General features: G+C 69.1%; 53 protein-coding genes, 1 other RNA gene and 1 pseudogene (1 of these 55 only partly in view). 25 read left to right on the top strand and 30 right to left on the bottom strand.

The genetic code is table 11. The annotated features are described in order from the left end of the window. The 8 genes and pseudogenes from ACK4I0_RS07775 to ACK4I0_RS07740 all read left to right on the top strand — a co-directional run. A pseudogene (locus ACK4I0_RS07775) lies at window positions 1–358 on the top strand (P-type conjugative transfer protein TrbL); the annotation flags it as partial. Window positions 359–387: 29 nt separating this feature from the next. Next, window positions 388–1,041 carry a conjugal transfer protein TrbF gene (gene trbF / locus ACK4I0_RS07770; RefSeq protein ID WP_409609639.1) on the top strand — a complete coding sequence of 218 codons (654 nt, stop codon included), beginning with the start codon at window positions 388–390 and terminating at the stop codon, window positions 1,039–1,041. After that, the gene (locus ACK4I0_RS07765) at window positions 1,020–1,904 is read left to right on the top strand and encodes a TrbG/VirB9 family P-type conjugative transfer protein (protein ID WP_409609637.1); all 885 of its coding nucleotides are present in this window, start codon (window positions 1,020–1,022) and stop codon (window positions 1,902–1,904) included. Before trbF ends, ACK4I0_RS07765 begins: the two co-directional genes overlap by 22 nt. Beyond that, window positions 1,901–3,049 (top strand): TrbI/VirB10 family protein, encoded by a 1,149-nt coding sequence (locus ACK4I0_RS07760; RefSeq protein WP_409609635.1) that lies wholly within the window; start codon window positions 1,901–1,903, stop codon window positions 3,047–3,049. The genes ACK4I0_RS07765 and ACK4I0_RS07760 overlap by 4 nt, the downstream gene beginning before the upstream one ends. Next, window positions 3,030–3,539 (top strand): S26 family signal peptidase, encoded by a 510-nt coding sequence (locus ACK4I0_RS07755; RefSeq protein ID WP_409609633.1) that lies wholly within the window; start codon window positions 3,030–3,032, stop codon window positions 3,537–3,539. The genes ACK4I0_RS07760 and ACK4I0_RS07755 overlap by 20 nt, the downstream gene beginning before the upstream one ends. Then, window positions 3,533–4,120, top strand: coding sequence for a lytic transglycosylase domain-containing protein (locus ACK4I0_RS07750; protein WP_409609631.1), 588 nt, complete (start codon window positions 3,533–3,535; stop codon window positions 4,118–4,120). The genes ACK4I0_RS07755 and ACK4I0_RS07750 overlap by 7 nt, the downstream gene beginning before the upstream one ends. After that, a complete protein-coding gene (locus ACK4I0_RS07745; protein WP_409609629.1) occupies window positions 4,117–4,380 on the top strand; it encodes a hypothetical protein in 264 nt (87 codons plus the stop codon). Before ACK4I0_RS07750 ends, ACK4I0_RS07745 begins: the two co-directional genes overlap by 4 nt. A 45-nt stretch (window positions 4,381–4,425) precedes the next feature. Continuing rightward, window positions 4,426–4,863: a helix-turn-helix transcriptional regulator gene (locus tag ACK4I0_RS07740; RefSeq protein ID WP_409609627.1), complete on the top strand. Its 438-nt coding sequence runs from the start codon at window positions 4,426–4,428 to the stop codon at window positions 4,861–4,863. Between the two features lie 44 nt (window positions 4,864–4,907). Here the strand turns inward: ACK4I0_RS07740 and ACK4I0_RS07735 are convergent, their stop codons facing one another. The 5 genes from ACK4I0_RS07735 to topA form a co-directional block, all read right to left on the bottom strand. Beyond that, window positions 4,908–6,308, bottom strand: a complete 1,401-nt coding sequence (locus ACK4I0_RS07735; protein ID WP_409609625.1) for a tyrosine-type recombinase/integrase — start codon at window positions 6,306–6,308, stop codon at window positions 4,908–4,910. Between the two features lie 243 nt (window positions 6,309–6,551). Continuing rightward, an RNA gene (gene rnpB / locus ACK4I0_RS07730) (RNase P RNA component class A) lies at window positions 6,552–6,932 on the bottom strand. A 33-nt stretch (window positions 6,933–6,965) separates the two neighbouring features. Continuing rightward, entirely contained in the window at window positions 6,966–7,811 is an 846-nt protein-coding gene (locus tag ACK4I0_RS07725; RefSeq protein ID WP_409609623.1) for an HpcH/HpaI aldolase/citrate lyase family protein, read from the bottom strand. Next, a complete protein-coding gene (locus ACK4I0_RS07720; RefSeq protein ID WP_409609621.1) occupies window positions 7,808–8,302 on the bottom strand; it encodes a GAF domain-containing protein in 495 nt (164 codons plus the stop codon). Before ACK4I0_RS07720 ends, ACK4I0_RS07725 begins: the two co-directional genes overlap by 4 nt. 44 nt (window positions 8,303–8,346) lie before the next feature. Continuing rightward, entirely contained in the window at window positions 8,347–10,971 is a 2,625-nt protein-coding gene (topA, locus tag ACK4I0_RS07715; protein WP_409609619.1) for a type I DNA topoisomerase, read from the bottom strand. Window positions 10,972–11,125: 154 nt separating this feature from the next. Here topA and ACK4I0_RS07710 point away from each other — a divergent pair, with 154 nt between their 5' ends. Beyond that, window positions 11,126–11,398, top strand: coding sequence for a hypothetical protein (locus ACK4I0_RS07710; protein WP_409609617.1), 273 nt, complete (start codon window positions 11,126–11,128; stop codon window positions 11,396–11,398). 2 nt (window positions 11,399–11,400) lie between these two features. On the opposite strand, the gene dprA is transcribed toward ACK4I0_RS07710, so the two are convergent. Genes dprA through ruvX form a run of 5 tightly spaced genes read right to left on the bottom strand, consistent with a single transcriptional unit; the run spans window position 11,401 to window position 15,945 of the window. Then, the gene (gene dprA, locus ACK4I0_RS07705) at window positions 11,401–12,480 is read right to left on the bottom strand and encodes a DNA-processing protein DprA (protein WP_409609615.1); all 1,080 of its coding nucleotides are present in this window, start codon (window positions 12,478–12,480) and stop codon (window positions 11,401–11,403) included. Continuing rightward, window positions 12,477–13,115: a glycerol-3-phosphate 1-O-acyltransferase PlsY gene (plsY, locus tag ACK4I0_RS07700; RefSeq protein WP_409609613.1), complete on the bottom strand. Its 639-nt coding sequence runs from the start codon at window positions 13,113–13,115 to the stop codon at window positions 12,477–12,479. The genes dprA and plsY overlap by 4 nt, the downstream gene beginning before the upstream one ends. Before the next feature lie 55 nt (window positions 13,116–13,170). Beyond that, complete coding sequence (pyrC, locus tag ACK4I0_RS07695) at window positions 13,171–14,457, bottom strand: dihydroorotase (protein WP_409609611.1); 1,287 nt, start codon at window positions 14,455–14,457, stop codon at window positions 13,171–13,173. Continuing rightward, window positions 14,454–15,431: an aspartate carbamoyltransferase catalytic subunit gene (locus ACK4I0_RS07690; RefSeq protein ID WP_409609609.1), complete on the bottom strand. Its 978-nt coding sequence runs from the start codon at window positions 15,429–15,431 to the stop codon at window positions 14,454–14,456. Before ACK4I0_RS07690 ends, pyrC begins: the two co-directional genes overlap by 4 nt. A 49-nt stretch (window positions 15,432–15,480) precedes the next feature. Next, window positions 15,481–15,945 (bottom strand): Holliday junction resolvase RuvX, encoded by a 465-nt coding sequence (ruvX, locus tag ACK4I0_RS07685; protein WP_409609607.1) that lies wholly within the window; start codon window positions 15,943–15,945, stop codon window positions 15,481–15,483. Between the two features lie 120 nt (window positions 15,946–16,065). On the opposite strand from ruvX, the gene gatC reads away from it, so the two are divergent. The 3 genes from gatC to gatB are packed head-to-tail and all read left to right on the top strand — an operon-like array spanning window position 16,066 to window position 19,330. Then, window positions 16,066–16,353 carry an Asp-tRNA(Asn)/Glu-tRNA(Gln) amidotransferase subunit GatC gene (gene gatC / locus ACK4I0_RS07680; protein WP_409609605.1) on the top strand — a complete coding sequence of 96 codons (288 nt, stop codon included), beginning with the start codon at window positions 16,066–16,068 and terminating at the stop codon, window positions 16,351–16,353. A 2-nt stretch (window positions 16,354–16,355) separates the two neighbouring features. Beyond that, window positions 16,356–17,834: an Asp-tRNA(Asn)/Glu-tRNA(Gln) amidotransferase subunit GatA gene (gatA, locus tag ACK4I0_RS07675; protein WP_409609603.1), complete on the top strand. Its 1,479-nt coding sequence runs from the start codon at window positions 16,356–16,358 to the stop codon at window positions 17,832–17,834. A 2-nt stretch (window positions 17,835–17,836) separates the two neighbouring features. Continuing rightward, window positions 17,837–19,330, top strand: a complete 1,494-nt coding sequence (gatB, locus tag ACK4I0_RS07670) for an Asp-tRNA(Asn)/Glu-tRNA(Gln) amidotransferase subunit GatB (RefSeq protein WP_409609601.1) — start codon at window positions 17,837–17,839, stop codon at window positions 19,328–19,330. Window positions 19,331–19,343: 13 nt separating this feature from the next. Here gatB and ACK4I0_RS07665 read toward each other — a convergent pair whose 3' ends face one another. Next, on the bottom strand, window positions 19,344–20,444 hold the full coding sequence (locus tag ACK4I0_RS07665; RefSeq protein WP_409609599.1) for a 5-(carboxyamino)imidazole ribonucleotide synthase: 1,101 nt from the start codon (window positions 20,442–20,444) through the stop codon (window positions 19,344–19,346). Next, window positions 20,444–20,935 (bottom strand): 5-(carboxyamino)imidazole ribonucleotide mutase, encoded by a 492-nt coding sequence (purE, locus tag ACK4I0_RS07660; protein WP_135063458.1) that lies wholly within the window; start codon window positions 20,933–20,935, stop codon window positions 20,444–20,446. The genes ACK4I0_RS07665 and purE overlap by 1 nt, the downstream gene beginning before the upstream one ends. A gap of 123 nt (window positions 20,936–21,058) precedes the next feature. On the opposite strand from purE, the gene ACK4I0_RS07655 reads away from it, so the two are divergent. Beyond that, the gene (locus ACK4I0_RS07655) at window positions 21,059–21,622 is read left to right on the top strand and encodes a GGDEF domain-containing protein (RefSeq protein ID WP_409609597.1); all 564 of its coding nucleotides are present in this window, start codon (window positions 21,059–21,061) and stop codon (window positions 21,620–21,622) included. Window positions 21,623–21,628: 6 nt separating this feature from the next. Here ACK4I0_RS07655 and ACK4I0_RS07650 read toward each other — a convergent pair whose 3' ends face one another. Genes ACK4I0_RS07650 through ACK4I0_RS07640 form a run of 3 tightly spaced genes read right to left on the bottom strand, consistent with a single transcriptional unit; the run spans window position 21,629 to window position 22,953 of the window. Then, the gene (locus tag ACK4I0_RS07650; RefSeq protein ID WP_409609595.1) at window positions 21,629–21,850 is read right to left on the bottom strand and encodes a YdcH family protein; all 222 of its coding nucleotides are present in this window, start codon (window positions 21,848–21,850) and stop codon (window positions 21,629–21,631) included. 39 nt (window positions 21,851–21,889) lie between these two features. Beyond that, a complete protein-coding gene (locus ACK4I0_RS07645) occupies window positions 21,890–22,354 on the bottom strand; it encodes a TIGR02444 family protein (protein WP_409609593.1) in 465 nt (154 codons plus the stop codon). After that, the gene (locus tag ACK4I0_RS07640; protein ID WP_409609591.1) at window positions 22,351–22,953 is read right to left on the bottom strand and encodes a UbiX family flavin prenyltransferase; all 603 of its coding nucleotides are present in this window, start codon (window positions 22,951–22,953) and stop codon (window positions 22,351–22,353) included. Before ACK4I0_RS07640 ends, ACK4I0_RS07645 begins: the two co-directional genes overlap by 4 nt. Before the next feature lie 115 nt (window positions 22,954–23,068). On the opposite strand from ACK4I0_RS07640, the gene ACK4I0_RS07635 reads away from it, so the two are divergent. Then, on the top strand, window positions 23,069–23,242 hold the full coding sequence (locus ACK4I0_RS07635; protein WP_135063450.1) for a YdcH family protein: 174 nt from the start codon (window positions 23,069–23,071) through the stop codon (window positions 23,240–23,242). Between the two features lie 77 nt (window positions 23,243–23,319). Here the strand turns inward: ACK4I0_RS07635 and ACK4I0_RS07630 are convergent, their stop codons facing one another. Beyond that, window positions 23,320–23,985: a DUF1013 domain-containing protein gene (locus ACK4I0_RS07630; protein ID WP_409609589.1), complete on the bottom strand. Its 666-nt coding sequence runs from the start codon at window positions 23,983–23,985 to the stop codon at window positions 23,320–23,322. A gap of 214 nt (window positions 23,986–24,199) precedes the next feature. On the opposite strand from ACK4I0_RS07630, the gene ACK4I0_RS07625 reads away from it, so the two are divergent. Further along, window positions 24,200–24,805 (top strand): beta/gamma crystallin-related protein, encoded by a 606-nt coding sequence (locus ACK4I0_RS07625; RefSeq protein WP_409609587.1) that lies wholly within the window; start codon window positions 24,200–24,202, stop codon window positions 24,803–24,805. Between the two features lie 13 nt (window positions 24,806–24,818). Here the strand turns inward: ACK4I0_RS07625 and ACK4I0_RS07620 are convergent, their stop codons facing one another. Further along, window positions 24,819–25,793 carry an NAD(P)H-quinone oxidoreductase gene (locus tag ACK4I0_RS07620; protein WP_409609585.1) on the bottom strand — a complete coding sequence of 325 codons (975 nt, stop codon included), beginning with the start codon at window positions 25,791–25,793 and terminating at the stop codon, window positions 24,819–24,821. 74 nt (window positions 25,794–25,867) lie between these two features. On the opposite strand from ACK4I0_RS07620, the gene ACK4I0_RS07615 reads away from it, so the two are divergent. Both ACK4I0_RS07615 and ACK4I0_RS07610 read left to right on the top strand, forming a co-directional pair. Beyond that, complete coding sequence (locus ACK4I0_RS07615) at window positions 25,868–26,074, top strand: DUF1192 domain-containing protein (protein WP_409609583.1); 207 nt, start codon at window positions 25,868–25,870, stop codon at window positions 26,072–26,074. Between the two features lie 104 nt (window positions 26,075–26,178). Then, window positions 26,179–26,700 (top strand): DUF1465 family protein, encoded by a 522-nt coding sequence (locus ACK4I0_RS07610; protein WP_409609581.1) that lies wholly within the window; start codon window positions 26,179–26,181, stop codon window positions 26,698–26,700. A 3-nt stretch (window positions 26,701–26,703) separates the two neighbouring features. Here ACK4I0_RS07610 and ACK4I0_RS07605 read toward each other — a convergent pair whose 3' ends face one another. After that, complete coding sequence (locus ACK4I0_RS07605; RefSeq protein ID WP_409609579.1) at window positions 26,704–28,269, bottom strand: murein L,D-transpeptidase; 1,566 nt, start codon at window positions 28,267–28,269, stop codon at window positions 26,704–26,706. Window positions 28,270–28,427: 158 nt separating this feature from the next. After that, window positions 28,428–28,652: a 50S ribosomal protein L31 gene (gene rpmE, locus ACK4I0_RS07600; protein ID WP_409609577.1), complete on the bottom strand. Its 225-nt coding sequence runs from the start codon at window positions 28,650–28,652 to the stop codon at window positions 28,428–28,430. A gap of 136 nt (window positions 28,653–28,788) precedes the next feature. Between rpmE and ACK4I0_RS07595 the strand changes: the two genes are divergently transcribed. After that, the gene (locus tag ACK4I0_RS07595; RefSeq protein WP_409609575.1) at window positions 28,789–30,642 is read left to right on the top strand and encodes an ABC transporter transmembrane domain-containing protein; all 1,854 of its coding nucleotides are present in this window, start codon (window positions 28,789–28,791) and stop codon (window positions 30,640–30,642) included. Window positions 30,643–30,655: 13 nt separating this feature from the next. On the opposite strand, the gene ACK4I0_RS07590 is transcribed toward ACK4I0_RS07595, so the two are convergent. Further along, complete coding sequence (locus ACK4I0_RS07590; RefSeq protein WP_409609573.1) at window positions 30,656–33,016, bottom strand: ATP-dependent helicase; 2,361 nt, start codon at window positions 33,014–33,016, stop codon at window positions 30,656–30,658. 115 nt (window positions 33,017–33,131) lie between these two features. Between ACK4I0_RS07590 and ACK4I0_RS07585 the strand changes: the two genes are divergently transcribed. Both ACK4I0_RS07585 and ACK4I0_RS07580 read left to right on the top strand, forming a co-directional pair. Beyond that, window positions 33,132–33,317 carry a hypothetical protein gene (locus ACK4I0_RS07585; protein WP_409609571.1) on the top strand — a complete coding sequence of 62 codons (186 nt, stop codon included), beginning with the start codon at window positions 33,132–33,134 and terminating at the stop codon, window positions 33,315–33,317. A 2-nt stretch (window positions 33,318–33,319) separates the two neighbouring features. Then, the gene (locus ACK4I0_RS07580) at window positions 33,320–33,610 is read left to right on the top strand and encodes a hypothetical protein (protein ID WP_409609569.1); all 291 of its coding nucleotides are present in this window, start codon (window positions 33,320–33,322) and stop codon (window positions 33,608–33,610) included. Here ACK4I0_RS07580 and ACK4I0_RS07575 read toward each other — a convergent pair. From ACK4I0_RS07575 to ACK4I0_RS07555, 5 genes are all read right to left on the bottom strand, one after another. Beyond that, complete coding sequence (locus tag ACK4I0_RS07575; RefSeq protein WP_409609567.1) at window positions 33,607–33,849, bottom strand: helix-turn-helix domain-containing protein; 243 nt, start codon at window positions 33,847–33,849, stop codon at window positions 33,607–33,609. The genes ACK4I0_RS07580 and ACK4I0_RS07575 overlap by 4 nt on opposite strands. 16 nt (window positions 33,850–33,865) lie before the next feature. Continuing rightward, window positions 33,866–34,096, bottom strand: coding sequence for a hypothetical protein (locus ACK4I0_RS07570; protein WP_409609565.1), 231 nt, complete (start codon window positions 34,094–34,096; stop codon window positions 33,866–33,868). A gap of 24 nt (window positions 34,097–34,120) precedes the next feature. Next, window positions 34,121–34,810, bottom strand: a complete 690-nt coding sequence (locus ACK4I0_RS07565) for a TorF family putative porin (RefSeq protein ID WP_409609563.1) — start codon at window positions 34,808–34,810, stop codon at window positions 34,121–34,123. Window positions 34,811–34,844: 34 nt separating this feature from the next. Beyond that, the gene (locus ACK4I0_RS07560) at window positions 34,845–35,777 is read right to left on the bottom strand and encodes an NAD(P)H-dependent flavin oxidoreductase (protein ID WP_409609561.1); all 933 of its coding nucleotides are present in this window, start codon (window positions 35,775–35,777) and stop codon (window positions 34,845–34,847) included. 473 nt (window positions 35,778–36,250) lie between these two features. Further along, window positions 36,251–36,580 (bottom strand): energy transducer TonB, encoded by a 330-nt coding sequence (locus ACK4I0_RS07555; protein ID WP_409609559.1) that lies wholly within the window; start codon window positions 36,578–36,580, stop codon window positions 36,251–36,253. An 80-nt stretch (window positions 36,581–36,660) separates the two neighbouring features. On the opposite strand from ACK4I0_RS07555, the gene queF reads away from it, so the two are divergent. Together queF and ACK4I0_RS07545 are read left to right on the top strand one after the other, a co-directional pair. Then, window positions 36,661–37,122 carry a preQ(1) synthase gene (gene queF, locus ACK4I0_RS07550; RefSeq protein ID WP_409609557.1) on the top strand — a complete coding sequence of 154 codons (462 nt, stop codon included), beginning with the start codon at window positions 36,661–36,663 and terminating at the stop codon, window positions 37,120–37,122. 3 nt (window positions 37,123–37,125) lie between these two features. Next, complete coding sequence (locus tag ACK4I0_RS07545; RefSeq protein ID WP_409609555.1) at window positions 37,126–38,016, top strand: DUF817 domain-containing protein; 891 nt, start codon at window positions 37,126–37,128, stop codon at window positions 38,014–38,016. Here the strand turns inward: ACK4I0_RS07545 and ACK4I0_RS07540 are convergent. Next, window positions 37,977–38,402: a YkgJ family cysteine cluster protein gene (locus tag ACK4I0_RS07540; protein ID WP_409609649.1), complete on the bottom strand. Its 426-nt coding sequence runs from the start codon at window positions 38,400–38,402 to the stop codon at window positions 37,977–37,979. The genes ACK4I0_RS07545 and ACK4I0_RS07540 overlap by 40 nt on opposite strands. Window positions 38,403–38,580: 178 nt before the next feature. On the opposite strand from ACK4I0_RS07540, the gene ACK4I0_RS07535 reads away from it, so the two are divergent. The 3 genes from ACK4I0_RS07535 (at window position 38,581) to ACK4I0_RS07525 (ending at window position 41,560) form a co-directional block, all read left to right on the top strand. Continuing rightward, the gene (locus ACK4I0_RS07535; protein WP_409609647.1) at window positions 38,581–39,951 is read left to right on the top strand and encodes a class II 3-deoxy-7-phosphoheptulonate synthase; all 1,371 of its coding nucleotides are present in this window, start codon (window positions 38,581–38,583) and stop codon (window positions 39,949–39,951) included. 5 nt (window positions 39,952–39,956) lie between these two features. Beyond that, window positions 39,957–40,520, top strand: coding sequence for a prephenate dehydratase domain-containing protein (locus tag ACK4I0_RS07530; RefSeq protein WP_409609553.1), 564 nt, complete (start codon window positions 39,957–39,959; stop codon window positions 40,518–40,520). Between the two features lie 290 nt (window positions 40,521–40,810). Further along, complete coding sequence (locus tag ACK4I0_RS07525) at window positions 40,811–41,560, top strand: chorismate mutase (protein ID WP_409609552.1); 750 nt, start codon at window positions 40,811–40,813, stop codon at window positions 41,558–41,560. On the opposite strand, the gene lpxK is transcribed toward ACK4I0_RS07525, so the two are convergent. After that, a complete protein-coding gene (gene lpxK / locus ACK4I0_RS07520) occupies window positions 41,557–42,561 on the bottom strand; it encodes a tetraacyldisaccharide 4'-kinase (RefSeq protein WP_409609551.1) in 1,005 nt (334 codons plus the stop codon). The two genes, ACK4I0_RS07525 and lpxK, sit on opposite strands and share 4 nt — an antisense overlap. Continuing rightward, the gene (locus ACK4I0_RS07515; protein WP_409609550.1) at window positions 42,558–43,859 is read right to left on the bottom strand and encodes a 3-deoxy-D-manno-octulosonic acid transferase; all 1,302 of its coding nucleotides are present in this window, start codon (window positions 43,857–43,859) and stop codon (window positions 42,558–42,560) included. Before ACK4I0_RS07515 ends, lpxK begins: the two co-directional genes overlap by 4 nt. Beyond that, window positions 43,859–44,560, bottom strand: coding sequence for a lysophospholipid acyltransferase family protein (locus ACK4I0_RS07510; protein WP_409609549.1), 702 nt, complete (start codon window positions 44,558–44,560; stop codon window positions 43,859–43,861). Before ACK4I0_RS07510 ends, ACK4I0_RS07515 begins: the two co-directional genes overlap by 1 nt. Then, on the bottom strand, window positions 44,557–44,560 hold the end of the coding sequence (locus ACK4I0_RS07505; RefSeq protein ID WP_409609548.1) for an ABC transporter ATP-binding protein. Its footprint extends 1,826 nt past the window's final position; the window shows 4 of its 1,830 coding nt (coding positions 1,827–1,830); the start codon falls outside the window, past its right edge — the gene reads right to left on this strand; the stop codon is at window positions 44,557–44,559. Before ACK4I0_RS07505 ends, ACK4I0_RS07510 begins: the two co-directional genes overlap by 4 nt.

Genomic DNA, 44,560 nt, shown 5'->3' with positions numbered 1-44,560 from the left:
CGGCCGGTCGACGCCGGGACCGACGCCTGGACCCCTGCGTGGGCCGGGGAGCAACGGGCCCAGCGGCCCCGGTCCGGGCGCCAGCGGCCGGACGGCCGGAGCGCCTGGCGCCGGCGGCGTCGCCTCCGGCGGGTCGAGACCCGCCGCGCAGATCGCGCGGGAAGGCGAGGCGGCCCGGCGCGACTTCCACAGGGCGGCGGCCGAGAGCCCGGGCGACGACGGCGGGCGAGGCCTGCGCCGCGCCGGGCGGTCCGGAGCGCTCCAGGCCTTCTTCATCGCCAACAGCGGCCGGTCCCTGATGCCGGCGTCGGAGGCGAGCGGCGCCCTGTCGCCGCGGCTCAAGGCGGAGGACCGGTGATGCATCCCTTCTTCAGGCCCCGGCGGACGATGAGCGCCGCCCCCGAGGCGACCCCCTACCAGAAGGCCGGCCAGATGTGGGACGAGCGCCTGGGGCTGACCCTGGCCCACGCCCGCAACTGGCGGCGGATGGCGCTCGGCAATCTGGTGCTGGCCGCCTTCCTCTGCGCCGGCTGGTGGGCGCAGGCCGAGCGGGCCGAGGTCCGGGCCTTCGTGGTCGAGGTGGCCGACTGGGGTCAGACCCAGAAGATCACCGCCCTGGACGGGCGTTATGCGCCGACCGAGGCGCAGACGGCCCATGCGCTCGCCGGCTGGATTCGGGACGTCCGCTCCAAGTCCACCGACCCGGTCGTCCTGCGGCAGAACTGGCTGCGCGCCTACGACCTGCTGACGCCCCGGGCCGCCGGCTTCCTCAACAGCTGGGCCCAGGACCACGACCCCTTCGCCGACCTGGGCCGGGAGGCCGTGAGCGTCGAGGTGCTGAACGTGGTGCGGCGATCGGAGCGAAGCTTCGACCTGCAGTGGCGCGAGACCCGGTTCGTCAATGGCCAGTCGGCCGGGACCGAGCGCTGGCGGGCCCTGATCACCACCAGCGTCCGGCCGCCGAGGACCGAGGCCGAACTGTTCAGAAATCCCCTGGGGCTGAGGATCGAGGAGGTGTCATGGACGCCCGATGCAAGCTGATCGCGGCGGCGGGGGCTTTGACGCTCGCCGGATGCGCGACGACACAGGCTCCGGACGCGGAGCCGCCCGAAGAGGCGCTGTGGGCGGTGGAAGCGGTCGCGCTCGGTCCGCTCGAACCCGTCCTGGCCGCGACGGCCGCGACCGATCCGGCGACGGGGCCCGTTGCGGCGGCGACGGCGGTCGAAGACGAGCGGAGGACCCTGGCCTGGGCGCCCGGTCGCGCCCATGAGGTGCGCGCCGCGCCGCTCAGGGTGACGACCCTGACCCTGCCGCCCGGCGAAATGCTGCTGTCGAAAGCGGCGGGCGACACCGTGCGCTGGCAGATCGGCGAGGTCCTGTCCGGGGAGGGCGAGACCGCCCAGGCCCATGTGCTGGTCAAGCCGCTGGAGCGGGGGCTGCGGACCAATCTCGTCCTGGCCACCAACCGCTGGCTCTATCTGGTCGAGCTGCAGAGCGGCGGGCCGGCCGCCTCCGACGCCGTGGTGACGTGGGACCTGCCGGCCTCCACCGGGACGCCCGTCGCCGATGTCCCTGAACCTCCGGCGCCGATGCCGGACCTGGTCCCGCGCGGCCCGGTCAACGCGGCCTACCGCATCACGCCGCCGCGCCGTCCGCCGGCCTGGACGCCGACGGCGGTGTTCGACGACGGGGCGCGCACCTTCATCGTCTTTCCGCCGGATCTTGGGGTCCTGGAGACGCCGGCCCTGTTCGTCCTGGCGCCCGGCGGCGCCCGGCGGACGATCAACTACCGCCAGTCCGGGGCGATCCTGATAGCGGACCGGCTGTTCGACCGGGCCGAGCTGATCCTCGGGGGCGCGCGGCCTCAGGTCATTCGGCTCGACCGCCTGGGAACTCGGCCATGACCGGGGAGGCGCAGCGGCACGAACGCCCCAAGGCGCCGCCGACCGGGCTGGATCTGCGGGCGCCGCGCCCGCAGCCGGTGCGCCTGCGGCCCGGGGCGGTGCGCCTGGTGGTCGGCGGCGGGGCGCTGCTGGTGGCGGGCGCCCTGACCTGGGCCTTCGTGGTCCAGCCCGAGCTGCGTCAGCAGGCGCGCATGCGCGAGATCGACGCCCGGGACGCGAACGGCGCTGGAGCGGTTCGGCCCGCCGAGGCCGTGGTGGGGCAGCCGGCCACCTACGACCGGCTTCCGCCGCCGCGCATGGTCTCGCCAGGCGGTGAAGACGAGCCGCCGGCGCAGGCTGCGGTTCCCGCCGCGTCGCCTGCAGTGGAACACGACCGCCCCGATCGGCCGGCGCCGCCCTCGGGCCCCTCGACCGCCGAGCTGGCGGCGCGGGCCGGCCTTTTCTTCGCGCAGGCCGGAGCAGCGCAGGCGGAAGCGCCGGTCTCGCGGGCCGGTTCGGCCGCCGCGCCGTCCGCGACGACTTCCGCCTCGGCGACCCACAATCCGCGGCGGCTGGAGGCGCCGGTGTCACCCTATGAGCTCAAGGCCGGGACCCTGGCGCCGGCCGTGCTGCTCACGGCGGTCGACACGTCCCGGTCGGGACCGGTCGTCGCCGCCGTCACCGAGAATGTGTTCGACACGGTCACGGGGCGGCACCTTCTGCTGCCGCAGGGAACTCGGCTGATCGGCCGGAGCGAGGGGGCGAGCGCCCATGGGGACGATCGCGCCTTTCTGACCTGGGAGCGCCTGATCCTGCCCAATGGCAAGAGCCTGGTGCTGGACGGCGAGGCGGCGGTCGACGGGCAGGGGGCCACCGGCCTGCCGGGGCGCGTCGACCGGAGGCTGGGCAGCCTGGCGGTCGCGACCCTGTTCGGCGCGGCCGTCACCACCCTGGGTCAGGCGGCCCGCGACCGTCGCGGAGGCGGAGGCGGCTGGAACGACGCCGGAGACGCCGCGGCGATCCAGGGCGCCCAGGTCGGCGGCCGGCTGGTCGATCGCGAGCTCGGGGTCAGGCCGGTGATCCGGCTCGACCCGGGCGCGCCGGTGCGGGTGCTGATCACCCGTGATCTTGTCCTGGAGCCCTACGATGGCCTCTCCGCTCGATAACGGCAGCCGCTGGTCGACGCTCGCCGTCACCCTGTTCGCCCTGGGCGTCCTCGGCCTTGCGGCCGGGCAGGCGCCGGCGCTCGCCCTGATCAATGAGAGCCCGAGCCTGCCGCGCGGGCTCTATGCGCGGGCTTCCGGCGCGCCGGATTTGGGCGTGATCGTGGCTGTCGCTCCGCCCGCCGGGGCCGCCGCCTATCTCGCCGGCCTCGGCGCCGCGCCGGACGTCCTCCTGCTGAAACGCGTGCGGGCCGGGGCTGGCGACATGGTCTGCTCGGAGGGTGACTTGGTCTGGACGCCGGCGGGGGCGCTTCCCGTGAGCGAGCGGGACCGCCGGGGCGCGTCCCTGCCGCAATGGCGGGACTGCCGCGCCCTGGAAGGCGACGAAGTCTTCCTGACCGGCGACACGCCCACGAGTTTCGACAGCCGCTATTTCGGGCCGGTCAGGACGGACCGCCTTCGCGGCGTCTATCGGGAGGTAGTCTCATGGTGAGCCTGGACTGGGCCGTCGCGGCCTCTCTCGGCCTGCTGGTCGCCGCGTCGGGACAGGCGGTCGACTGGTCCCGGGCTGGCGACGATCTTTTCGGCGCGCCGACCGTCGTGGAGACGGCGGATGCGGAGCCCGTCCGCCTTGCGCCGCTGTCCCAGCCCCTCATGCGGGAGATCGAGGCCGCTGCGGCGCGGCACGGGCTGGATGAGAAGCTGCTGCACGCCCTGGTGCTGATCGAGAGCGGCTATCGACGGGACGCGGTCTCGTCCGCCGGGGCCGGGGGGCTGACCCAGCTCATGCCCGCGACCGCTGGGGAGCTCGGAATCGAGGATCGATTCGATGTCGAGCAGAACCTGGCCGGCGGCGCTGACTACCTCGCCCGACAGCTGGTGCGGTTCCAGGATCTGGAGCTGGCCCTGGCTGCCTTCAACGCGGGCCCGGCCCGCGTCGCCGCCCGCGGCCGCGTGCCGGATATCCCGGAAACGCGTCGGTATGTGCGCGCGGTCATCGACTGCTATCTGGCCCTGAGCGCGGGTCGCCGGGTGGCGAGCGCGCGGGACTGCCGGCCGCGAGGTGCGGGATGACCAGTCCTCTGACAGACGGCGCGGGGGAGACGCTGCTGACCCGCCAGGAGGCCTCGGCCCACCTGGCCTCGCTCGGCGTGCGGCTCAAGCCGGCGACCCTGGCGCGGATCTGGTCGGTGGGTTCGGGCGGTCCGCCGTGCCGCCATATCCGCTCCAAGCCCTTCTACCCGAAAACCCTCCTGACCGACTGGGCCCAGGCGCAGATCAGCGAACTCCGCACGGCGGCCCCGCCCGCCGCCCAGGCGCGCCGTCGTGTCTAGGCCCGGGGCCCGGGTCGCCCCCGCACGCCTTGCGGGGAGGGGGCGATGACGGCGGAGCCGCCGGGCGGCGCGGGCGACCGCCTGCTGCCCTGGCGCAGGGTGCAGGACATCGCCGGCATCAGCCGAAGCACGGCCTGGCGCCTGCAGCAGGCCGGGGGCTTCCCGGCGCCCGTGCCGGTGTCGCCGGGCCGGGTCGGCTGGTGGGAAAGCGAGCTGGACGCCTGGAAGCTCAGCCGCCTGAACCGCAAGCCGATGAAGGCGCCGGCCGGCCCGCGCGGTCGAAAGCCGCAATCCGCCCGGCCACCCGTCGCGGTGACGGAATCGTCGGATCGCGCCCCCCCGAAAGCGGCTGCAGTGTCAGACGCGCCTCTGCGTCAGCCTCCATCCAAGCCGGCTGGATCGGGCGGGAAAGCGTTATCGCCCCGGCCTCGACGCCCGAGGGCGCGTCCGGTTCATCCGAACCAGATCGACTTCGGTTTCTGAAGCGGCCGATGGCGGGGATCGGCCTGGCTGATCCCGGATCGTGGTCAGGCGCCGGCGGCCTGGGCGGTGAAGCGCAGCCGGGAGGGCGCGGGTCGGCCTGTCGCCGTCTGCGCGCTGGGCCGGTCGGTGTCCAGGACGCCGTTCAGCAGGCGGTCGAGCGCCGTCATCGCCCGCGTCTTCTCCGGCAGGAAGTCCGCTCGCACATAGACAAAGGTGACCGCCGCGACCCCACTTGCCTGGGTGGCGTGGCTGAGACACAGGGCGATGTCGAACGGGGCCACGCCATTCTGCGCCAGGCGGGTGGCGGTCGACCGGCGCAGGTCGTGGACCGTGATGTCCTCGACGCCGATGCCTTCGCGGATGTCGCGCATGGCCTGCGAGAGGGCGGACGGCCCGATCGGTTCGGAGGGCATCTTCGGGCTCGGAAAGAGGAAGGGACTGTCGGCCTCGCCCGGGCGCGTCGCCGGCCTCAGGGCGAGTGCTTCCTGGATCAGGCTCAGTGCGGTCCGGTTCAGAGGCACGGCGTGGGCCCGCCCGGACTTGGTCCGGGTGCCGCTCGGCAGGCGCCAGAGGGCGTTCTCGAGGTCCAGTTCGTCCAGCCGGATGCCCGCGACTTCGCCGCGGCGCTGCATGGTGAAAAGACACAGGGCGATCGCGATGCGCACCGGGCGGCCGACCTCGATGGCGCGGCCGTCGGCCTTGCGGAAAGCGTGCGGGTTCTCCAGGCAGGCCCAGAGCCTGCGCAGCTCGGTGTCGGTCAGGACCCGTTCGCGGGCCGTCTCCTCGAACGGCTTGGGGACCAGGGACACGGGATTGACGTTGAGCCGCTCCTCGAACACCGCCCACTGGAACATGGCGTGCATGAAGGATCGGACCCGATTGGCCGTGGTGCCCCGGCCCGTCCGAGTCAGACCGCGCAGCAGCGCCTTCACCACATGGCGATCGACCGCCTCCACGCGCAGGGCGCCGATTTCGGGCTGGATATAGGTCTTGAACTTGTGCCGTTCGGCCTTGAGCGTATTGGGGCGCTTGGTCTTGCGGGACGGCCGGTATTCCCCGCTCTCGCACGCTTCGAAATAGGCGACCGATAGGTCGGTTACGGTCTTCAGCGCCTCATTCTTCATGCTCAGCCTGGCCAGCTGACGCTGGGTCGCCGGATCACGGCCGGCGTCGACTTCCGTCATGAGGAGGCGAGCGGCTCGCCGGGCACCGGAGACGGTCAGGGCCTTCGGATCCCCCATGGCGTACTCGGTGGCGACGTAATGGCCCAGGCGCAGGCGAGGGTGGGTCCCGTCGGGCCGGCGGAACCGGTAGACCCAGATCTTGCTCTTGGCTGAGGCCCGCAAGCTGAGACCTGGTATCTTGTCGCAGCGAATTTCTATACGCTCGCCGGGCTCGGGTCGCAGTGATGTGACGACCCTGTCGACCAGTCGGATTTGGTCCACGTCAACCCCTCCTCAGACAGCCCTCTCCACCCGTGAATTCTGGGGCACATATGGGGCACAAATCGGCGAAATTGGCTGAAATGGCGTGAAAAGCGCTGAAACGACCAAACCGATAAGGTTCAGTAACTTAACACGAAATCGGAATGTTTTGAAGCAACATGACAAGGCCTTGGGGCCGGTTTGGGAGCAGAGGGTCGCAGGTTCGAATCCTGCCGCCCCGACCAAGATCGGCTTGTTCTGGTAAGTGTCAGACGGCCTGTAAGCCGGGTTCTGTTCCGTCCCTAAGGACGGCGACGATCATTCCTCTGGACCGGCCATTGCTGACCGGTTCTCGCGACCTACCCGGGCGTCTCGGGCGATGAGCCCTGCGAAGCGAACCTCGCGCGACGCCCCTATTCGGTCTTGCTCCAGGCGGGGCTTGCCATGCCGGCCGCGTTGCCGAGGCCGCGGTGGGCTCTTACCCCACCCTTTCACCCTTCCCCCCCGCGAACGGGAGGCGGTTTGCTTTCTGTGGCGCTATCCCTCGGGTCGCCCCGGGCGGACGTTATCCGCCGCCTTTTCACCGTGGAGCCCGGACTTTCCTCGACGAGGACAAGTCCCCGCCGCGACCGCCCGGCCGTCTGACGCGGCGACTGATGACGGCGATTGCGTCCGCGATCAAGCGCTATCGGCGGCGCGGCATGCTTCATGGCGGGCGATCAGGCGCTCGGCGGCCTCCAGATGCAGGCGCTCGACCATGCCGCCGTTCAACCGGATGGCGCCCTTGCCGGCCGCCTCGGGCGCGGCGAAGGCCGCGATGATCGCTCGGGCGCGCGCCACCTCTTCAGCCGAGGGGGCAAAGGCGGCGTTTGCAGCGTCGATTTGGGCGGGATGGATCAGGCTCTTGCCGTCGAAGCCATAGAGGCGCCCCTGCGAGCATTCGGCGTCCAGGCCCGAGGCGTCCTCCAGGCGATTGAACACGCCGTCGATGGCCAGCAGGTGGTAAGTGCGGGCTGCCGCGACGGTCGCGGCCAACCACGGCTTCAAAGGCTCGCGCCTGGCGTCGGACCCGCAGCCGAGCGCGGACGAAAGGTCGTTGACGCCCAGCATCAGCGCCTCGAGCGCCCCGCCGGATCCGGCGATGGCGTCGAGCGAGAGCAGGGCGCGCGGCGTCTCGATCATGGCCCACAGGGCGGCTGTGGGGGCCAGGACGGCGGCTTGGCGCACGGTTTCCGGGCTCTCGACCTTGGGCAGGACGATCAGGTCGGCGACCTCGCCCAGCACGGTCAGATCATCCTTGCCCCACGGGGTGTCCAGTCCATTGATCCGGACGCCGACGCGGGGTCGGAAGCCGCCGTCCAGAAGGGCGGCGCGCGCAGCCTGCCGAGCCTCGATCTTGGCCTCGGGCGCGACCGCATCCTCTAGATCCAGAACGGCGATGTCGCACCGCAGGCCGCGCGCCTTGTCGATGGCCCGGCCATTGGAGGCGGGCAGGAACAGAACGCTGCGCGCCAGGCGCTTCATGCGCCGAACACCTTGCCCATCAGCCGTTCCAGCGCCTCGGCGTCGATCGCGTCAAAGGCGGCTTTTTCGGTCGCATCGATGTCCAGAACGGCGATCAGAAGGCCCGAGCCGTCGAAGACCGGGACCACGATCTCGCTCTCAGAGCGGCTGTCGCAGGCGATATGGCCGGGAAAGGCGTGAACGTCCTCGACCACCTGTGTTTGGCTGGTGTGGGCGGCCGCGCCGCAGACGCCGCGACCGAACGGGATGCGCAGACATCCCAGCGTGCCCTGATAGGGGCCCACGACCAGTTCACCGGCGCGATCGGGATCGACCGCGTAGAAGCCGGTCCAGAAGAAGGCCGGGAAGGCGTCCGCCAGCATGGAGGCCACTGTGGCCATCCGGGCGGTCCGATTGGTTTCGCCTTCCAAAACGGCCAGGATTTCCCCTTCGACCTCGGCATAGCGTTCGGCCTTGTCGGCGGGGCGGTCGTCACGCGCGATGTAGCTCATGGTCGGTTCGCAGCTTCGATAGACGCGTCGGGCATATCGTCAGATCACTCCGCCGCCTTCGACTTGGCGGCCTTCTTGGCGGTCGGCTTCTTTGCAGCAGGCGCCTTGGCGGCGGCCTTCTTCGGCGCCGCCTTCTTGGCAGGGGCCTTTTTCTTGGGCGCTGCTCCGGCCTTCGCCGCCAGCAACGGCAGGGCCGCATCCATTGTCAGATCCTCGGGCGCCGTGCCCTTGGGCAGGGTGGCGTTGATCTTGCCGGATTTGACATAGGGACCGAAGCGGCCGGCCATGACGTGCACCGGCTCACCTGTTTCCGGGTGAGCGCCCAGATCCTTGAGCGGCGCCGCCGAGGCGCCGCGGCCGCGCGGACCCGCCGCGCGCTTCTCGGCCAGCAGGGCGACGGCGCGGTTCAGGCCGATGTCGAACACCTCGTCGATGTCCGACACATTGGCGTAGGTGCCGGCGTGCAGGATGAACGGGCCGTAGCGTCCCAGCCCGGCGGTGATCATCTTGCCGTCCTCGGGGTGAGCTCCGACCTCGCGCGGCAGGCTGAGCAGCCGCAGGGCCTTTTCAAGATCGATTGTCGCCGGCGACCAGCCCTTGGGCAGGGACGAGCGGCGCGGCTTCTCGGCCTCGGGCGGCGTGGTTTCGACATAGGGGCCGAAGCGGCCGATCTTCAGATGCACCGGCTGGCTGGTCGCCGGGTCGAGACCCAAGTCGCGGTCGCCGCCGTCGGCAGAGCCGTCTTCGGCCGAGGGCGAGGCCACCGGGCGGGTGTATTTGCAGTCTGGATAGCGCGAGCAGCCGATGAAGGCGCCGAAGCGGCTGGTCTTCAGGCTGAGGCGGCCTTCCTTGCAGGTCGGGCATTCGCGCGGGTCCGTCCCGTCGCCCTTGTCGGGGAAGATGTGCGGGCCCAGCGCATCGTTCAGATGATCCAGGATCGCTGTGGTGCGCAACTCGCCCGCGGCCTGGGTGGCCGCGTGGAAATCCGTCCAAAACTCGCGCAGCAGGACCTTCCAGTCCAGATCGCCGGCCGAAACCTCGTCCAGACGCGTCTCGAGCGCGGCGGTGAAGTCGTACTCGACCCAGCGAGCGAAGAACTGCTCCAGGAAGGCCGTGACCAGACGGCCCTTGTCCTCGGGGTAGAACCGGTTCTTGTCCATGCGGACGTATTCGCGGTCTCGCAGGGTGGTCAGGATCGAGGCGTAGGTCGACGGGCGGCCGATGCCCAGCTCTTCCAGCTTCTTGACCAGGGTGGCTTCCGAATAGCGCGGCGGCGGTTCGGTGAAGTGCTGATCCGTGCGGATCGCCTCCACCTTGGCCTTGGCGCCTTCCTTGAGCGCGGGCAGGCGGGCGTTCTCGTCGTCGTCCTCGCCCTCGGCGCCCTTTTGCTTCTCGTCGCGGCCTTCTTCGTAGACGGCGATGAAGCCGTCGAAGGCGACGACCTGGCCGGTGGCGCGCAGGCCGGTCCGACCGTCGGGCGTTTCGATGTCGACCGAGGTGCGGTCCAGTCGCGCGCTTTCCATCTGAGAGGCGACCATGCGCTTCCAGATCAGTTCGTAGAGGCGCTGCAGATCGCCATCCAGGCGCAGGGTCTCGGGTGCCCGGGTGATGTTGGTCGGGCGGATGGCCTCGTGGGCCTCCTGGGCGTTCTTGGCCTTGGTCTTGTAGTAGCGAGGCTCGGACGGGACGTAGGCTGGGCCGAAGCGGCCGCTGATGACCTCGCGGGCCTGGGCGATGCCTTCGGGCGTCACATAGACGCCGTCGGTCCGCATGTAGGTGATCAGGCCGCCGGTGTCGTCCACGCCCTCGTACAGCTTCTGGGCCGCCTGCATGGTGCGCTGGGCGGTGAAGCCCAGCTTGCGCGCGGCTTCCTGTTGAAGGGTCGAGGTCGTGAAGGGCGGGGCGGGGCTGCGCTTGACCGGCTTCTTCTCGACCGAGCGGATGGTGAAATCACCGGCGGCGATGGCCTCGCGCGCGGCCGTGGCCATGGCTTCGGAGACGATGTCCAGACGCTGGACCCGCTTGCCTTCATGCTTGACCAGTCGGGCCGTAAAGGGCGGGCTGTCGGCGGCGAGGTCGGCTTCGACGGACCAGTACTCCTGGGCCTTGAACTTCTCGATCTCCATCTCGCGATCGACGACGATGCGCAGGGCGACCGACTGGACCCGGCCAGCCGAGCGGGCGCCCGGCAGCTTGCGCCACAGGACCGGCGACAGGTTGAAGCCCACAAGATAGTCCAGCGCGCGGCGGGCCAGGTAAGCCTCGACCAGCTCCATGTCGATCTGGCGCGGATTGGCCATGGCCTCCAGCACGGCGGCCTTGGTGATGGCGTTGAAGGTGACGCGCTGAACCTCTGCGTTCTTGACCGCCTTCTTCTTGTTCAGGATCTCCAGCACGTGCCAGCTGATCGCCTCGCCCTCGCGGTCGGGGTCGGTGGCCAGGATGACGCGGTCCGAGCCCTTGGCCGCCTCTGCGATCTCGCTAAGACGCTTGGACGCCTTGGCGTCGACCTCCCAGGACATGGCGAAATCCTCGTCGGGCAGGACCGAGCCATCCTTGGACGGCAGGTCGCGGACATGGCCGTAGGAGGCCAGGACTTTAAAGTCCGAACCCAGGTATTTGTTGATGGTCTTGGCCTTGGCGGGGCTCTCGACGATGACGAGATTCATATGGTGTCGCGTTCCTGAAGAGGGCGCGGAACGTGGTTGGCCCGGAGCGTCGTGTCAATCAGGCGGGCGAAAAGGCCGCTGGGCTGCGCAATCAGGGTCTTGCGGCGCATCGTATGGTTGTGATTATCTCTGATGCACATCCATTGGACGAAACATGGCCAGTCGATCCCAGCCCGCTGAACCCTCGCTCGCTGACTCCTCGCCAGGAGGCGTCGCGTCGAGCGCCGCGATCGACGGCCTGCCGGACGACTATCCGGTGCGCGACTATGTGGGCAGCATGTCCGCCGAACTGGCCCGCATGGCGCGCTGGGATGGGGACGAGGCGCTGGCGCGCGTGCTCGAGGCGGCGGTACGCCTGGCCGAGCAGCCGGTGCCCCGGCCCGAACCCATCGCCTTGGAGCGGGCGCCCAAGACGGGACACGGCTAAGCTTAGGCAGAAGCGACCAGCCCGCCCGGCAGCAGCTCGGCACGGCCCGCCAGGCTGAGCTCCAGCAGGGCTGCGGCGGCGTCTGCCGCGCTTACGCCTGCCGCTCGCGCCAGTTCGTCGCGCGGGGTCGGCGTCGGCGACAGCAGGGCGGCGATCCGCTCGATAAGGGCGTCGTCCACGTCGCCTTCCGGGCCGACGAAGCCGTCGCCGGGCGGTTCACACAGCGTGCGAAGGGTGGACAGGGCGCGCTCGACATCCTCGACCCCTTCGCAGAGGGCCGCGCCCTGGCGGATCAGCTCATTGGGGCCGCGCGCGCGCGGATCGAGCGGTGAACCCGGCACGGCCAGAACCTCGCGTCCCTGTTCGGCGGCCAGGCGCGCGGTGATCAGGGATCCTGACCGCAATTCGGCCTCGACCACGATCACGGCGCGCGACAGGCCCGAGATGATGCGGTTGCGGCGGGGGAAGTCGCGGGCCTGGGCGCGGGCGCCGACAGGGCTTTCGGACACCAGGCAGCCGCGCTCGGCGATGCGGCGGTAAAGGTCGGCGTTGTCGGACGGATAGATGTCGTCGATCCCGCCGCCTAGGACGGCGACCGTTCCCGTCGGCAGCGAACCCTCGTGGGCGGCCGCGTCCACACCCCGCGCCAGGCCCGAGACGACGACATGGCCGGCCTCGCCCAACTGCTGCGACAGGCCGCGGGCGATGCGCTGGCCGCCGGCCGAGGCGATGCGGGCGCCGACCACGGCCACGCAGTCGCCCGACAGCAGGGCGGCGTCGCCCAGCGTCCAGATCAGCGGCGGGGGCGGATCAACGGCCGTCAGGCGCGGCGGATAGTCGGGCTCGCCCAGAACGATCAGGCGCGCGCCCAGTCTGTCGCCGGCCGCCAGCTCGGCTTCTACACGGGCGACAGGCGGCGGGGTCAGTTCGCGCCCGGCGCGGCGCGACATGTCGGGCAGGGCCTCTATCGCGCGCTCGGCCGTGCCAAACCGGCCAATCAGTTGGGAAAAGGCGACAGGGCCGACGCGGTCGGTGCGCGCCAGCCTGAGCCGGGCGAAACGCTCGGCGGCCGTCAGGCTCACGCCTTCTTCGCGCCGATGCGGGGTTCCTGCCCCTTGAGCAGCCGCCCGATGTTCTCGTGGTGGCGGATGTAGATCAGCACGGCGGTGAAGACCGCCAGCAGCAGGATCGGCGGCGCAGCGGGCAGGCCGAGCGCGGGCAGGGGGAGCAGGGCGTAAAGCGGCGTCGCCGCCGCCGCGATCAGAGCCGCCAGCGACGAGAAGCGAAGCAGAAAGGCGACCATCAGCCACGTCGCCGCCGCCAGCAGTCCCAGCGGCCAGGCGGCGGCCAGGATCAGGCCGAAGAAGGTGGCCACGCCCTTGCCGCCCTTGAAGCCCAGCCAGATTGGAAACAGATGGCCCAGGAAGGCCGCGCCGCCCGCCACGGCCCCGGCCGCTTCGGACCCCAGCAGATGGCGCGCCAGCAACAGGGCGACCGCCCCCTTGCCTGCATCCAGTATCAGGGTCGCCAGCGCCAGGTCCTTGCGGCCGGTCCTCAGCACGTTGGTCGCGCCGATATTGCCCGAGCCGATGTTGCGCACATCGCCCGTGCCGGCCGCCCGCGTCAGGATCACGCCGAACGGGATCGAGCCCAGCAGATAGCCGGCGACCGCCACCAGTCCGAAGGTTACGAGCGCGGCGCCCGCCAGATCCTGCACGTCGTCCCCCTGAATCGTTCGATGGAGCCTAGCACAGGCGTCGGCCCGGCATAGTTCAGTCGCGCATGAAGACGGCGCGCCCGCCCACAAAGGTGCGTTCGACCCGCCCTTGCAGGCGTCGGCCGTCGAACGGCGAGTTCTTGGACTTGGAGCGCAGGGCGTCGGCGTCGATCACCACCGGCGCGTTCGGATCGAAAAGCACCAGGTCGGCCGGCGCGTCGGCCTCCAGCAAGCCGGCCTCCAGCCCCAGCAGGGCCGCCGGCCCTTGGGTCAGCGGCCGCAGCACGTCCAGCAGATCCACGCCCTCCTGATGATGCAGCGTCAGGGCGGCGGGAAGCAGGGTCTCCAGCCCCACCGCGCCGGCGGCGGCATCGGCGAATGGACGGCGCTTGTCTTCGGCGGGCGCGGGCGTGTGAGCGGACGTGATCACGTCGACCAGCCCGTCGCGCAGCGCCTCGACGAGCGCGCGGCGATCGCTTTCGGCCCGCAGCGGCGGATCGAGCCGGTAGAAGGTACGATAGTCGCCGATGTCCACCTCGTTGAAGCACAGGTGGTTGATCGAGGCGGAGGCCGCGACCTCGAGACCCCGCGCGCGGGCCCGCGCCAGCACTTCCAGCGCGCCTTCGGTCGAGATCTGATCCACCAGGAAGCGCGCGCCGGTCTGTTCGACCAGGGCCAGGTCGCGCTCCAGCTGGATGCGTTCGGCGATGGCCGGCTGACCTGCCAGGCCCAGACGGCTGGCCAGTTCGCCCGAGGTGGCGACGGCGCCTTCGCTCAGCCACGGCTCGGCCGGGCGGCAGGCGATTAGGGCGTTGAAGGCGGCGGCGTAGCTCATCACGCGCATCAGTGTGCGGGTGTTGGCGATGACCCGGTCGCCGTCGGTGAAATACAGCGCCCCGACCTCGTCCATCAGGCCGATCTCGGCCATGCGCGTGCCGTCGCGGCCTTGCGTGGCGGCGCCGGCGACCCGGACATTGACCAGGTTCAGCGCCGCGCCGCGCCGCTGGATGAAGTCCACCATCGCCGGGTCGTCCACCGCCGGCTCGGCGTCCGGCTGGACGACGATGGTGGTGACGCCGCCGGCCGCGGCCGACAGGGCGGCGGACTTCAACGTCTCCTTGGGCTCGGCGCCCGGCTCGCCCGTCGTGACGCGGATGTCGATCAGGCCCGGCGCCAGGCACAAGCCTTGCGCGTCGATGATCTCGGCCTCGTCGGGCCGATGCGTGGCCTGGCCGTGGACGACCTCCACGATCCGCCCATCGGCGACCAGCACGGCGCCGGGGCCGTCGTAGTCCGAGGCCGGGTCCAGCAGGCGGGCGTTGATGATCGCCAGCGGCTTCATTGCGCGGCCTCCGTGCGCGCAGACAGCGACGCCAGCACGGCCATGCGCGCGGCGACGCCCATCTCGACCTGCTCCTGGATCAGAGAGACCGACAGATCGTCCGCCACGTCCGAATCGATTTCGACGCCCCGGTTCATCGGGCCGGGATGCATGACTTTCGCGCCCGGCGCAGCCCAGGTCAGCTTCTCGCGGTCCAGACCCCAGAAGCGGAAATACTCCCGCGTCGAGGGGATCAGCGCGCCCTCCATACGCTCCAGCTGAAGGCGCAGCATCATCACGACGTCGCAGCCGGCCAGGCCCTCGCGCATATCGTGGAAGACCTCGCAGCCCCAGCGGTCAGCGTCGCCGGGGATCAGGGTTGGCGGCCCCACCAGCCGGACCCGCGCGCCCATCATCTGCAGCAGGGCGACGTTGGAGCGGGCCACGCGGCTGTGGGCCACGTCGCCGCAGATCGCCACCGTCAGGCTGGTCACGTCGCCAAAGGCGCGGCGCAGGGTCAGCAAATCCAGAAGGGCCTGGGTCGGGTGTTCGTGACGCCCGTCGCCGGCGTTGACGACGGCGCAGCCGACCTTCTGGCTCAGCAGGGCGGCGGCGCCCGAGGCGGCATGGCGCACCACCAGCACGTCAGGGCGCATGGCGTTCAGCGTCACCGCCGTGTCGATCAGCGTCTCGCCCTTCTTCACCGAGGATGCGGCGACCGGCATGGTCACGACCTCGGCGCCCAGGCGTTTGGCCGCGATCTCGAACGAGGCCGAGGTGCGGGTCGAGTTCTCGAAGAAGAGATTGACCACCGTGCGCCCGCGCATCAGGTCCAGCGGCGCGGCGCCTGCGCGGTTCAGCGTGGCGTAGGTGTCGGCCAGATCCAGCAGCTCTGTCGCCGTCGCTGGGTTCAAGTCCGCTGCGGACAGGAAATGGGCGCGGGGAAACGGCGCAGGCCGGTTCGGATCAATCTCGGTGACGTCGGCCTGGGTCATCGAAGCGCGGCTATAGGCGACGCACGCGCCGATGGGAAGGGAAGGCGGTCTATCCGCGCAAGCGATCGAGCGCCCCTTGCAGGATCCAGGCTGCGGCGGTGCGGTCCACGACGTCGGCGCGGCGCTTGCGCGTCAGGTCCAGCTCGTCGATCAGGAAGCGCTCGACCGCGCTGGTCGATAGCCGCTCGTCCTGAAAGGCGACGGGCGTGGGGCGGATGCGGTCCAGGTTGCGCGCAAAGGCCCGGCAGGACTGGGCGCGCGGCCCTTCTGTCCCGTCCATGTTTAGCGGCAGGCCGATGACCAGAGCCGAAGCGTTTCGCCCGGCCATCAGCTTCAGCACCGCCTCGGCGTCCTGGGTGAACTTGACCTTGCGCACCAGCTGCAGCGGACTGGCGATCATGCGGCTGGCGTCGGAGGCGGCCACGCCGATGGTCTTTTCGCCCAGGTCCAGGCCCAGCCACGGGGTGTTCGGCGGGCAGGCGGCGGGCAGGTCGGCGAGGTCGAACACGGGCATGGGCTGGCGCTAGGCCCCCGAAGGCCCGGTGTCAAAGCGTTTGGGCCGCTCCGTCGCTTGTGATTTGGCCCCTGTGCGGCTAGTCCCGCGAGCTTGACCCCGTTACGTCTGGAGAGCCGCATGGCCATCGACGCCGCGACGGTGCGCAAGGTCGCGCACCTCGCCCGCATCAAGACCCCCGAGGACCGGCTGGAAACCCTGGCCGGAGAGCTGAACGGCATCCTGCAGTGGATCGAGCAGTTGGACGAGGTGGATATCGAAGGCGCGGAGCCCATGACCTCGAACGTCAGCCAGCCGCTGCGCCTGCGCGACGACGTGGTCACCGACGGCGGCAAGATCGACGCCGTCCTGTCGAACGCGCCCAAGAGCGCCGACGGCTTCTTCGTGGTTCCCAAGGTGGTCGAATAGTCATGAGTGACCTGACGAAACTGACCCTTAAGGGGGCCGTGGACGGCCTCAAGGCCAAGGACTTCTCGTCCGAAGAGATCACCCGTGCCTTCCTGTCCAACATCGAGGCCGCAAACCCGACGTTGAACGCCTATGTCGAGGTGACGGCGGACAAGGCGCTGGACATGGCGCGCGTGTCCGACGCCCGGATCGCCTCCGGCGAGGCGGGTGCGCTGGAAGGCGCGCCGCTGGGGATCAAGGACCTGTTCTGCACCGACGGCGTCCAGACCTCGGCCGGGTCGAACATGCTGCGCGGCTTCGTGCCGCCGTATGAATCGACCGTCACCGCCAATCTTTGGCGCGACGGGGCGGTCATGCTGGGCAAGCTGAACATGGACGAGTTCGCCATGGGCTCGTCCAACGAGACCTCGGCGTTCGGCGCGGTGAAGAACCCGTGGAAGTCCAAAGCCTCGAACGCGGAACTGACGCCGGGCGGATCGTCGGGCGGGTCGGCCTCGGCCGTCGCGGGCGATCTGTGCCTGGCCGCCACGGCCTCGGACACCGGCGGGTCGATCCGCCAGCCTGCGGCCTTCACCGGCACGGTGGGCATCAAGCCGACCTATGGCCGCGCCAGCCGGTTCGGCATGGTGGCCTTCGCCTCATCGCTGGATCAGGCCGGGCCGATCACCAAGACGGTCGAGGACGCGGCGGTGCTGCTGCGCTCCATGTGCTCGTTCGATCCGAAGGATTCGACCAGCCTCGACATCGAGACGCCGGACTGGACGCAGTCGCTGGGCAAGGGCGTGAAGGGCCTGCGCATCGGGGTGCCGCGCGAATACGTCGTCGACGGCATGCCGGCCGAGGTTCAGGCGCTGTGGGACCAGGGGGTGCAGTGGCTGCGCGACGCCGGCGCCGAGATCGTCGACATCACCCTGCCGCACACCAAATACGCCCTGCCGACCTATTACATCGTGGCCCCGGCCGAGGCGTCGTCGAACCTGGCCCGCTATGACGGCATGCGCTTCGGCCACCGCGCCGAGGGCGCCAAGTCGCTGACCGACCTGTATGAATCGAGCCGCGCAGAGGGCTTCGGCAAGGAGGTCCAGCGGCGCCTGACGATCGGCGCCTATGTGCTGTCGGCCGGCTTCTACGACGCCTATTACGTCAAGGCGCTGAAGGTGCGTCGCCGCATCGCCCAGGACTTCGACAACGTCTGGGGCCAGGTGGACGCCATCCTGACGCCCTCGACTCCGTCAGCGGCCTTTGCGCTGGGCGACAAGCAGATCGACCCGGTGACTATGTATCTGAACGACGTCTTCACGGTGACGGCCAACCTGGCCGGCCTGCCGGGCATTTCGGTGCCGGCGGGCGTGGACTCCGGCGGCCTGCCGCTGGGTCTGCAGGTCATCGGCAAGGCGCTGGACGAGGCGACCGTCTTCCAGGTCGCCGACGCGCTGGAACAGGCCGCGGGCTTCACCGCGCGTCCGGACAAGTGGTGGTGAGCATGAGCGAGAACACCAAACTCATCCAAGGCCGCACCGGCGCCTGGGAAATCGTCATGGGGCTGGAGATCCACGCCCAGGTGGCGTCGAAGGCCAAGCTGTTCTCGGGCGCGGCCGTCGGCTTCGGCGCGGGGCCGAACGAGCAGGTGTCGCTGGTTGACGCCGGCTTTCCCGGCATGCTGCCGACGCTGAACAAGCATTGCGTTGAGCAGGCGGTTAAGACCGGTCTGGGCCTGAAGGCCAAGATCAACACCTTCAGCCAGTTCGACCGGAAGAACTATTTCTATCCCGACCTGCCGACCGGCTATCAGATCAGCCAGCTGTATCACCCGATCGTGGGCGAGGGCGTGGTCGAGGTGGAGGCCGAGGACGGCAGCTTCTTCAACGTCGGCATCGAGCGCCTGCACCTGGAGCAGGACGCGGGCAAGCTGATCCACGACCTGTCGCCGTCCGAAAGCTATGTCGACCTGAACCGGGCCGGCACGGCGCTGATGGAGATCGTCTCCAAGCCCGACCTGCGCAGCCCCGAAGAAGCGGTCGCTTACGTCAAGAAGATCCGGACCATCCTGATCTATCTGGGCGCCTGCGACGGCGACATGGAGAAGGGCAATCTGCGCGCCGATGTGAACGTCTCGGTCTGCCGCGAGGGCGGCTACGAGAAGTTCAAGGCGACCGGCGACTTCAGCCACCTGGGCACGCGCTGCGAGATCAAGAACGTCAACAGCTTCCGCTTCATTTCTCAGGCGATCAATTATGAGGCGCGCCGCCAGATCGAGATCCTGGAGGACGGCGGCAAGATCGATCAGGAGACGCGCCTGTACGATCCGACGGCGGGCGAGACCCGGTCGATGCGGTCCAAGGAAGAGGCGCACGACTATCGCTATTTCCCGGATCCCGACCTGCTGCCGCTTGAGCTGGAGCAGGCCTGGATCGACGAGATCCGCGCCGATCTGCCGGAACTGCCGGACGAAAAGCGCAGGCGCCTGATGAGCGAATACGGCCTGTCGCAATACGATGCGGTGGTGCTGATCTCGGAGCAGGCCAAGGCCGATTATTTCGAAGCCGCCGCGAAAGGCCGCGACGCCAAGCTGGTCGCCAACTGGGTGACGAACGAGCTGTCCGCGCGCCTGTCGGCCGACGGCCGCGACTTCGCCGACAGCCCGGTCCCGGCCGACCATGTGGCGCAGCTGGTCGAGCTGATCGAGACGAACGTCATCTCCTCCAAGATCGCCAAGGAGGTGTTCGATCACGTCTGGAACGGCGAAGGCTCGCCCGCCGAGGTGGTCGACAAGCACGGCCTGAAGCAGGTGACCGACACCGGCGCGATCGAAAAGGCCGTGGACGAGATCATCGCCGCCAACCCGGACAAGGCCGCCGCCGTCGCCGAGAAGCCTCAGGCCATCGGCTGGTTCGTGGGTCAGGTCATGAAGGCCACGGGCGGCAAGGCCAATCCGGCCGCCGTCAACGACATCCTGAAGGCCAAGCTGGGGCTGTAAGCCCCAGCGAGGTTCAGATCGGGCCCAGCACGCGGTTCACATGGGCCATCTTGCGGCCGGGGCGGGCCTCGGCCTTGCCGTACAGGTGCAGGCGGACGTCGTCTTTGGCGGCCAGGTCGCGCCATTGCTCGACCGCATCGCCCAGAAGGTTGGTCATCTCGACGCGGGCGTGCGCCTCGGTCGGGCCCAGGGGCCAGCCCATGACGGCGCGGACGTGCTGTTCGAACTGGTCGCAGACGCAGCCGTCCTGGGTCCAGTGGCCGGTGTTATGCACGCGCGGGGCGATCTCGTTGACCAGCAGCACCGCCTCGCCGTCGTCGGCCGACAGGTCGAACAGTTCGATGCCGACGACGCCGACGTAATCCAGACCCTCAAGCACCGCCTCGGCGATGGCGCGGGCGCGGCGCTGAACGGCGTCTGAGGCTAGGGCGGGGGCCGTGGTGACGGCCAGAACCCCGCCCGAATGGACGTTCTCGCCCAGCGGATAGACGGCGGTGCGCCCGTCGTCGCTACGCGCGGCGATCACCGACAGTTCGCGCACGAACGGGGCGGCGGCCTCCAGCACGGCGGGGCGGCCAGCCATGGCCTCGAAGGCTGGGGCGATGTCGTCGGCCGAACGGATCCAGGCCTGGCCCTTGCCGTCATAGCCCTCGCGCCGCGTCTTGAGCACGGCGGGCAGGCCAAGGCGCTCAAGGCCATGCTGGAGGTCCGACAAATCGTCGACGGCGACGAAATCGACCGTCGGGGCGCCGGCGCCATTCAGAAAGGTCTTCTCTTCCATCCGGTCCTGCGCGACGGCCAGGGCGCGCGGGCCGGGCGCAACGCGGGCGCCGGCGGCCGCCAGCCGTTCCAGCGAGGCGGCGGGCACGTTCTCGAACTCGAAGGTCACGACCGGGCAGAGGCGGCCCAACTCGCCCAGCGCGTCGGGGTCGTCATAGGCGGCGGTGATCTGCCGCGCCGAGACGCGGCCAGCCGGGCTGTCGGGCTCGGGCTCCAGGATCACCACATCGAAGCCCAGGCGCGAGGCGGCCTGACTGATCATCCGGCCCAGCTGGCCGCCGCCGACGATCCCGAGCGTCGATCCGGGGGGCAGGGTAGCGGGCGTCCGGCGCATCAGTCCTCGACCGTTTCGGCCACGGCGTCGGTGCGCGCCTGGCGATAGGCGGCCAGGCGCTGGGCCACGCCCTCGTCCGACAGGGCCAGGATCTGGGCGGCAAGGATGCCGGCGTTGGTCGCGCCCGCCTCGCCGATGGCCAGGGTGGCGACGGGCACGCCGCCGGGCATCTGGACGATGGAGAGCAGGGAATCGAGGCCCTTCAGCGCCTTAGACTTCACCGGCACGCCCAGCACGGGCAGTTCGGTCATGGAGGCGGCCATGCCCGGCAAGTGCGCAGCCCCGCCGGCGCCGGCGATGACGACCTTGAAGCCGGCGGCCTTGGCGCCTGTGGCGAAGTCGTAAAGGCGCTGAGGCGTGCGGTGAGCGCTGACCACGCGGGCCTCCCAGGCCACGCCGATCTCGTCGAGCGCATCGGCGGCCAGCTTCATCGTGGGCCAGTCCGAGCGGCTGCCCATGATGATGGCAACGGGCGGGGTCGAGGTCGCCATGAGATCAGCCCTCCAGCGGGAAAGGGGCCGGTTACAGCAGCCGCGTTGCGCCCGCAACCAACCGCGTTAGCATCAGCGCGCGCGGCTCGGGGGTGAGTCGCGTTCTGCGGAGCCCGCCTCGCCTTGACCGACACGGCCGAAGCCGACCTGAAGAGCGAGCTCGAGCGCCTGCGCGCCGAGGTGGAGGCCCTGCGCCTGCGGGCCGAGGCGGCGGAAGCTGCGGCGGACCACGACGTTCTGACCCCGGCGCTGAACCGACGAGGGTTCGTCTCCGTGCTGCAGCGCCAGATGGCCTATTGCCAGCGGCACGAGACGCCGGCGGTGCTGCTCTATCTCGATCTCGACGGCTTCAAGGGCGTCAACGACCGGCTGGGCCACGCGGCGGGCGACGCCGCTCTGGTATGGGTGGCGCGGATGCTGATGGAGAATCTGCGCGAATCCGATGCGGTCGGCCGCATGGGTGGCGACGAGTTCGCCGTGCTCATGATGAACGCCGGGGCCGAAGAGGGGCGGGATAAGGCCCAGCGTCTGAAGGCGGCGTTCCAGACCGATCCGTTTGTCTGGCAGGGCGAGCCCGCGATGCTGGGCGGCTCCTTCGGCGTTCGCGCCTATGCCGGGCAGGGCGACCCCGAAGTCTGGCTGGCCGAAGCCGACGCCGCCATGTGGGTCAGGAAACGCGGGCGCTGACGAGCGTCAGGCGATGATGTCGGGCAGGATGCGCCCTTCGATCTTCACGATTTCGTCGCGCAGGGTCAGCTTCTTGCGCTTCATCCGAGCGATCATCAGCTGGTCCGGCACCGGCATATGGCCCAGCGCCTCGATGGAGGCGTCCAGGTCGGCGTGCTCCTGCTGAAGCGCCTTCAGCCGGGCGCGCAGAGCCTCTTCGGCTTCATTGATCGGATCGTCGTCGTTCATCAGTCGGCCCCGGACCGTCGCTGTATAGCCGACGCACGGTCAGGCCGGAAGCATCTCGGCGAGCTGTGTCAGCGCCGGGCGGGGCAAGGCCTCGCCCCAGGCCCGCGACACAGCCACCAGGCCCTTCAGTGGAGAGGCGGGCGATCCGGCAGGCGCAGGGGCGAGCGCCTCCAGAGCCTCCAGCAGACGGCGCTCGGCGGCCAGTTCGACCGCCTTGACCTGACCGCGCACGGCCTCGCGCGCGCTGTCGTCCATGTCGGGTCGGCGGACCTTGAGTTCGCGGCGGATCAGCCGCAGCGGCGTGATCGCCGTGTCGGACCAGACCCGAGCGGTGTCAGTCGCGGCATCCACGTCATCCTCGTCCAGCGCCCGCCCTGTCGATGCACACCAGCCGGCGTAGAGCAGCAGGCAGACGTTCTGCCCGTGGACATCCTGCAGGGCCAGGCAGGTTTTGGACACGCCGTCGGCCGCATAGGCCTTGAGCGCCCAGTCCCACAGGCTCACGCCTTTAGCCCCGACCAGCGGGTGACGGGGGCCCAATCCAGACCGAACAGGTCCAGGGCGCGGCCCACCGACTGATCGACCATGGCCTCTATCGAATCGGGCCGGGCGTAGAAGGCGGGCAGGGGCGGGGCGATGACGGCGCCCATTTCGGCGAGCGCCGTAAGGGTGCGCAGGTGGCCCAGGTGCAGCGGCGTCTCGCGCACCATCAGCACCAGCCGGCGACGCTCTTTCAGGGCCACGTCGGCGGCGCGGGTCAGAAGGGTGGTCGTCACCCCCGTGGCGATCTCGCCCATGGTGCGCACCGAGCAGGGCGCGACGATCATCCCCAGGGTCTTGAACGAGCCCGACGCGATGGTCGCGCCGACATCGGCGAGGCGGTGCACCACATCGGCCCGGCCGGTGAGGTCGTCGGCGCTCAGATCCGTCTCCTGCGACAATGTCAGCAGGGCGGCCTTGGAGACGACGAGATGGCTTTCGACGCCGAGCTCGCGCAGTGCATCCAGCGTGCGCACACCGTAGATCACGCCGGAAGCGCCTGAAATGCCGACAATAATCCGACGAGGCGGGTTTTGTACGGCTCCGTTCACGTTCTCGGCCATTTTCACCGTCAGGCTGCTTATGTCCGGAGCGGGCGCGGCGTCACCAACTTGTGATTCCACAGCCTGTCAATCCGGGCGCTCACTGTGTGGTCCCTTAGCCATGGAGGCGCAAGCCATGACCATCGATGCTCGTATCCGCGAACTGGGAAATCGTCACCGCCAGCTGGAGGAAACCCTCCGACAGGAAATGGTGCGGCCGGCCGTGGACTCGCTGCAGGTCAGGGAGCTCAAGCAGCGAAAGCTGCGGCTCAAGGAGGAAATCACCAGTCTGGAGGCCAGGTTGAACTGACCCGGTCCCCCCTCTGAAAACGGAAACGGCCCCGGAGAGCGATCTCCGGGGCCGATTTCATGAGCGTGAGGCCGCGATCAGTCCTTGGGTCCAAAGACCGATTCAGCGGTCGGCTCGGCGCCGCGACGCTCGCGGGCTTCCGGCACGAACTCGGGTTCGGCCGGTTCAGCCTCGACGGGCTGAAGGGCGGCGCCGCCGTTCTTGGCGTCGTCCTTGGCCTTCTTGTCAGCGGCTTTCCTGACCACTTCGTCGAGTTGCAACTGACCCACCAAGCCCAGGGTCACCGGATCGACCGGCTTGATGTTGGCCGAGTTCCAGTGGGTGCGGCTGCGCACGCTCTCGATGGTCGACTTTGTGGTGCCCAGCAGCTTGGCGATCTGGGCGTCGGTCACCTCGGGGTGGTTGCGTACGAACCAGGCGATGGCGTCGGGGCGGTCCTGGCGGCGCGACACGGGGGTGTAGCGAGGCGCCGGCTTGGCCGACTTCAGCAGCTCGGCGTGGCGGCTGACGACCGCCTTCATCCGATAGGTCGAATCGGCCTGAGCCTTGTCCAGCTCTTCACGGGTCAGCTGGCCGTTGACCAGCGGATCGGCGCCGCGGATGTCGCGGGCCACGTCGCCGTCGGCGATGCCGCGCACTTCCAGCGGATGAAGGCCGCAAAAATCGGCGATCTGCTCGAACGTCAGCGACGTGTTGTCCACCATCCACACCGCGGTGGCCTTGGGCATGAGGATGTCGGTCATGGGGTTGATCCCGTTCATGGTTTTGGCGGCCCGCCGGGGCGCCGGATACGACGGCGCCCGACCTTTCGGCCGGGCGCGATAGCCGATCATAGGCTGAAATCCGTCAAAAGAAAACGCCGTCCGACATCTGCATACAGCTACGGTTCATCGGCTATGTTGAACTCTGTTCTCACACGACGCGTTGGGCGTCTGGGACAGGAGAGGGAGATCGACCATGTTCCTCAGTGCAGCGGCCGCCATGGCCATGATGATGACGCCGGCGGCGCCTTTGCCGCAGTATCAGACGCGAGCCGCGCCGCGCGGCAGCTACGCCCAAAGCTGTTCGGGCGCCTACACCAACCAGGGCCGCCTCTATGCCGACTGTCGCGATGAGCGCGGCCAGATCCGCGGCACCTCGATCGAGCTGAACCGGTGTTCCGACGCCGACATCGCTAACGTGAACGGCTTGCTGGTCTGCGGGCGGGTTCGCGGCGACTATGAAGGCGGCGGTCGCCCCGGAGGGCCGGGCGGCGGCTGGGGCGGACCGGGGCAGGGCGGCCCCGGCTGGGGCGGCGGACGCAACAGCATCACCGTCTATGAAGACTCCAACTTCCGCGGACGCTCCATGAGCTTCAACGAGGCGATCCCCGACCTGCGCAACAGCGGTCTTAACGACCGCATCAGCTCGATGCAGCTGCGCGGTGGCGCCTGGGAGGTGTGCACCGACGCCCGCTTCCGCGGCGATTGCCGGGTCGTTTCCGGCGACGTGCGCAACCTGGATCGCGCCTTCAACGACAAGATCTCGTCGCTGCGCCCCGCGCGGGGCGGCGGTCGCTGGTGATCTGACCGGGCGGTCAGTCGAGGGTGAGCACCACCTTGCCGACGTGGCCGCCCGCCTCCAGCCGCGCATGGGCGTCGCCCGCGCGCGCCAGCGGAAAGGTCGCCTCGATCCTCGGGGCGACTTTTCTCTGTTCGACCCAAGGCCAGACGCTGCTTTCGACCGCCTGCGCCAACCGGGCCTTTTCGTGGGCGGGGCGCGCCCGCAAGGTCGATCCCGTTAGAACGATCCGCTTCAGCATCAGCCGCATCAGATCGATCCGGGCCTGGGCCCCGGTCAGGGTGGCGATGACGACCCAGCGCCCCCCGGGTTTCAGCGCCTTCAGGTTCAGTTCGGCGTAGTCGGCCCCGACCATGTCCAGGACCACGTCTGCGCCGCCTTCGGTCGCGATGCCCGCCGCCAGGTCGTCTTTCGTCGCGTCCAGGCTGACGTCAGCCCCGAGTTCCGCGGCGGCGCGAGCCTTGTCGGCGCCGCGCGATGTGGCGATGACGCGCGCACCCGCCGCCTTGGCCATATGGATGGCCGTCACGCCGATGCCCGAGGTGGCGCCATGCAGCAGCAGGGTCTCGCCGGCTTTGAGCCCGCCCGCCTCGAACACATTGGCCCAGACGGTGAAGAGGGTCTCCGGCAAGGCGGCGGCGTGGACGAAGTCTAGCCCGGCCGGGATCGGCAGGACGTGGCGCGCGTCGACCACGGCGTAGTCGGCATACCCGCCGCCGCCCAGAAGCGCGCAGACCCGGTCGCCGGGCCTCCAGCGCGTCACCCCGTCGCCTGTCGCCTCTATCTCGCCGGCGACTTCGAGCCCCAGTATGTCCGAGGCGCCCACAGGCGGCGGATAGCCGCCCTGGCGCTGAAGCAGGTCGGGACGGTTCACGCCGGCCGCACGCACGCGGATGCGCACCTCGCCCGGACCGGGCAGGGGCGTGGGCCGCTCGGAGATCTGCAGCGCCTGGGCCGGGCCGCTGCCGCCCTCGATTTCGATCACCCGCATTGCTCGCCCTTGCCAAAAGCCTCGTCCGAGGTCTGAGATAGGGGCTCGGCCAGCGTCTGACCACGGAGGCGACCATGACGTTCGACGACCTGGACCCGCGTCCTCAGCGCGGCGCAGCCCTAAAGGCCCTCGGCCGCGAGGATCTGGACCTCTATGCCGTGGAGGAACTCCAGGAGCGGATCTCGGACCTGGAGGCTGAGATCGCGCGATCGCGCGCTGCAATCGAGACCAAGGCGTCCAAAAAGTCGGCGGCAGACGCCCTGTTCAACTTCGGCTCCTGATGGCGTCGAATCCCGCGCCGTGGCATGACGGTTGCAGACGATCCGGTCGGCGGCGCCGCTTCTGGCCCGTATCGAGCCGAGCGCCCAAAGAGTAGTCCATGGCCATGAGTGAGAGGGTTCCGGGATCAGACGCGGCAACCAGCGGGCGCACGCGCTCGACGGTGGTGCGCGACTTCGCCCGGTCCGAACTGTTCGATCGCACCTTCCAGGAAGGCATGGATCTGGTCGAAGAGACCGCCGCCTATCTGGACGGCGACGGGCGACGCGAGTCCCGCCTGCTGTCGCGCACGGCGGCCCTGGCTTACGCCGGCGAGAGCATGAAGCTGACCACGCGACTGATGCAGGTCGCTTCCTGGCTGCTGGTCCAGCGGGCGGTGAAGGAAGGCGACATGACATCGGACGCGGCCTGCGAGCCGCGCTATCGACTGAACGCGCGTGTGGTCGAAGAGACGCCTACCCATCCCGAGCTGCCGATCGCGCTGATCGAGTATCTGGTGCGCGCTGAAAAGCTGCACGATCGGGTGCTGTATCTGGACCAGCAAATGTATCTGGACGGCGCGGCCGAGGAGCCGGCCAACCCGGTCCTCAGCCAGTTCGACCGGCTTCAGGCGGCCTTCGGCGGCTAAACCCTACGGCCCGACATCGTTGGCGTCGCGCTGACCGTCGTCGATCGGACGCGGCAGGCTGACGGCGATCCCCAGCGCCTTGGCCAGCGTCTCGTCGCGGCGATAGACATCTTCGCGGAAGGCGACGCGGCCCTGGCCGTCGACGAAGGCCGTCCAGTACAGCAATCGCACGCCGATATCGCGGCCGGTCGTGACCCGGGTCGTGCGGCGGCTGGCCTGAGCGTCGTCGAACTGACCCAGCTTCGCCGGATCGGGCTCGAGCAGCAGACGTGCGAACTCCACCGCGCCCTGAACCCGCACGCATCCGTGGCTGCGGTGGCGATAGGCGTTGTTGAACGCGGGCTTGGACGGGGTGTCGTGCAGGAAGATGGCGTAGCTGTCCTGCAGCTCGAACTTCACATAGCCCAGGGCGGACTTCGGTCCTGCGCGCTGAATGACCGTGCCGTTCTGAACATACATGTCGTTGGCCGCGAGATAGCCGGGGCCCTTGGGCAGAATCTCGCGCCGCGCGATGCCGGCCGGCACGTACCAGGGCGGATTGGCCACGACTGAGGCGAACGGCTTCTCGAGGCTGGGGGTCTGGTTTTCGGGCGTGCCGACGACGACGCGGTTGGAGTGAACCGGGCGGCCGTCCTTCCAGTAGACCATGATGGCGGCGGCGGTGTTGACCTCGATCCGTTCGGGATTGACGTCGCGCTTGAGCCAGCGACGGCGTTCCAGGTTCAGGGCGATCTGGCGGGCGCGATCCTCGGCAGAGGCCGACAGCGACCGCTGGGTCGCCGCGCCGATGCGGCCGTCGGCGCCCAGGCCGTGGCGAGTCTGAAAGCTGCGAACGGCCCCCTGAAGTTCCGAGCCATAGGTGACACCCTGCGATGTCAGGCGCGCGCCGTCGGCCTGGGACAGGTCGCCCTCGGCCACCAGGCGGCGGATCAGGGCGGTGATGCGTCGATCGCTGGATCCCGGTTCGATGATCGGCCCGGCCGCAAAGGCTGGCCAGCCGCCGTCGCGCACCAGACGGCTGTAGCGGACATAGCCGGAGGACAGGTTGGAATAGCCGATGTCCGTCGGCGCCAGGCCTTCGAACCAGTCTGGCAGGCGGTTGGCGGCGGCCGCGTCGGTCAGGCCTTTGGGCAGGTCGACGCGGTTTTTCTGCATCTCCCACAGCTCTTCGACAGTTTCCGGCCGCACCCGGCCCTCGGCCAGCACGCGGGCATAGGTCAGGGCCGCCGCCGTGGCGCGGATCTCGGCGGAGTTCGCGTCGGCCGCCAGGCCCACGAAGTCGAAGAAGTCGTTAGCCGCCAAGCCATGGCGCTCGGCGCCGCTGGCCACGGTTTGCAGCGCGCGCAGGCGTTCGGCCGTCCAGATCGGCCGCCAGCCGGTGATCTCATAGACCGCGCGCACATCGGGTTGCAGCGCTTCGGGCAGTCGGCCGAGCTGGCCGTTGAAATTGTCGTAGAAGGCCTGTGCCTGGCCGCCCTGGGGCGCGATGCGCACCTGCTGGGCGGTCGCCTGACCAGCGGCCATCAGCCCCGCCATGGCCGCGCCCAGACCCAGTTCCCGTCGATTCATCGCAGTCGCTCTTGTTTGATCCGGCAGCGGCCCGACGCCCGCGCCTCCATGGCCAACGCGGCTCAACTTACCGGCGTTCCGGGTAAACAAAAAGGCGTCGGTCCTGCGACCGACGCCCTCTGTATTTCGATTGCCGCAGAGACTGCGGCAGGAATGGCTCACTTCTTGATGAAGCCGCCGAACTTGTTGTTGAAGCGCGAGACGCGGCCGCCGCGGTCCATCAGGTGCTGGTTGCCGCCGGTCCAGGCCGGGTGCGTCGACGGGTCGATGTCCAGGTTCAGGGTCGCGCCCTCTTTGCCGTAGGTCGAACGGGTCTGATAGGTCGTGCCGTCCGTCATCACCACGGTGATGAAGTGGTAGTCGGGGTGCGTGTCCGCTTTCATGGTCGTCGGTCCGGTCTCTGGCGCGTCGACGATCCCGACCGTCGTTTGCGCATAAAATGAGAGAACCCGCCGAACGCGCGGCGGGAATGAGCGGCGGCGTTTACACCGGGCGCCGTTTGGGGGCAAGAGGCGCGCCATGACCGACGCTTCCGCCTCGAACCGCTTCGCCACGCCCGACGTCCGCGAACGGCCGGGCGCCGGTGCTCAACTCGCATTCCAGATCGGCGAGGCGACCGAGCGTCGAGAGAAGCGTCGCGATGTGAGGCCTCTGGCGCGGCTGTGGCCCTTCCTGATGCGGCACAAGCTCAACGCCCTGATCGCGGCTTTCTGGCTGCTGGCGTCGACCGTGGCTTCACTTGCGCTCACCGCATCGGCGCGCGGAGCGATCGATCACGGGTTCGAGGACGGAGGCAGCCAGATCAATTTCTGGTTCATGCTGCTGGGCGCCAACGCCCTGGCGCTCGGCGTCGCCTCGGCGGTCCGGTACTTCTATGTGACCAAGACCGGCGAGCGGATCATCGCGGACCTGCGCAAGGCTCTGTTCGACCGCATCCTGACGCTGGACCCCTCATTCTTCGCGCGGATACGCACGGGCGAGGTGCTGTCGCGGCTGACGACGGACATTCAGCTGGTGGACACCCTGTTGACGACCTCGGTGTCGTTCGCGCTGAGAAACTTCCTGACCCTGGTGGGCGGCACCATCCTGCTGTTCATCGTCAGTCCCAAGCTGACCGGCCTGGTGCTGCTGGTCGTGCCGCTGTTGCTGGGGCCGCTGTTCCTGTTCGGGCGGCGCGTGCGGCGTCTGACCGTCCAGTCCCAGGACCAGTTCGCGGGCGCCGTCGGCTTCGCCGGCGAGAGCGTCGACGCGCTGGAGACTGTGCAGGCCTTCGGCCGCGAGGCCTCGGCCGGATCGCGGTTCGGCCAGGCGGTGGAGACGGCCTTCGGCATCTCCCTGACCCGCATGCGGGCGCGGGCCTGGATGACCGCCATGATCATCACGGTGATGTTCGGCGGGGTGACCCTGGTGCTGTGGCTTGGCGCGCAGGACGTGCTGGCCGGACGCATGACGCCGGGCGCCCTGCTGCAGTTCGTGCTGCTGTCGGTCTTCACCGCCGGAGCCGTCGGCGCGCTGGGCGAGGCCTGGGGCGATGTGCAGAAGGCGGCGGGCGCCATGGAGCGGATCGACGAGCTGATGCGCGCCGTGCCCGCTATCGCTCCCTCAGCCGCGCCCGTGACCCTGCCCGAGCCGCCGCTGGGCGAGCTGTCGATGTCGGCGGTGCAGTTCACCTATCCCGGCCGGCCGGATCTTCCGGCGCTGAAGGGCTTTTCCCTGACTGTGCGGTCGGGCGAGACGGTGGCGCTGGTGGGTCCGTCGGGGGCGGGCAAGTCGACGGTGTTCCGGCTGCTGCTGCGCTTCTATGATCCTCAGTCGGGCGTTGTGTCGGTCGACGGCGTGGATATTCGGCAGGCCGATCCGACGGCGGTGCGCAACCGCTTCGCCTGGGTGTCGCAAGAGGCGCCTCTCTTCTCGGGCTCGGCTCTGGAGAACATCCGCTTCGGCCGCGAAGCCGCGACAGAGGAAGAGGCCCGCGCCGTGGCGGACGAGGCCCAGGCGCTGGGCTTCATCGACGCCCTGCCGGAGGGCTTCGCCACGCCTCTTGGCGAGCGGGCCAAGACCCTGTCGGGCGGTCAGCGCCAGCGCCTGGCCATCGCCCGCGCCCTGGCGCGTCAGGCGCCGATCCTGCTGCTGGACGAGGCGACTTCGGCCTTGGACGCGGAGAACGAGCGGTTGGTGCAGGCCGCCCTCGACAAGGCGATGCAGAGCCGCACCACCGTCGTCATCGCCCACCGACTGGCCACCGTCCTGCGCGCCGACCGGATTGTGGTCATGGAGGACGGCCGCGTGGCGGAGGAGGGAACCCACGCCGAACTGATGGCTCGCAGCGGCCTCTACGCCCGCCTGGCCCGACTGCAGTTCCGCGACGACTGAGGCCGGGCACGCCTCACTGTTTCTCGACAAAGGTGTCGATGACCTTCTTCTCGCCGGCCTTGTCGAAGGCGACGATCAGCTTATTGCCCTCGACGGCGCGCACGGCGCCGTAGCCGAACTTCTGATGGAAGACGCGGTCGCCGCGATTCCAGCCCGAGCCGGCCTTGGGGTCGGCGGTGGCGACCAGGCGGCCGTCGCCCTCGATCAGGGCGTGGCGGGCCTGGGCTGTGCCAGAGCGCGGCGTCTGGGTCGAGGCGAAGGCCTGGCCGCGCTTCCAGCCGGGCGATGAATAGCCCGAGCCGAACGACGGAGCCTCGTCCCAGCGGCTCTTGGCCTCCTTCATGCCGGTCGAGGCGCCGTAATAGCCGGTGTCGGATTGAGCCTCGACATTGGCGATGGGCAGTTCGTCGACGAAGCGGCTGGGCAGCTGCGACGTCCAGCGGCCATAGACCAGACGATTGGCGGCGAAGCTGATGCGGGCGTCCTCGCGGGCGCGGGTGACGCCGACGTAGGCGAGGCGGCGTTCCTCCTCCAGGCCCTTTTCACCCTTCTCGTCGATGGAGCGCTGGCTGGGAAAGACGCCTTCCTCCCAGCCGGGCAGGAAGACCAGGGGGAACTCCAGCCCCTTGGCGCCGTGGAGGGTCATGATCTGCACCGAATCCGCGCTTTCGCCGCGGTCGAGGTCCATGACCAGCGAGACGTGCTCCAGATAGGCCTGTAGCGTGTCAAACTGCTGCATCGACTGGACCAGCTCTTTCAGGTTGTCGAGCCGGGTCTGGCCGCTGGTGCGGTCGGCCTTCTGCATGTCGGTGTAGCCGCTTTCCTCCAGCACGGTTTCCAGCACCTGCCAGTGGGTGGTGTCGGCGGCCAGCGCGCGCCAGCGGTCGAGATCGCGCACGAAGTTCGACAGGGCCGTGCGGGTGCGGGCCTGCAGTTCATCGGAGCCGATCAACGGGCGCACGGCCGTCATGGCCGAAACGCCGCCGACGCGGGCGATGTGCAGAATCTTCTGCACCGAGGTGTCGCCGATGCCGCGCTTGGGCACGTTGACGATGCGCTCGAACGCCAGATCGTCGTCCTCGGACTGCACCAGGCGCAGATAGGCGTGGGCATCTCGGATCTCGGCCCGTTCGAAGAAGCGCGGTCCGCCGATGACGGTGTAGGGGATCGCCAGCATGACGAAACGCTCTTCGAACGCCCGCATCTGGAACGAGGCGCGCACCAGAACGGCCATGTCACCGTAGCGCCGGCCCTGTTTCCGGGCGGTCTCTATCTCGTCGGCGATCAGCCGCGCCTCGGCGTCGCCGTCCCACAGACCGCGCACCCGGACCTTGTCGCCACCCTCGGCCTCGGTCCACAGCGTCTTGCCCAGTCGGTCGCGGTTGGCCGCGATCAGGCCGGACGCAGCGCCCAGGATGTGACTGGTCGAGCGGTAGTTACGCTCCAGCTTGACGATTTTGGCGCCCGGAAAATCCCGCTCGAAGCGCAGGATGTTGTCCACCTCGGCCCCACGCCAGCCGTAGATGGACTGATCGTCGTCCCCGACGCAGCAGACGTTGCCCGTGGACGAGGTGAGCAGCCGCAGCCACAGATATTGTGCGACGTTGGTGTCCTGATACTCGTCCACGAGAATGTATTTGAAGCGCCGCCGATATTCCTCAGCCAAATCGGCGTTTTGAGATAGGATCGTGAGGTTGTGCAGCAGCAGGTCGCCGAAGTCGCAGGCGTTCAGCGCGCGCAGCCGGGCCTGATAGGCGCCGTACAGCGACTGGCCCTTGCCGTTGGCGAAGTCCTCGCCGGGCGGCAGCTTCTCGGGCGTCCAGCCGCGGTTCTTCCAGTGATCGATCAGCCCGGCCAGCGAGCGCGGCGTCCACCGCTTGGTGTCGATGTTGGCGGCTTCCAGCAGCTGTTTCAGCAGCCGCTCCTGGTCATCGGTGTCCAGGATGGTGAAGCTGGATTTCAGCCCCACCAGCTCGGCGTGGCGACGCAGGATCTGTGCGGCGATCGAGTGGAAGGTGCCCAGCCAGCGCAATCCCTCGGCAGAGGGGCCGATCAGGGCGGTGATCCGCTCGCGCATCTCTCGCGCGGCCTTGTTGGTGAAGGTGACGGCCAGCAGTTCCCACGGCCGCGCGCGGCCTGTGGCCAGGATGTGCGCCAGCCGCGTCGTCAGAACCCGTGTCTTTCCCGTGCCGGCGCCGGCCAGCACCAGCACCGGGCCCTCGGTCGTCTCGACCGCCAGCCTCTGTTCGGGGTTCAGCCCGGACAGATAGTCCTGCGCCTCGCCGGCGGGCGGCCGGGCGCGGGCAAGGTCGGAAATGCGGGGAGCGGGCAGGTCGGTCAAAAGCGGTCTCTGTCGGAATCGAAAGGAGAACATAAGCAGCACGACGGCCAAAGTCAGGCCGCTTGAATTCCACGGGGCCGAGACAAGCGGAACCGTAAGCTCGGAGCTGTCGTTTCGGCAGCGTCATTCACTGGGAGGAGAAACCCTTATGGCTGAGAATTCGAGCGGCGGCGGCAACGCCGGCCTTGCCTTCATCGTCGGCGGCCTGTTGGTCGTGGTGGCCATCGTGGCCTGGTTCGTGTTCGCACGCGGCGGCGCGCCTGAAACCAAACAGGTCGATGTTGACGTCAGTCTGCCGGAAGTGTCGGCGCCTGCCGCTCCCAGCGGGAACTGATCATGACTGATCCCAACCTGCCGCCACGCGAGCCGGATCGCGTCGTTCACCAGACCACGGTTCATACCACCGCGCCCGAAAAGAAGAGCGGTGGCGGCGCCTTGGCCTTCATCATCGGCGGCTTGGTGGTCGCCGTGGCGGTGATCGCCTTCCTGGTCTGGCGGGGCTCCGTGCCCGCGCCGATGGAGGCCGCGCCCAGCGAGATCAACGTCGATGTCGATCTGCCGCGGCCCGAGCTTCCGACGGTCAATCCGCCTACCGTGCCGACGCCCAGCCCGGCCCCGGCCAACTAATAGGCCGGTGTGTCCGAGTTCAGCGCCCACAGGGGAAGGTGAAGCACACGCGTCGCCGCCTCAACGTGGGCGCTGTCCAGCCTCAGCCGACCCGCCTCGACCAGGCGGAGTTCGGCGGGGCTGAGGCCGATGTGTCGGCCAAGTTCTTCGATCTCCATGCCGCGGTGCGTCCGCCAGCGTCGGAGCCGGCCGCCCAGGGCGGTCTGCTCGGGATCCGACGCTGGCAGATCAACGATCATCGCGGAGGCGAGAAGGTCATGCAGCGTCTTCCTCGGCCGCCTTGACCTCGGCGTCGCCGTCCGGCTCGACCCATGATTCCTGACAGCGCTTTCGCAGGGCCGAGGTGATGGTCGAGCCGTAAAGCGAATCCTGGATCCGATCGTAGCCCTCGTTCTTCAGGGCTTGCTTGACGTCGCCGACGGTACGGCAGGATCCGCTTTCAGCGAGTTGATAGGCGCGTTCTAGAGTCGTGGCACGAAAAGTCATACGGCCAAGATAGGGGCTATAACCTCAGAAATAAACGCTCACGCCCGCAACAACGGCGTCATCGTACTGTCGGCCCAGATCATCGACGTTGGTCGAATGGTATCGGACGTCCAGTTCCAGGTTGTTGGTGAAGGCGTAGGTCACACCCGCATTCCAACCCGTATAATCGGGCGCATTGTCCTGTTCGCGACGGCCCAGGGCGATCGTTCCCCCCAGTTTGTCGGTGAAGTCCCAGCCCACGCGGGCTTCAACCCAGGTCCACGCTTCGGTCGAACCGCCGCCGTCCGGCGAATGCTGGAGTTGCAGCCGGGCCTCGGCCGGGCCAATCGAGCGCGAGACGTTCGCCGTGAATTCCCAGTAGTCGTCGTCATAGCCGGCGTCGGCGCCGGCGCGCCACTTGTAGGCCGCGCTGAGGTCCAGATCGAAGCCAGCGGCCTGAGGGCGGATGCCGGCGGTCAGATCCGTCTCGAGGCGCGAACCTCCAGCCTTGATGGTCTCGACGCCGGGCGAAACGTAGAACAGGCCGTCCGCGCTGGTCCATTCGGCCAGGGCCCAGGCGTAGGGATCGCCGTCGGACTTGGATGCGTCCTTGGAGCGGTTGTCGGTCGCCGCGCCGACCCCAAAGGTCCAGCCGCCAGTCGACGGGTTTTCCTGAGCCAAGACAGGCGTCGCCAGGGCGGCGGTGAGGGCGGCGATCGTGGCGGTGCGGAGCATGACGGGCCTTCCGATGGTTCGGTCGGCGGCCCTCTTAGCCGAACTGCGACGAAGATGCGAAGGCGGAAGCCGCCTCGGCGTATTCGTTCCGCAGGCGGGCGACCAGATCGGCGGTCGAGGGGATGTCGTGGACCGCGCCCGCGCCCTGGCCGGCGGACCACACGGTCTTCCACGCCTTGGCCTCGTCGCCCATGTCCAGCTTGTGCTCGGGCAGGGACTTGGGATCGACGCCGTTCTGGATCAGCGACGGGGTCATGAAGTTGGCCGGAATGCCCGACACGGCGGGCGTGTAGGTGATGTCCATGGAGCCGGCCTCGACCACCATCTGCTTGTAGGCCTCGGGCGCGCTGCTCTCGCCGGTGGCGATGAAGCGGGTGCCCATATAGGCGAAGTCGCAGCCCAGCATCTGGGTGGCCGCCACGTCGCGGCCGGTCGACAGACAGCCCGACAGGATCAGCGTCCCGTCAAAGAAGCGGCGGACTTCCTCGATTAGGGCGAAGGGGTTCACCACCCCGGCGTGCCCGCCCGCGCCGTTGGCGACCATGATCAGGCCGTCGACGCCGGCCTCGGCGGCTTTTCTGGCGTGGCGCACGTTTGCGATGTCGTGGAACACCACGCCGCCATAGCCGTGCACCGCGTCCACCAGATCTCGCACGGCGCCCAGCGAGGTGATGATCAGCGGCACCTGCTCCTCGACCGAGACCTGCAGGTCGGCCATCAGGCGCGGGTTGGTCGGGTGGACGATATGATTGACGCCGAAGGCCGCCGCGTCGGCGTTGCGACGCGCCTTGATGTCGTGCAACCACTCCCGATAGCCCTCGGTCGTCCGCTGGTTCAGCGACGGGAAAGTGCCAATGACGCCGGCGTTGCAGCACTCGACCACCAGGTCAGGACCGGACACCAGGAACATGGGCGCGGCGATGACCGGCAGCTTGAGGCCGGCTTGCAGCGAGGCGGGAATAGCCACGGGCGTCTCCTGAAGAGCGTTTTGTTTGGCTACGCTTAGCGGGCTGTCGCGGGGGAAGGCAATCGTGGGACTACGTGATGCATGCAATTACAACGGCGGCGCGATGACCGGTCTGTGCTCGGCAATGGTCGGAACGTCTTCGATCGGTCCCATCGGCAGGGGCCGACCCTGTGCGTCCAGCTGGACTGGAAAGGTCAATCGGAAAGTCGCGTCACCGAAATCGTGAGGCGGACTGACCTGAAGTCGCCGTTCGGCATAGCGCGCAGCCATGCGTCCGAGACCCAGGCCTTTCGGGTGTTCGTCAATCGATCTGCAGGCCGGCTTGGCAGAACGGTAGGTCCTGCATTCAACAGTGACGAAGGCGTCCGCCGGCGTAGTCCGCTGCGGCGCAGTTACAGGCAGTGGCGTCCCACAACCCCCAAGGGCAGCCAAGCCCGCTACAGCTTTCCAGAGGCGCCACGAGTGTATCGCCATTATGACCCGCGTCCCGAGCGGTTGCGCCGTTGCCGGGGTTGATCGCCATCCAACTGGAAGCGGATGGCGACGCGGAATCGATTGTCGCTTTCGACCCTGGCGCCGTGTGCGGCCACGCGGCGGTTTTGGACAATTCGCAGGGCCGCTTCGCCGAAACCCTGACGCTCATGGGTTTCGGAAATAACGCGGCAGTCCTGTGGGCGGCCCCGCGGTCCCCTGATGCATTCGACCACCGCAACGGCTTGGCCGGCCGGTAGGATCGCCGAACTTGGCGCTTCGGCCGGGACGTCTTGCAGACCAAGGCTCAACAGCGCGGCGAGGATCGACATTCGCGTCTCCAATGACGATGCGATCCCCTGATCCAATCAGCAAATGGCGGCGATGAAAACTCCGTGCTACGGCGCGGATCATGACCACCGACACCACCGGCCTCTCGCAACTCGGCCGTCAGATCGAAGCGCCTGTGAGCCCCGAGACGGCTGAGCTGGAGCGCGTGCCCAATCCGCATCCGGGGACGCTCTACGCCGCGCGCTTCACGGCGCCGGAATTCACCAGCCTTTGCCCGGTGACCGGCCAGCCCGACTTCGCCCACTTGGTGATCGACTATGTGCCCGGCGACTGGCTGGTCGAATCCAAGAGCCTGAAGCTGTATCTGACCAGCTTCCGCAATCACGGCGCCTTCCACGAGGACTGCACCGTGGCGATAGGCAAGCGGCTGGCGGACCTGCTGGCGCCGACCTGGCTGCGGATCGGCGGCTATTGGTATCCGCGCGGCGGCATTCCCATCGACGTCTTCTGGCAGACGGGTCCGGCGCCCGAGGGCCTGTGGCTGCCCGATCAGGGCGTGCCGACCTATCGCGGACGGGGCTGACGCGTGACCGAGCCCCGGCGTCTGCCGCTGGAGGCCTGGGGGCGACGGTGGCTGGCGGGGGCGCAACGGTGGGCCGATCGCGGGCGGTGGCGCGGCTACGCGTTCGAGTTCCTGATGTTCGGGATCAAGCAGGGCTGGGCCTGTCTTTTCGGCGCGCTGATGCTGGCCCTGCTGCTGGGGACCTATCTGTTCTGGCCGCAGGGCGCGCCGCTGGCGCGCTACGATTTCCTGACGCTGGGCGCCGTGGCGATCCAGGCCGCCATGCTGACGCTGAAGCTCGAAAGCTGGGAAGAGGCCAGGGTGATCCTGGTCTTCCACGTCGTCGGCACGGTGATGGAGCTGTTCAAGACGGCGCACGGATCGTGGCTGTATCCCGAGCCCAGCCTGCTGAGGATCGGCGAGGTGCCGCTGTTCTCGGGCTTCATGTATGCGGCGGTCGGCAGCTATATCGCCCGCATCTGGCGCATCTTCGACATCCGCTTCACCCACTATCCTCCGCTGTGGACCACCTGGCTGTTGGCGGCGGCGATCTATGTGAACTTCTTCGCCCATCACTGGCTGCCGGACATTCGCGCCGGGCTGTTCCTGGCGACCGCCGTCCTTTTCGGGCGAGGATGGTTCTTCTTCACGCCGGACCGGCGCCGGCGGTCGATGCCGTTCCTGCTGGGCTTCTTTCTGGTCGCGCTGTTCATCTGGTTCGCCGAGAACATCGGCACCTATGCGCGGGCCTGGACCTATCCGGATCAGGCCGACGGCTGGTCGCCGGTGTCGATCGCCAAGCTGGGCAGCTGGTTCCTGCTTATGATGATCAGCGTCGTGCTGGTGTCGCTGGTGCACCGGCCCGAGCCGGAGGTTCAGGCCCGCCGGACCGGAGACGTCGCGCCGTCCGCCTGAAGCCTAACGCCCTGACGTCCCGCGAAGATCAGCACGTCGAGCGCCGGATCGCCGGCCCAGCGGGTCAGGGTCTCCTGATAGGGGTTGCGTCGCCAGTCATGCGGGCGGGCCGGGTCGCACTCGACGATCAGGCGGCCCGGCTCCGAATGCATCAGGAAGCCCGCCGTAGTCGGCTTCCACGCGCCGTCCAGCGCTTCGGTCAGCAGCCAGATGCAGTTGAAGATGCGGCAGGCGTCGGGGCGGACCTCATAGGCGTCGCAGCCCGAGGCGCGCCGGAAGTGGCGGCACCAGCGCCCGGCCGGCTTGGTCAGGGCTGCGACGCCCATCAGCTTGCAGCACAGGCCGCAGTCGCCGCAGGTCTTCGGAGGGGGCGGGGCGCTCAGCACAGACAATCGGCGGCCTTTCTGGAACGCAGAGGCTTGCGCGAACGGACGATCCGGTCAAACCTGCGAACGGTTCGCACTCGCATGGAGGGGCGCATGATCGTCCTGACAGACGCCCGAAGCCTGGCCCGTGTTCTTCTGGCCGATTGTTCGGCGGCGCACACGCGCCTATCTTGCCCGGATGAACGCGCGTTGGACCCCAGACAGCTGGAGATCAAAACCTGTCCTGCAAATGCCGCAGGACTATCCGGACCCGCACGCCCTGGCGGCGGTCGAGGATGAGCTGCGGGCGCTGCCGCCCCTGGTGTTCGCCGGCGAGGCGCGGACCCTGACGTCCAAGCTGGCGCAGGTCGAGGCGGGCGAGGCGTTCCTGCTGCAGGGCGGCGACTGCGCCGAGAGCTTCAAGGAGTTCTCGACCGACAATATTCGGGACACCTTCCGCCTGATCCTTCAGATGGCGGTGGTACTGACCTTCGCCGGCCGCAAGCCGGTGGTGAAGGTGGGCCGCATCGCCGGCCAGTTCGCCAAGCCGCGCTCCTCGGGCGTCGAAAAGATCGGCGACGTCGAGCTGCCCAGCTATCGCGGCGACATCATCAACGGCATGGCCTTCACGCCTCAGGACCGAATTCCCGATCCGCAGCGTCTGATCCGCGCCTACAACCAGTCGGCCTCGACCCTGAACCTGCTGCGCGCCTTCGCAGGCGGAGGCTATGCCGACCTGCACAACATCCACCGCTGGACGCTGGGCTTCGCCGCCGACGGCTCAGGGGCGGCCTACCGCGACCTAGCCGACAAGATCACCGAGGCCCTGGCCTTCATGGAGGCGGTTGGCGTCACGCCCGAGACGCATCCAGACCTGAGCCGTGTCGAGGTCTTCACCAGCCACGAAGCCCTGCTGCTGAACCTGGAAAGCGCGCTGACCCGCCTGGACGGCGCTTCGGGCGAATGGTTCGACACCTCGGCCCATATGCTGTGGATCGGCGAGCGCACGCGTCAGCTGGACGGCGCCCACGTCGAGTTCATGCGCGGCATCAAGAACCCCATCGGCGTCAAATGCGGGCCGACGATGGAGCCCGACGACCTGCTGCCGCTGATCGACGCCCTGAACCCGGACAACACGCCAGGCCGCCTGACGCTGATCGGCCGGTTCGGTCACGAGAAGGTGGGCGAGCGCCTGCCCAGGCTGATGCGCGCGGTCAAGGCGGCGGGCAAGCGCGTGGTCTGGTCGATCGACCCCATGCACGGCAACACGCTGAAAGCCGCCAACGGCTTCAAGACCCGACCGTTCGACCGCATCATGGGCGAGGTTCGCACCTTCATCGACGTGGCGGAGGCTGAGGCGGTCCACCCGGGCGGCGTGCATCTGGAGATGACCGGCCAGAACGTCACCGAGTGCCTGGGCGGCGCGCAGGCGGTGACCGAGGACGACCTGTCCAGCCGTTATCACACCCACTGCGACCCGCGCCTGAACGCCGACCAGGCGCTGGAGCTGGCCTTCCTGGTGGCCGAGCGTCTGAAGAGCGGGCGCCTGGCGCGCGCGGCGGCGGCCTGACCGCCGTGAGCGACGCCGCGACACCGGGCCGCGTCGCCTATCAGGGCGCGCCGGGGTCGTTCAGCCACGAGGCCTGTCTGGCTCTGAGGCCATGGGACGAAGCCGTGGGCTTCGACAGCTTCGCTGACGCAATTGAGGCGCTGCGTTCGGGTGACTGCGGCTGCGCCCTTATTCCTGTCGAGAACACCACCATCGGCGTGGTCGAGCCCGCCGCCAGTCTGGTGCGCGAAGCGGGGTTCCAGATCGTAAGCGAGGTCTGGCGGCCCATCCGGCTGGCGCTGATGGCGGCGCCTGGTGCGCGGCTTTCGGACATCCGCACGGCGGAAAGCCATCCGGCGGCGCTGGGTCAATGTGTGCGCGGCCTGGCGGAGCTTAGGATCAGCGCCATCGAGGCGTTTGATACGGCCGGGGCTGCCCGGGCGGTCGCGGAGGGGGGCGATCCAACCCGCGCCGCAGTGGCTCCGGCGGGTGCGGCGGATGCGTATGGTCTGGTGGTTCTGCGCAACGACCTTCAGGATTCATCGGATAATCGAACACGGTTTGTGCTGCTTCACGCCGCCAGAGCTTGACGGTGCACGAATTTTCCAGTCATCACGAGGCTTGGATCGCATCTGATCCCACCAACCGGACCGGACCCATGTCCTCGCTGCGCGCCCTGATGACCCTTGAAACCACCTCGCGCGCGGTGGCCGGCTTCTATTTCGGCCAACTCTATACCGGCTTTCGATACGCCGGCTGAGGCGTCGGGCTCACTTCAGCTCTGACCGCCTCGCCGGCGACCGTCCCTGACCGGGACGGCGACGCACGCCCGCGTCTGGCGGGCATTCCTCATCGAAGCACCCATGCCGAAAGCCTTCCCATGCCCAAGTCCTCGCTCCAGCAAGTCTGGCCCGAAATCAGTCCCGATCAGATGGCCCTCGCGGCCCTTCGTCACGAGATCGATGAGCTCGACGATCAACTGCTGAGCCTGCTCGAGCGCCGTCTGGCCATCGCCGCCCGCGTCGGCCGCGCCAAGGACGCTCCGGCCGGCCCCCACACCAAGCTGCGGCCCGATCGCGAACAGGCCGTGCTGGGCCGCATGTTGAGCCGCTGCAGACCCGAGAACGCCGAGGCGGTCGAACATTTGTGGCGCGAAGTCGTGGGCTGGGGTTTGGCCCGACAGGGCCGGCTTCTGGTCCAGGTCTGGTCGCCGGTCGAGCCCGCCCGAGCCTTTGACGGCGCGCGGCTGCGTTTCGGCGCGGCGGCCGACATCCGCATGGTGCGCGACCCGCAGGCGGCCCTCGCCCATGCGGCGGAGGGGCAGGGGATTGCCGTGATGGCCATCAACACTGACGACGCCTGGTGGATCGACCTGCGTCGGGCCTGGTCCAGCCTCAGCGTCTTCGACGGCTATGGCGGCGAGACGCCGACCTCGCTGGCGGTGGGCCTGATCGACCCTCCAGCCCTTCCCAAGGGCCGCCGTGTTGTTGTGACGGCTGGCGGCGACGCCGGCGACGGCTCGGGCGCGCGGCGCTGGGGCCTGAACACCCACCATGGCTGGACCCTGGCCCTGACCGACGCACCGCTTTCGCCGGGCGAGGCTGAGGGCTGCGTGGGCGCGATCGGCTAGAGGCGGTCGGCCATGAAGGCTGAGAAGGCGTCCTCGTCCTCGAACCGGGCCACGACGGGCCAGGCCACGGCCTTGCGCCGCCAGTCTGCGGGAAGGCGCACCCAGTCCTTCTCAGTCGTGACCAAGCCGGCGCCGAACACCGCCGCGCGGTCTTCTAGGAAAGCCAAGTCGGACAGCTTCCACGCGGCGTGGTCGGGATAGGGGGCGAAGTCCTTGAGGTCGCAGCCGGCGGCGATCAGCGACCGCTCGACCTTCCAGGGCTTGGCCACGCCGGCGAAGCCGACCTGGGGGCCGGGGGGCGGCGGGCCCAGAGGCTCCAGCCGAGCGATAAAGACCGGCAGGTCGCCAAACAGCGCCACCAGTTGGGGATCGGCGGCGTCTAGGTCGGCCGGCAGCAGGATGACCACCGCGTCCGCGCGCGCCAGCCCGGCCTTCAGCGGCTCGCGCATGGGGCCGGATGGGAAGACCGAGCCGTCGCCGAAGGGCCATTCATCGTTGCGCGTCTCGCCGTCGACCACGATCAGCGACAAGGTCTTGCCCAGGGTCGGGTTCTGATGCGCGTCGTCCAGCACGAGGGCCTGGGCCCCGGCGGCAGCCGCCGCGCGAGCGCCGGCCACACGGTCGCGCGCGATCCAGGCGGGCGCGTCGCCCGCCAGCATCAGGGGTTCGTCGCCCACATCCTCGGCCGTGTGGCGCGCAGGATCGACTTGGGCCGGCCCCTGGAGCCGTCCGCCATAGCCGCGCGACAGGGCGTGGGCCTCCACGCCTGACCGGCGCAGCAGGCGCAGCACCTCGCGCGCCACCGGCGTCTTGCCCGAGCCGCCAACCGTCAGATTGCCGATGGAGATGACCGCCGCGCCGGGGTCAACCGGCGTCGTCCTGCTAACCCGGCGCGCGGTTGCGGCCGCCCAGATCCACGACAGAGGCTTGAGCGCCGCCCGCGTCACCGGCGCGTGACGGCCCTCGCGGCTGTACCACCAGCGCGGCGTGGACAGCTTCATCGGGCGCGCCTGACCGGGGCTGCGGGCAGATGCGCCTGAAGCGTCAGCCACAGACGATCCAGACCCGAACCGGCCTCGGCGGCGGCTCGCCGCGCTCGCTCGCCCATGTCGCGGGCGCCTTGGGGATCGGCCAGAAGGGGGCCGACGACCGAGGGCAACTGGGCGGGCGAGGGCACGCTGGCCAGGCCGCCGGCGTCACGCAGGGCGCGCGTCACCTCGGCCCAGTTGGAGGCGTCCGGCCCGGTCACCACGGGCTTGCCCAGGCGCGCGGGCTCCAGCGGATTGTGCCCGCCCACCGTGCGGCCGCTGAGCGCCGGAGCGAAGGAGCCGCCCATGACCACCACGTCCGCCAGCCGCAGGAAGACCCCCAGTTCGCCCAGGGTGTCAGCGATGTAGAGGTCCGTTTCTTCCGTCACCGGCTCGCCGGCCGAGCGGCGCGCAAAGCCGTAGCCGTCTCTGCTGAGCGCCTGGGCGATGGCGGCTCCGCGCTCGGGGTGGCGGGGCACGACGATCAAGAACAGCCGGTCCGCCAGCCGATCCAGCGCGCGCACGATGGCGATCTCTTCGTCGTCGTGGGTCGAGGCGGCCACCACGACCGGCCGGTCGTCGATCAGGGCCGACAGCTGCGAAAACGCCGCCTTGTTATAGGGCAGTTCACCGCCCGACAGCTTCAGATTGACCTGCCCATCCACCCGCGCGCCCATGGCCGACAGGCGTTGCGCGCTGGCCTCGTCCTGGGGCCAGACGTGGGCGAAGGCGCCGAGCAGCCGCTTGGCCATGGCCGGCGCGCGCCGCCAGCCATCGGCGGTCTTCTGGGTGATGCGCGCGCTGACCAGCGCCAGCGGAACGCCGCGCGCCTGCGCCGCCGTCAGCAGATTGGGCCACAGCTCGCTTTCGACGAAGACGCCCAGGGTCGGCCGCCAGTGGCTCAGGAAGGCGGCGACCGCTGCGGGGCCGTCGACCGGGGCGAACTGATGGATGACGCCCGTCGGCAGACGCGTCTTCAGCACCTCGGCCGAGGTCAGGGTGCCGGTGGTGACCAGAACCGCCACGTCCGGCCGTTCGCGTCGAATGCGCTCGGCCAGCGGCAGGATCGACAGAGCTTCGCCGACGCTGACCCCGTGCAGCCAGACCAGAGGGCCGTGGGGACGGACCGCAGGCGTCCGACCCAGCCGCTCGTCCACGCGCCGCGTATCCTCCTTGCCCCGTTTCACGCGCGCGTCGAGCAGGCGAGGAGCCAGCGGCTCGAGAGCGCGGGTTAAAAGGCGATAGGCCAGAAGGGCGGGGCTGAAGGCCATCAGCCAGGCTCCAGTCCGGTCAGGGCGTCGGCGCGGGCTTCGACCGCATTCAGGCGGGTCGTCCAGTCGGTCGCGACCTCTGACAGCTCGGCGCCGGTGGGATAGTCCGCCACGTCCCAGACGATCGCGCCGCGCCCAAACGGCAGGGGCAGGACGGCCTTGTCCCAGCTGTCCAAGCGGATCGCAGGCTTGCACGACAGGCCGATGAACAGCACCGGCGCGCCTGACAGCTTGGCCAGCAGCGGCAGGCCCTCGGCCATCTGGCGGGCCGGGCCGCGCGGACCGTCGGGCGTGATGGCCAGGGCGCCGACCTTCAGCTGTTTCAGCCCGTCGCGCAGCGCCTGTGTCCCCCCCTTGGCCCTTGCTGTCTTGTCCTTGGCCGCCTTGTCCTTGTTCGCCGACGAACCGCGGATGGCCGGGAAGCCCTGGCGCGCGACCGCCTTGGCGATGAACTGGCCGTCGGGGCTGAGCGAAATCAGCCCCTTGGCGGGAGTCGCACGATCCAGAGGCCAGCAGGCGGGCGCCAGGCCGATGCGCGAGTGCCAAAAGGCGCACAGCACCCCGCCGCCGCGCTTCCAGATGGTCTCGGCGACATCCTGGTTTTCGTGCGTCCAGCGGATGGTGGCGAAACAGAAGCGCATCCAGGTCGCCAGGGTCCAGGCCAGGGCAGACTGGATGACGGGGTTTCTCAGCGGCCTCAT

The sequence above is a fragment of the Brevundimonas sp. genome (assembly GCF_046295775.1).
Lineage (GTDB): Bacteria > Pseudomonadota > Alphaproteobacteria > Caulobacterales > Caulobacteraceae > Brevundimonas.
Note: the sequence above shows the minus strand (reverse complement) of the source record. Positions and strands in the feature narration are given on the sequence as shown.

Coding starts and splice junctions, on each gene's coding strand:
- ACK4I0_RS07740 (WP_409609627.1), top strand. CDS start 4,426: ATGACGGCGGAGCCGCCGGGCGGCGCGGGCGACCGCCTGCTGCCCTGG.
- ACK4I0_RS07575 (WP_409609567.1), bottom strand. CDS start 33,849: ATGATCGTTGATCTGCCAGCGTCGGATCCCGAGCAGACCGCCCTGGGC.
- queF (WP_409609557.1), top strand. CDS start 36,661: ATGACCACCGACACCACCGGCCTCTCGCAACTCGGCCGTCAGATCGAA.
- lpxK (WP_409609551.1), bottom strand. CDS start 42,561: ATGAAGCTGTCCACGCCGCGCTGGTGGTACAGCCGCGAGGGCCGTCAC.
- ACK4I0_RS07590 (WP_409609573.1), bottom strand. CDS start 33,016: ATGTTCTCCTTTCGATTCCGACAGAGACCGCTTTTGACCGACCTGCCC.
- ACK4I0_RS07555 (WP_409609559.1), bottom strand. CDS start 36,580: ATGTCGATCCTCGCCGCGCTGTTGAGCCTTGGTCTGCAAGACGTCCCG.
- ACK4I0_RS07635 (WP_135063450.1), top strand. CDS start 23,069: ATGACCATCGATGCTCGTATCCGCGAACTGGGAAATCGTCACCGCCAG.
- ACK4I0_RS07595 (WP_409609575.1), top strand. CDS start 28,789: ATGACCGACGCTTCCGCCTCGAACCGCTTCGCCACGCCCGACGTCCGC.
- ACK4I0_RS07630 (WP_409609589.1), bottom strand. CDS start 23,985: ATGACCGACATCCTCATGCCCAAGGCCACCGCGGTGTGGATGGTGGAC.
- ACK4I0_RS07510 (WP_409609549.1), bottom strand. CDS start 44,560: ATGAGGCCGCTGAGAAACCCCGTCATCCAGTCTGCCCTGGCCTGGACC.
- ACK4I0_RS07690 (WP_409609609.1), bottom strand. CDS start 15,431: ATGACCCAGGCCGACGTCACCGAGATTGATCCGAACCGGCCTGCGCCG.
- ACK4I0_RS07750 (WP_409609631.1), top strand. CDS start 3,533: ATGGTGAGCCTGGACTGGGCCGTCGCGGCCTCTCTCGGCCTGCTGGTC.
- gatC (WP_409609605.1), top strand. CDS start 16,066: ATGGCCATCGACGCCGCGACGGTGCGCAAGGTCGCGCACCTCGCCCGC.
- ACK4I0_RS07565 (WP_409609563.1), bottom strand. CDS start 34,810: ATGCTCCGCACCGCCACGATCGCCGCCCTCACCGCCGCCCTGGCGACG.
- ACK4I0_RS07515 (WP_409609550.1), bottom strand. CDS start 43,859: ATGGCCTTCAGCCCCGCCCTTCTGGCCTATCGCCTTTTAACCCGCGCT.
- ACK4I0_RS07535 (WP_409609647.1), top strand. CDS start 38,581: ATGAACGCGCGTTGGACCCCAGACAGCTGGAGATCAAAACCTGTCCTG.
- ACK4I0_RS07580 (WP_409609569.1), top strand. CDS start 33,320: ATGACTGATCCCAACCTGCCGCCACGCGAGCCGGATCGCGTCGTTCAC.
- ACK4I0_RS07585 (WP_409609571.1), top strand. CDS start 33,132: ATGGCTGAGAATTCGAGCGGCGGCGGCAACGCCGGCCTTGCCTTCATC.
- ACK4I0_RS07760 (WP_409609635.1), top strand. CDS start 1,901: ATGACCGGGGAGGCGCAGCGGCACGAACGCCCCAAGGCGCCGCCGACC.
- ACK4I0_RS07665 (WP_409609599.1), bottom strand. CDS start 20,444: ATGCGCCGGACGCCCGCTACCCTGCCCCCCGGATCGACGCTCGGGATC.
- ACK4I0_RS07765 (WP_409609637.1), top strand. CDS start 1,020: ATGGACGCCCGATGCAAGCTGATCGCGGCGGCGGGGGCTTTGACGCTC.
- gatB (WP_409609601.1), top strand. CDS start 17,837: ATGAGCGAGAACACCAAACTCATCCAAGGCCGCACCGGCGCCTGGGAA.
- purE (WP_135063458.1), bottom strand. CDS start 20,935: ATGGCGACCTCGACCCCGCCCGTTGCCATCATCATGGGCAGCCGCTCG.
- ACK4I0_RS07610 (WP_409609581.1), top strand. CDS start 26,179: ATGAGTGAGAGGGTTCCGGGATCAGACGCGGCAACCAGCGGGCGCACG.
- ACK4I0_RS07745 (WP_409609629.1), top strand. CDS start 4,117: ATGACCAGTCCTCTGACAGACGGCGCGGGGGAGACGCTGCTGACCCGC.
- trbF (WP_409609639.1), top strand. CDS start 388: ATGAGCGCCGCCCCCGAGGCGACCCCCTACCAGAAGGCCGGCCAGATG.
- ACK4I0_RS07525 (WP_409609552.1), top strand. CDS start 40,811: ATGCCCAAGTCCTCGCTCCAGCAAGTCTGGCCCGAAATCAGTCCCGAT.
- ACK4I0_RS07650 (WP_409609595.1), bottom strand. CDS start 21,850: ATGAACGACGACGATCCGATCAATGAAGCCGAAGAGGCTCTGCGCGCC.
- ACK4I0_RS07710 (WP_409609617.1), top strand. CDS start 11,126: ATGGCCAGTCGATCCCAGCCCGCTGAACCCTCGCTCGCTGACTCCTCG.
- ACK4I0_RS07605 (WP_409609579.1), bottom strand. CDS start 28,269: ATGAATCGACGGGAACTGGGTCTGGGCGCGGCCATGGCGGGGCTGATG.
- ACK4I0_RS07570 (WP_409609565.1), bottom strand. CDS start 34,096: ATGACTTTTCGTGCCACGACTCTAGAACGCGCCTATCAACTCGCTGAA.
- ACK4I0_RS07755 (WP_409609633.1), top strand. CDS start 3,030: ATGGCCTCTCCGCTCGATAACGGCAGCCGCTGGTCGACGCTCGCCGTC.
- ACK4I0_RS07640 (WP_409609591.1), bottom strand. CDS start 22,953: ATGGCCGAGAACGTGAACGGAGCCGTACAAAACCCGCCTCGTCGGATT.
- ACK4I0_RS07615 (WP_409609583.1), top strand. CDS start 25,868: ATGACGTTCGACGACCTGGACCCGCGTCCTCAGCGCGGCGCAGCCCTA.
- ACK4I0_RS07720 (WP_409609621.1), bottom strand. CDS start 8,302: ATGAGCTACATCGCGCGTGACGACCGCCCCGCCGACAAGGCCGAACGC.
- ACK4I0_RS07725 (WP_409609623.1), bottom strand. CDS start 7,811: ATGAAGCGCCTGGCGCGCAGCGTTCTGTTCCTGCCCGCCTCCAATGGC.
- gatA (WP_409609603.1), top strand. CDS start 16,356: ATGAGTGACCTGACGAAACTGACCCTTAAGGGGGCCGTGGACGGCCTC.
- rpmE (WP_409609577.1), bottom strand. CDS start 28,652: ATGAAAGCGGACACGCACCCCGACTACCACTTCATCACCGTGGTGATG.
- ACK4I0_RS07625 (WP_409609587.1), top strand. CDS start 24,200: ATGTTCCTCAGTGCAGCGGCCGCCATGGCCATGATGATGACGCCGGCG.
- ACK4I0_RS07620 (WP_409609585.1), bottom strand. CDS start 25,793: ATGCGGGTGATCGAAATCGAGGGCGGCAGCGGCCCGGCCCAGGCGCTG.
- pyrC (WP_409609611.1), bottom strand. CDS start 14,457: ATGAAGCCGCTGGCGATCATCAACGCCCGCCTGCTGGACCCGGCCTCG.
- topA (WP_409609619.1), bottom strand. CDS start 10,971: ATGAATCTCGTCATCGTCGAGAGCCCCGCCAAGGCCAAGACCATCAAC.
- ruvX (WP_409609607.1), bottom strand. CDS start 15,945: ATGCCCGTGTTCGACCTCGCCGACCTGCCCGCCGCCTGCCCGCCGAAC.